Origin of the sequence: Streptococcus oralis (genome assembly GCF_003943415.1) — a bacterium.
GTDB classification, from domain to species: Bacteria; Bacillota; Bacilli; order Lactobacillales; family Streptococcaceae; genus Streptococcus; species Streptococcus oralis_BJ.
Window position 1 is genome coordinate 1 of the sequence record NZ_RJPK01000005.1, and the last position, 57236, is coordinate 57236.

Sequence of the window (57236 nt, forward strand, 5' to 3'; positions counted from 1 at the left end):
AGATACTGAAGCTGAAGCTGATTGGCTTGCTGATACAGATGCTGATTGACTAGCACTTACTGATGCTGAAGCGCTTTGGCTTGCTGATACTGACGCAGAGTGGCTCGCGCTTGCTGAGATAGAAGCTGAGTTCTGGTTGTTAGATGCTGAAGCTGAAGCACTTTGGCTGGCGCTTACTGATGCTGAAGTACTTTGACTTGCAGATACTGAAGCTGAAGCTGATTGGCTTGCTGATACAGATGCTGATTGGCTCGCACTGATGCTTGCTGATACTGATGCTGATGCGCTTTGGCTTGCACTTACAGATGCTGATGCGCTTTGGCTAGCGGATACAGATGCTGATTGGCTTGCACTGATGCTTGCTGATACAGACGCTGAAGCTGATTGACTAGCTGATACTGATGCTGAAGCACTTTGACTTGCGCTTACTGATGCGCTAGTTGATTGACTTGCACTTACAGAAGCTGATGCACTTTGGCTAGCTGATACAGACGCTGATGCACTTTGGCTAGCGGATACAGATGCTGATTGGCTAGCTGATACAGACGCTGAAGCACTTTGGCTTGCAGATACTGATGCACTAGTTGATTGACTAGCTGATGCTGATGCTGAAGCGGATTGGCTTGAGCTTACTGAAGCACTTGCTGAACGGCTTGAGCTTACGCTTGCTGAGGCCGAGCGACTTGCACTAAGCGATGCACTCGCTGAACGACTTGAGCTTACACTTGCTGAAGCTGAGCGACTTGCTGAAGCACTTTGGCTAGCTTTTGCTGAGCTTGACGCTGATTGGCTTGCACTTACAGATGCTGAAGCTGAGCGACTTGCTGAAGCACTTTGGCTAGCTTTTGCTGAGCTTGATGCTGATTGGCTTGCACTTACAGATGCTGAAGCTGAGCGACTTGCTGAAGCACTTTGGCTAGCTTTTGCTGAGCTTGACGCTGATTGGCTTGCACTTACAGATGCTGAAGCTGAGCGACTTGCTGAAGCACTTTGGCTAGCTTTTGCTGAGCTTGATGCTGATTGGCTTGCACTTACAGATGCTGAAGCTGAGCGACTTGCTGAAGCACTTTGGCTAGCTTTTGCTGAGCTTGATGCTGATTGGCTTGCACTTACAGATGCTGAAGCTGAGCGACTTGCTGAAGCACTTTGGCTAGCCTTTGCCGAGCTTGAAGCTGATTGACTTGCAGATACTGATACGCTTGCTGATGTCGACTTAGAGATGCTACCGTTACCATCAATAGTCATTGAGAAGCCTCTTATCGGGAATCTCCTTTGATTTGTTCCCTCATTTTGCAGTGCTGCAAAATATGTAAGTGATTGAGGATTCTCTGGAACAGTACCATAAACTCTCATCTTAGCATCAGGGCCACTAGAAGTAAATTTATATGTTATCCAGTCACCATTTGGTTTAATCCGTCTGTAGTTATCTATCAGAGTTAGTTTAGCTGGGTGTACAAATTGGTTTGTAGAGTTTCTGTGATGGATAGTTACAGTGAAATTGAACTTTTGACCAGGTTGGAGAACAACATTCCCAGGTCCATCTATGACCTCAAGTCTCGGAGCCCAATCAAATCCTTCATCACCTGGTTGTGGCAACCTACGGAAACCTGAATAACCAGCACTACGGAAACCTGACTGACCAACTTCTTTTGGTGAAGAATTTACTGTCTTGTCTGCTTTTTGGTCTTCTTCAGCTTGCTTGGTTGCGTCCTTGCCTTGGGCTTGGTTCTTATCCGCTACAATACCAGCTGCGATATTGTTGCTTGTCGTTGCTGCTTGGCTTGCGCTAAGAGCTGCACTAGCCAAACTTTGGTTAGCACTACCTGATACAAGACTTGCCGCAGGGCTGACCTTAAGGTTGAGCGATGCAGAAGCTGAGGTAGACACAGAAGCCTGAGCTGATGGTTCACTAACAACTGATGTACTCTCAACTACAGAGGCAGGTGCTTGAGTGCTTACCGACTCTGATGGTGTAGAGCTTACTGATGCAGATGCTTTTGCACTTGCTGAAGCTGATACAGGAGCTGATGTTGATTGACTCGCTGACTCAGATGCTGGAGCAGTTGACTGACCTGCTGATGTTGAAGCACTTGCAGATGCTGACTGACTCTCTAAGACTGACTGACTTGCTGAGGCAGATTGGCTGACTGAAGCCGACTGACTCGCACTCGCTTGAGCCTCAACAGATTGACTGACTGATACAGAAGCTGTTGCAGATGCTTGTTCTGCTTGAGCTTTCTTTACTTCTGCTTGCGCTTGAGCGATGATTGAGTTAGTACTTGTTTCAGTTGTTTCAGCTGCTTTCGGTTCAGCAGCGATGACTGTTTTATCCTTTTCTGTATAGTCAGACGTTTCATCTGCGTATACAGTTTGCTCTTGAGTCATCACAAATCCTGCAGCCCCCGCGGCCAGGATTCCCCCTATACCCGCTAGCGTGTTAAAGCTTAGATGTGCGTGATCAAGTTCTTCAGTGTCTGACAGGGTACTAGAGACAACTTCGCCCATCCCACCAATACGGAAGAGATCCAATTGAGAGTTCGAGGCTTTTACCCAGTTTTTCCCCGACTTGTAAAGCTTATAACGCTTTTTCTCATCTACGATCTCGAAATCTTTGTTAAATTTTTTACTTCGAAACATTCTATTCCTTTCTTTTATCCAATTGCGACCCTTTGTTAACCTCATGACCATTAACAAAGCGTAGTTGCGCTGCCCTCTCAAAACCAGAGATAATCAAACCGCAGTCAGTCTCAGTTTTTATCCCTTTGACTTAGAAAAAGCAGATTCCATATGGAATATACCAGTCGTTCTTATCTAGTATACACCACCTATCATTTTACCAAAACGGATTGCCCTTTTCAAGTAATTATATGCGAAATGACAAATGAAAACACTTAATTTTTGTTAAAAATTCGCTTTTAGAGTTCAAACTATTGAAACTCTCTTACGATTTTCGAAATCAAGCCCATTAATACTTCCAATAAAAAATGACCAAACCATCATTAGAAGAGATCATTTCTTTTGTAAATCCCATACTTTAATCGTTTTTCAGACGTTTTCGAAAGATACAGATGAGGACAAGATTATTAACGCTTTGTAACACCCTGTTCTCATACAAAACGGGAAGCCACTATCAACCTTATCATAGTCATTAAACGAAATGCCTTTAATTGTTAGAACTTTGACAATGTCAAAACCAGGATTTTCATAGCTTTAAACATGACAAAAGAGAGAACCAATCCGATTCCCTCTATGCTTCGTTATATGTCACTCACTACAGTTTCCACTTATTTCCATTCTAATCGGCACTCGACCAAAATTCTGCTCTGCTATACTTGGATTCCCTAGTCGGTAAATCTGGTCTGCCTTTTGGGTTATAGCATCCCAAGGTTCTTTGCCAATTCGGCTGACTAGATGGGCCTGCCCTTTCAGAGACTTTAGATGTTGTCTGCCTTTTTCGGTAAAGCCAAGGACATGGATGGCTTCTGGCAAGTCGTTTTCTCTGGCTTGTACCAAGATATAAGTCAAGAGGCGACGTACACGCGCCTTGGTATAACGCTTGGTCGCAACCGCTGCGACCAATTCCTCCACAGACTGAGCTGTTTTGATAGCTTCCTTGATGCGCGCTGCCATTTCTTGATTGACCTGATAGATAGTTGTTAAGTCTGGATTTGACAAGATTTGATAGCGGAGCAAGGGAAAATAGTCATCCCATCTCACCTTACTGGCTTGCTCAAAGAGAGCAACAGAAGGCATAAAGCGTTCTAAGAAATCTTTGTCACTTTGGTGCTGACGTAGGGCTGTCGCCGAGGCAAAGTCCACATCCTTGTCCACAGAATGATATCCTGCTCCCTGACGCTGAATAGGATGTAGCTTGATATTGCGTCCTGCAACCGCCTTAGCATAGGCTAGAGCAAGAACATGATTGGGGGTATTTCCTGAAAACTCAAGACCTGCAAATTCCTTCCACATGGCTTGGGTTTTCTGAGGATAGGAGAGAGAATCAGGCAAATTTTCCACAAAATTCTCCATCTCTCTACCTTGCTCTGTGTATAAGTCAGCGATTTTTTGATAATCTAAAACTTCTTCTGTCCCAAAAGCGAGGCTATCAATACCCAACTGTGCTAAGATATCCACAGCCCCTTGACCAAAGAAATCCGCCGCCTGAACACTGACTAAAAAGGGCAACTCCACTACCAGATCCGCTCCATTTTCAAGCGCCATCTGGGCCCGTGTCCATTTGTCCACGATAGCAGGCTCTCCTCTTTGCATGAAGTTCCCAGACATGGCAACAATTTTCAGCCCCTTCGCCTGCTCCAGCAGGTATTTATGCCCATTATGAAAAGGATTGAACTCCGCGATAATACCTGTGATGGTCATATTTTCTCCTTATTACAATTCAATAGAACATTGTAATAATTATTATTTTAACCCTAAAAATTGTTCAAAAATATCATTGTTTGAAAAATTAATTCCCCAACGTTTATTGAAATGTTTTTTCAAGTATTCAGATCTCTGATAAATAGATTCAACAGTCCAATCTTCATAGTCTCTTGCCAACGTTCTCTCTGAGAAAATACCAAACTCATAACAGCACTCTCCTTTTTTTCTTTTTTCGGGATAAGATTTATCACCAAGATAACCATTCTTTTTTTTGCCAATCAACAACAAGTTTGGTAAGGAATGTTTGAACTTATTTTTTTCCCTGTCTTTAAAATCACCAAATTGACGATCCCAATATGTATTTCGACCCGCTTTAGGATATATATGCTCGATATTATAAAGATCACTTTCAAAATGAGAAAAGAGTTCACTAATTTTTTTCTCATACTCTGGATCTTTTGCCTCTTCAATTAAATAAGCTTCTAAATTATACAGAATATATTTTGCAACTCGTTTATTATTTTCATAAAAGTAAAACGAATCTACTTTTGTATTATCAAAGAATTTTCCAGTAACAAATGCTTGTTTCAACTTATTAACAGTTATTCTTAACTTATTGAGATAATCCAGATAATCAAATTCTTCGTTTTCACCAAAATCTCGCAACTGTATAGAGAATTCACTCAATTCTATAAAGGAGAACATTTTATCATAATTGCCTTTATATTTTAAATTACTCAAAAACAATCTTATAAGTATAGCAGATTCAAATTGTTGTAATATTGCTATCCGTTTTTTTTCATCACAATTCTCATCACCATATAAAGAGAAAATAATTCTCTTCAGTGAATCTATGGGGAATATTGCATCAAAAATAAAATTATTGCTTCTAGAATTGAGTAAAATTTTAATTCCATTTAATAATTTAGCCTCTTCAAAACTAATCGTTGAATATTGAAAAGGATTATTTAACCAAACCCATAATGTTATTTTTTTACCCAAATCATCAATATAACCTTTTATGTCATTTATATCAATAGTTTTATTAATCACATTGCTAGCAGTAAAATAATTATCCAAAAGAAAATCAACATTATTAATTGAATTTTGAATTTTTCTCTCTCCTTCTATTTTGCTAATATATTTTTTCAAAGGTTTATAAGAATCTATTTGTTGCACCAAAAAAGAATCATCTAATCCTCGCTTGAATATATTAGTTCCTAACAAAGCATCATAAGTATAATTGAGTTCTTCTGAACCTAAATATCTATATAATTTTTTCCAACATTCATTAATTTGTTCTCTTAAATTAGCTTTTGCACTATCACTAGTTTGTAAAAGCATTGTTAAATAAATTAATCTATTTTTCAATAACTCTAATTTCGACAAAGGTTTTCCTCGATTATTCATTGTCTCAAATGTAACAAAAATATCTAATTCCTCATCAATAATATACTTATTAAAAACAATATTATATAAGAGCTTCTTTAGTAATTTATCAAGATTTTCAAAACTTAACTTTTTACACTGAGTTGTAAAAAAATCTTTAGCCTCCTTCAAATTATTGGAATACTGATTTTGTTCCACAACAAAATTAGTATTTACTGGAAAATCATCTTTTAAAATTTCTTTAATATAAAACGCTAAGCTATCACTAGTATTATCGTACAAAAATTTATATGTTTTATTCCCATCTTTTTCTTGTGCTATATAATCACTATATATAGATTCAATTGACCGATTTGTATCTAATTTTTTATCAGCATGAAACTTCTTAGCAACTTCTAAAATAGTGACTAGTAGTATAACCGCCGTCGTCAATCGCTGTTGCCCATCAACAATATAGAATGGTTTCATACGTCTTTCAGTTATTAACCATTTTTCTTTATTCCAATTACTATAAATTTCACTATCTACTTGTTCAAAAGTTAAAACACCCGCATAATGATTACGATGTTCGTCAATTAATTCTATATCTTCCCAAAAATCTCGAATTTCTTTATCTCTCCATGAATATCCCCTTTGATAATCCGGAATTCTCAATAAATTTTCTCGAAGAATCACATCTAAAGTCTCTAAATTACCAAGCATTATTATCCTCTTTTCTTACTTATGATTTAATTAATTATATCATTATTTATTACAAAAACTATAACTACTTTCAATTTACTTTTATCCATGTTCTCCTACTTCTGCGCGACAAAAAACCAACGGGTACTTGTCTCTGTCGGCTCCTTGTCTTCAAAGTCGGCATAGAGTTTGAAGGACTTGAAACCAGCTTGTTCCAATAAAATATCGTAGGTCAAAACCTCATAAGTCCGCTCCTCATGCACTTCATCGTGGCGACTAAAGGAGCCGTCCGCTTCCTTGACAAAGAAAGTCAACTCATGCACGATGGAGTGAGGAGCCGCATCCTCATAGGTATCCCAGAGCATGGCAAAATCTTCCGCGTTTTCATGGTAGGAATAGCCTGGAAAAACCTCATCAGTCTGGTAGGTTGAATGCACATCAAAGATGAATACACCATCTTCGTTGAGGGCATTGTAGACCTCTTTAAAGACATCGCCTACTTCCACCTCATCCTGCATATAGCAGATAGAGTCAGAGTAACACGTAACAAAGTCGTACTTACCAGCCTTGGATAAATCCAGCATATTGCCTTCAATAAAATCAATCTTTTGCTTGGCTGAAGTAGCTCTCTTTTCAGCAATCCTCAGCATATCCGCGCTCAAGTCAAGTCCTGTCACATCAAAGCCAGCTTGAGAAAAGCGGACAGACTGGATACCTGTTCCACAAGCCAATTCCAAAAGCTTCTTTCTCTCCTTGGTCTTAGGCAAATGACGCAGAGAAAAATCTGTCCATTTATTGTATAAACTATCATCCATCACAGCATCGTAAACGGCCGCAAAGGTTTCATAAGTTGCCATAGTCATGATACCAAGTCCGCCCGTAATCGGAATGAAAATTAGGAGCTTGGACTTAGGATCCTGATCCAAGACTAAGCTATCTATTTTCCGACGATTACAGGACGGGTTCAAATCCTTTCTAAGATACAAAGAGCGTTAAAAGCAAGGAGAAAATAGGAAACCTTCTGCTGTATCGTCAGATACAAAGGAAGTTTATCTTTTTCTCGCAGCTTTTAGCTCGTGTTCAGTTTCGAGATGAACAAAACACGACGCCCTTCACCTTTCCATCAATTTTCTAAAATAAGCAAAGAAACCCAGTTGACTGCAACTGAGTTCATTTCCTATGCTAAGGCTTCAGAAATGTCTACTGAGTCCGCCTCATGCCATAGTTTTTCTAGGTTATAGTGGGCACGCATTTCTTCTGAAAAGATATGCACAACAACATCGCCTAGGTCCAACAACACCCAGCCTCCAGCTGCATCGCCTTCGACATGGCTGCCTTTAAAGCCTGCTTGAGCTACTTTTTCACGGATATTATCAGCTATAGCGTCCAACTGACGGCTATTCATTGAGCTCGTAATGACAAAGTAGTCCGTCACGCTGGTCAAATCTTGTACATCAAGTGCGAGGATATCCTCCGCACGTTTCTCATCAGCCGCTTTCACGACTAGTTCTAGTAATTCTTTTTCGTTCATTTAGTCCTCTTTCAAATAGTGCACAAAAGCGTTATAGGTTTCAAGGGTTTGAGGATAGATGGGAAATCCCTTATGAGCTAGATGTTCCACAGTTCGCGCTGTCTCATAGGCCACAGCCTTATTAAGTGACAAACTTGCAATCTCACGTGCCTCGTCCACTCCAGGGAAGGCACGATTATGCTCGATATAGTCTGCGACATAGATAACCTTATCAAGATCAGTCATCTGACCAGAACCGACTGTATGGATTTCAATAGCCCGCAGGATTTCTGGATTATGCAAATCCAAATCTTCCTGAATCTTGTAGATACCAACCATGCCATGCCAGACATTATTGCCCCAGTTTTTGAGATCAGAATCCAGCTGATAACGGTCAATCAAATCCAAAAATTCCTGATCTGACAGTTTTTTAGCATAGTCATGAAGAAGGCCTGCTAGACCAGCTTTCTCGGCATCAACTCCGAATCGCTTCGCTAGCTCTATGGCTGCACGCTCTACACCAAGACAATGGGTTAGGCGTTTTTCAGGTAGAAGCTCTGCCATTCTTTCCAACAAAGCCTCACGGGAACAGTTGATATAGTCTTGGTATGCCATCAGTAAAGTCCCTCCTTCTCGATGTAGTCTAGCACCGGCTGAGGTAGGAGAAAGTTGGGTTTCCGACCTTGGGCAATGAAGTCACGCACCATGCTGGAGGAAATATCCATGAGAGGCACATCCACCCAGATAACTGGATAGGAAGTCCCTGCCTTGTAGCGTGGGCGCTGAACTCCAACAAACTGAACCATGTCGACCAGCTCATCAATTCGGTACCATTTAGGCAGATAGTCCACCATATCAGCCCCGATAATAAAGTAATAATCCGTATCTGGATTCTTCTCAGTTAGAAGCTTCATGGTGTCGTAGGTGTAGGAAATGCCCTTGCGCTCTAACTCAATGGTTTCAATGTCCAGACCTTCAATCCCCTCAATCGCCAACTCAAGCATCTTAAGACGATGATGCTCAGGAATGGTTTCCTTTTTATCTACATGAGGAGGTTGGTATTCGGGCATGAGCAGGACCTGATCCAGTCCTAACTGTTGTCGTACTTGGTCCGCCACAACAAGATGGGCATTGTGAACGGGATTAAAATTCCCTCCTAGAATCCCGACTTGTTTGCGTTTTTTCTCCTTGATTTCTGGCTCCAACTCTACCTTGGTAAAGGGAGTCAATAATTCGATTGCCATAGGCTCGTCTTCCTTTAATTCTCTGTAAAAACAGTTGTTTGGAGTAGGGTTTTAGATTTCTTTAACTTTCTTGGAAATCTTGCGATTTTCTTTCTTGCTGGATTGCTTAAACAAGATCAAGATGCGTCCGATTTTTTGGACTGTATCCACACCAATTTCTTCTTCCAAGATTTCAGCTACTTCGTGGATGTTTTCGTCTGTGTTTTGTAAGAGTGTAACCTTGATCAATTCGCGAGCATCAAGAGCTTGACGGACGCTGGTTTTGATTTGGTCGTTGAGACCATTTTTCCCGATTTGAATGATGGGTTTGAGGGTATGTGCCTGACTGTTGAGGAAGGCACGTTGTTTTGATGTTAATGACATATTCTTTCTTCCTTTTTGGATAGTTATTTTAGGTGGTGAGGGACGGTCGGAACTAATTTTTCAGAGATTTCATCTTTGAAAAATGGATTTCCTGACCTCACAATTGAGCCTAAGTCTCAATTTTGCCCCTTGCCAATCTCAATCTAAAGATTGGCAATCACACCACGGCAATAACTATCTTTGTATGAGCTCACTTTGTTCGCTCAATAATTCTATAATGATACTTTTAAATAATTGCTTTTCGTGTGACGACGGCGACGCCTTCTGGTGCCCAGACGGCGACTTTGGCGCTGCCTGTTACGCGGATCCAGCCTAGTCCTGAGATGACTAGGTCTGTCTTGTCCTTGATGGTAAAGACATGCTGGACTAGTTTTGGAAAATCTTCTTTTTCCTTACTATTTGGTGGTGTCAGAAGGGTTCCAAGGTGCTTGTCATAAAAGGCACTAGCGCCTTCTAGCTTGGTACGGTGGAGTTTGAGTTCATTGTCAAAGAAAGCTGTAAATCCTTGCTTTTCTCCTGACATGAAGTCAAAGCGTCCTAAACCACCTAAAAACAGGGTTTGCTCAGGGTTAAGCTGATAGGTTTTGGGCTTGATTTCCTTTTTAGGGCTGACATACTTGAGGTTTTTGGCCGTCAAGTAATGAGCCATCTGGTGACGATGGATGATTCCCGGCGTATCGTAAATATAAGATCCGTCGTCAAGCGGAATCTCAATCTTGTCCAAGGTTGTCCCCGGGAAACGCGAAGTCGTGATGACATTTTGGTCACCTGTGATTTCTTGGATAATGGCATTGATAAGAGTTGATTTCCCAACGTTGGTTACCCCAACTACATAGACATCACGCCCCTTACGGTAGTGCTCAATTTTGTCAATGACTTCCCTAATGGCATGCTTGTTTTGGGCTGAAGTCAGGACGACATCCACTGGACGAAGTCCTTCTTCGTGGGCACGTTCCATGAGCCACTGGCTAATCTTGCCCGGTTTAACTGACTTGGGCAGGATATCTTTCTTATTTCCGACCAAGAGGACATCATTGCCCGATACAAAGCGTGGCAGGCCTGGGATAACAGAGCCATTAAAATCAAAGATATCAATGACATTGACTACCAAAGCATCACTGTCTCCCACCTCGTGCAAGAGTTTGAGGAAATCATCGTCCGTCAACTGGACATCTGTGATTTCATTGTAATGGCGGAGACGGAAACAGCGTTGGCAATAGACTTCGCCTGTCTCCAAACCTTTTTCGAGTGCCGACTGGGGAGTAAATCCAAGACCAGCCTTGTCTGTCGTCTGAATGGTTGCTCCACAACCAATACAGAGAATTTCTTCCATAGTTAGATTCCTTTTTTATATATAATCGGTCCGTACTTTTCAGTGATTTTTCGCATGACACGGCGCTCGCGAGCCCGGTTAATCTGCGTTTTGATCGAGTCGTGTTGGACCAAGGGTTTGACCAAGATTGAGCGAATGCCTGCACGATGCGCTGCGCGAATATCCGTCATGAGTTGGTCGCCGACCATGACCACTTCATTTTTCTCGTAGTGAAATTCCTTCATGGCACGGTCAATCCCAAAAGTGAAAGGCTTCAAGGCCCAATAAACGTAGTCAATCCCAAATTTCTCAACTGCGCGTTGAACCCGTTTTTTGGTATTATTTGAGACCACGATGATGCGAATGCCTGCATCACGGAGATCATGTAGCCATTGCTTCATCTCTGGTGTCCCATCAGGGTTGTTCCAAGCTATGAGGGTGTTATCCAAATCGACCAAAACAGCCTTGATTCCCTGCGCCTGCAGGCTTGGGACTGTCAGATCATAGACTGCCCCCACAGCAAAATCTGGCATATAGTTTTCAATTGCCATTCTGGCTCCTTTTCTTTTTAATTTCTAGCAATTTTCTTTAAACATTGGGCTAAGACTGCCCATAAAATGAGACTAGCTATCAAAATATAAATCCAAGCATTCGGTTCATCTGTAAATGGTAAAGGGACATTCATTCCGAAGAATCCTGTAATAACCGCAAGGATAGCTAGCAAGACTGAGATAATTGTCAAAGTTGTCAAATTATCATTTAGATTATTATTTAGGATGTTGTTGTAAGAGGCTGAGAGTTGTTGCAAAACTTGAGATATCAAATCTGTCATTGAAACCAACTGATGGGCTTCAATCATAGCATCGTCAAACTGCTCTCTTTCTACCTCATTAAGATTGCGATAAAGAGCATGCCCTTGGATATGTTCCAAGAGGAGACGATTTTGTTTGGCAGCAGCTGTCAGGTAAACCATACCGGTTTCCAAGTCAGAAAGGGCAAAGAGATTTTTTTTAGTTGTTTTTTGACGAAGAAGTGCACTGATTTCATCCTTACTTTTATCCATCTCTTCAATAACTGGATAATAAGCATTACTAATAATCTCTAAACTGGCAAAAAGAAATTTGTAGATTGAAATGATTTCATGGCTTTCAAGGTAGGTTGCCATGCGTTTAATCACATAAGTATTCTTGTGATTGCTGATAGTGATCAACCGTTGTTTTTCAACGATAAAGGTCATCGGAATCGCTTCATAATATTCTTTATCTTTTTCTAAATCAAGAACATTGTAAATGAAGGTTACCGTCCCCGTTTCACGGTTATAATCCATGTGGGCTCGTTCATTTCTATCTAGAGCATACTCGATGGTTTCCTTATCCAATCCATAGACGTCAGAAAGATCTTCCATGTTTTTAATCTTGTCCACATCAAGGTCTATCCAGGTACAATTGTGACCTAGTTTTTTCTCTACAAATAGCATACTCTCTCCTTTACCAAACTCTTTCTATTGTACCACAAATCTGCCAAAATAGCAGACCTACTCTGTACGGGAAAAGTTGCTGACAACAGTGATATTTCGGTTGGGAACAAAGTGAAGGGCTTGGTCGTCACTGCGAAGTTGGGTCGTACGGATTCCTACACTGACAACCTTTCCAGATACGGTAATAGGACCATTTGTGAGGACCACTTCGTCGCCCACATCGAGCTGGCGTTCAAAGAGGATAAAGAAACCATTGATAACGTCAGACAGAAAACCTTGTGCGCCCATTCCAATGGCTACCCCAGCAATCCCTGCCCCAGCAAGGAGGCTGGAAACTGGCAATCCTAAAATGGACAAGATACAGTAAATCAAAAAGAAATAAAGTGTGTAGTTAAAAATATTCTCAAGTAAACGAGAAATGGTCTTTTGTCTGCCTGCATCCCGATTTGAAAATTTAAGCGAGGGCTTGACAATCTTTCGGACAGTCGCATGAAGCATCTTTTTAGCTATATAAAATAGCAGAAACAAAATTAAAAGAGAAATCACCTTGGTCAAGAGATTCTCTAATATGGTTGTTAAATCAAGTTTATCAAAATAGCGTTGAAAAAAATCTTGCATATAAAACTCCTTTTTAGTATTATACCACAAATCATCCCGTTCAAATCCCTCATAAATATTCCGATATTCCCCCAAACTCAAAAAAAGACTTGCCTCAACGGCATATTTATACTATAATCATAAACAATACATTTTGAAGGAGACTATTATGAAAAAAATCATTCGAGCCTGGAACAAGGCCAGCCTCATCAAACGTATCCTAATCGGCATGCTTCTTGGAGCCTCTCTAGGGCTACTTTTTCCTAGTCTGTCGGGGCTCGGCATTCTCGGCGACCTATTCGTTGGGGGTCTGAAAGCCATCGCTCCTGTCTTGGTCTTTACCCTCGTCGCAAATGCCCTCTCACAACATCAAAAAGGGCAAGATACCAATATGAAGACCGTTATTTTTCTCTATCTACTCGGTACCTTTGCAGCTGCCTTGATTGCCGTACTGGCTAGTTTTCTCTTCCCCGTCCAGATTACTCTCAGCAGTGCGAGCACAGAGATTGCCCCACCAGACGGCATCGGTCAAGTTCTCAGCAACCTCCTACTGAATCTCGTGGACAATCCCCTCAATGCCATCGTCCAAGCTAATTATATCGGGATCCTATCCTGGGCTGTTGTCTTTGGACTTGCTATGAGAGAAGCTAGCAAAAACAGCAAGGAATTGCTCAAAACCATGGCTGGTGTAACTTCCAAGATTGTGGAGTGGATTATCAATTTGGCACCTTTCGGAATTATGGGCTTGGTCTTCAAGACCATCTCTGATAAAGGAATTACCAGCCTTGCTAACTACGGAATTTTGCTAGGACTCTTGATTGCAACTATGGCTTTTGTGGCCCTTGTCATCAATCCCCTCATTGCCTTTTTCTTTATGAGAAAAAATCCTTATCCCCTTGTTTTTAAATGTTTGCGTGTCAGTGGAATTACAGCTTTCTTTACTCGTAGTTCTGCCGCTAATATCCCTGTCAACATGAAACTCTGCCAAGATCTAGGACTCAATCCAGATACCTACTCTGTTTCTATCCCCCTTGGCTCCACTATTAACATGGCTGGCGCAGCCGTAACCATTAACATTCTGACTCTAGCTGCAGTCAATACGCTAGGAATCTCTGTCGACTTTGGTACAGCCTTTGTCCTCAGTGTAGTGGCTGCCATTTCTGCCTGCGGAGCCTCTGGGATCGCTGGTGGATCACTCCTCCTCATTCCCGTCGCTTGTAGTCTCTTTGGGATTTCAAATGACGTTGCTATGCAGGTAGTCGGAGTTGGTTTTGTCATCGGTGTCGTCCAAGATTCCTGCGAAACTGCCCTGAACTCTTCTACCGACGTCCTCTTTACAGCAGTAGCTGAGTACGCGTCGGCACGTAAAAAATAGATTTTTTAAGACAAGTCTTCCAAGTCTTGTCTTTTATACTCTTATTCTAGTATTATAGGAAATTCTCATGTCTATCACCCAACGTACGACAAAACTGATCTTAGCGACCTGCCTCGCTTGTTTTCTCGCTTATTTTTTAGATTTATCATCAGCGGTTTCAGCTGGAATTATCGCCCTCTTAAGCCTATCCGACACGCGCAGAAGCACACTGAAATTGGCACGTAACCGCCTCTTTTCCATGCTCCTAGCCCTCGCTATCGGTGTCCTAGCCTTTCAACTGACAGGCTTTCACATCTGGAGCCTAGGCCTCTATCTGGCCATCTATGTGCCTCTAGCTTATAAAATGGGCTGGGAAATTGGCATCACTCCTAGCAGTGTCTTGGTCAGTCATCTCTTGGTACAGGAGTCTACTTCTCCAGCTCTCTTGCTCAATGAAGTGCTCCTCTTTCTCATCGGGACAAGCTTTGCTCTATTGGTCAACCTTTATATGCCCTCTCGTGAGAAAGCCATCCAAAGCTACCACCTTCAGGTCGAAGAAAAGTTAAAAGGCATCCTGCTTCGCTTTAAGTACTATCTGTCGAGGGGAGACGGACGCAATCGAGCCCAACTCGTTGACCAATTAGACAACCTCCTCGATGAAGCTCTCAAACTGGTATACCTGGATCACTCGGATCACCTCTTTCACCAGACAGACTACCATATCCACTACTTTGAGATGAGACAACGACAAAGTCGTATCCTGCGAAATATGGCCCAGCAGATCAATACTTGTCACCTAGCCGCAAGTGAAAGTTTGATCTTGGCCCAGCTCTTTTCTAAGATTGCTGCCCAGCTAAGCCAGACCAATCCTGCCAACGAGCTACTTGATGACATCAAACGCTATCTGCAAGTCTTCCGCAATCGGAGTCTCCCTAAAACACATGAGGAGTTTGAAACCCGTGCTACCCTCCTGCAGCTACTACGCGAAGCCGAAACCTTTATCCAAGTCAAGGTCGATTTTTATCAGAAATATGGAAACTAGAAAAACCTCATAAGAATTCATGTAACATGATTTCTCTGAGGTTTTTAATTTACCTTTGACTTCAATTACCTTTACTACATGAAAAAATCCACGAATCGATATTATTCGCGGACTTTTCCTAGTGAAGCGTTTAGGTAAGCCACCATAGCGGTCACCGATTGTTAGATTACGACACTGAGTTTTACAAATCGCTTTCATTTGTAAAACTCAGTTAGTGAAGCAGTTAGGCAAGTCTAATAGGACTTGCTGTAGTCTACTTAGATTGCTATGCAATCAAGTAGACTTACTGAATCACATCTTCTCTTCTAACTTCACATCTGGATACTTGTCCGCAAACCAGCGCAGGGCAAATTCGTTTTCAAAGAGGAAAACAGGTTGGTCGAAACGGTCTTTAGCTAAGATATTGCGGCTTGATGACATGCGCTCGTCTAGGTCCTCAGGCTTGATCCAACGAACCGTCTTTTTACCCATTGGGCTCATGACCACTTCTGCGTTGTACTCACCTTCCATACGGTGTTTAAACACTTCAAACTGAAGTTGACCTACAGCGCCCAGCATGTACTCGCCTGTTTGGTAGTTAGTATAAAGCTGAATAGCTCCTTCTTGCACCAGTTGCTCAATCCCCTTGTGGAAGGATTTTTGCTTCATGACATTCTTAGCAGAAACTTTCATGAAAATCTCAGGTGTAAAGGTTGGCAGTGGTTCAAATTCAAACTTGTTTTTTCCAACCGTCAAAGTGTCTCCAACCTGATAAGTACCGGTATCGTAAACACCGATGATATCACCTGCCACAGCATTGGTCACATTCTCACGGCTTTCAGCCATAAACTGGGTGACATTAGAAAGCTTGGCACCCTTACCAGTACGAGGCAGATTGACACTCATGCCACGCTCAAATTCACCTGAAACGATACGGACAAAGGCAATACGGTCACGGTGACGAGGGTCCATGTTGGCTTGGATTTTAAAGACAAATCCTGAGAAGTCCTTGTCATAAGGATCCACAATTTCGCCATCTGTTTTCTTGTGGCCATGTGGTTCTGGAGCAAACTTGAGGAAGGTCTCAAGGAAGGTCTGCACACCAAAGTTAGTAAGAGCTGATCCAAAGAATACAGGTGTTAATTCTCCAGCCAGAATAGCTTCTTCTGAGAATTCATTTCCCGCTTCATTCAAAAGCTCAATGTCATCTTTGACTTGCTCGTAGAAAGGATTGCTACCAAAAAGCTTGTCCCCTTCTTCCAGACTGGCAAAACGCTCATCCCCTTTATAGAGTTCCAAGCGTTGGTTATAGAGGTCATAGAGCCCTTCAAAGGCTTTCCCCATCCCGATTGGCCAGTTCATTGGATAGCTAGCTATGCCCAAGACTTCTTCCAATTCTTGCAAGAGGTCCAGTGGCTCACGGCCATCACGGTCCAGCTTGTTCATAAAGGTAAAGACAGGAATGCCACGGTGTTTGACAACCTCAAACAATTTCTTGGTTTGGGCCTCGATACCCTTGGCAGAGTCGACGACCATGACCGCAGCATCCACCGCCATCAAGGTACGATAAGTATCTTCTGAGAAGTCCTCGTGCCCTGGGGTGTCAAGGATGTTGACGCGCTTGCCATCATAGTCAAACTGCATGACAGATGAGGTTACCGAAATACCACGTTGTTTCTCGATATCCATCCAGTCAGACTTGGCAAAAGTCCCTGTTTTCTTTCCTTTTACCGTACCAGCCTCACGAATCTCGCCCCCAAAGTAGAGCAACTGCTCAGTAATGGTTGTTTTCCCCGCGTCCGGGTGAGAAATAATGGCAAAGGTACGGCGTTTCTTGATTTCTTCTTGAATAGTCATAAGTTCTCTTTCTTTGATTTTCTATTTTTAGTTGTTTCAGTAGTTAAGAATGATTTTTACATTGGATTTTACTATTCCTTTCAACTCTCCATTATATCGGATTTTGGGGAGTTTTTCAATTGCTCATCCGATGAAAAGGCAAGCTAGAGCACAGATTGCGCCTGATTTCTCTTTTTCCACCGTTTCTTGAACAAGATATCAAAGAGAACAAGAGCCAGTGAAAGGATGACCGACACAAGGAGGTACTTTAGCCATAGAGGAGCATTCGAGATAAACGGTGTATCTCTTAAGAGACCATAATTTCCACCCGTCACCTGATTAACCCCAACTAGAAAGAGATTGAGGATAAAGGTATAGGCTACAATCATATATTTCTTGAGCAAGGTCTTATCATAGTGATTCATCAAGTAAACCAAGGAATTCACCAAAAGGACATAGTGCCCAATCAAAAATGAAAAACTAGTGATATGGGGGAAATCATAGGGGTCAAAAACGGGGTAAACCAAGGCAAAGACCGCTCCACTTACTCCTAAGAGGGCAAAGTATTGCTTGCTCCGCCATTTATCTGGCAAGAAAACTACCGCAAACATAGCCAAACGACAATGATAAAATGGAAGGCTATTAGAAAATGGAATCCCAAAACCAACATACCAACTATATAGGGCTAGTAACTGGAGGATCTGAATCCCCTTAAACAAGTAGACAAAGCGTGGATTCTTGTGATAAGCAAGCGCCCCATAAATACAAAGCACTAAGACAAGCATCATAACCCCATACCAAAAGAGCGAAATGGGAGGAGGTACGGTTTGGAATCTTGTAAAAAAATTATGTAGCATATTTTCTATCCTAACTCATCTTTCGAGGAATTCTTCCTACATTAATCTCTAGTCTCACTCAATTTTTCTTTTAGTTTAACTATTATAGCGAATTAAAAGCGATTTTTCAATTTCTATTTCTTTTCAGTTTGCCTTAGCTTATTTATAGGAAAATATGGTAAAATAGAACAGACTAAAAATCATCATTTCACGAAAGGATGCAAGATGAAAATTACGCAAGAAGAGGTAACACACGTTGCCAATCTTTCAAAATTAAGATTCTCTGAAGAAGAAACTGCTGCCTTTGCGACAACCTTGTCTAAAATTGTTGACATGGTTGAATTGCTAGGCGAAGTCGACACAACTGGTGTCGCACCTACTACAACCATGGCTGACCGTAAGACCGTACTCCGCCCTGATGTGGCCGAAGAAGGAACAGACCGTGATTGCTTGTTTAAAAACGTACCTGAAAAAGATAACTACTATATCAAGGTACCAGCTATCCTAGATGATGGAGGAGATGCCTAATGACTTTTAATAACAAAACTATTGAAGACTTGCACAATCTCCTTGTCTCTAAGGAGATTTCTGCAACAGAATTAACCCAAGCAACGCTTGAAGATATCAAATCTCGCGAGACAGCTATCAATGCTTTTGTTACCATCGCTGAAGAGCAAGCTCTTGCGCAAGCCAAAGCCATTGATGAAGCTGGAATTGATGCTGATAATGTCCTTTCAGGAATTCCGCTGGCTGTTAAGGATAATATCTCTACAGACGGTATCCTCACAACTGCAGCCTCAAAAATGCTCTACAACTACGAGCCAATCTTTGATGCGACAGCCGTTGCCAATGCCAAAGCTAAGAGTATGATTGTTGTTGGAAAGACCAACATGGACGAATTTGCCATGGGTGGTTCAGGTGAGACTTCTCACTACGGAGCAACTAAAAATGCTTGGGACCAGACCAAGGTTCCTGGTGGTTCATCAAGTGGTTCTGCTGCAGCTGTAGCGTCAGGACAAGTCCGCTTGTCACTTGGTTCTGATACTGGTGGTTCCATCCGCCAACCTGCTGCCTTCAACGGGATCGTCGGTCTCAAACCAACCTACGGAACGGTTTCACGTTTCGGTCTCATTGCCTTTGGTAGCTCACTAGACCAAATCGGACCTTTCGCACCAACTGTTAAGGAAAATGCCCTCTTGCTCAACGCTATTGCCAGCGAAGATGCCAAAGACTCGACTTCTGCTCCTGTCCGCATTGCCGACTTTACTTCAAAAATCGGCCAAGACATCAAGGGCATGAAAATCGCTTTGCCTAAAGAATATCTTGGCGAAGGAATTGACCCAGAGGTTAAGGAAACTATCCTGAATGCAGCCAAACACTTTGAAAAACTTGGTGCTATCGTCGAAGAAGTCAGCCTTCCTCATTCTAAATACGGGGTTGCCGTTTACTACATCATTGCTTCATCAGAAGCTTCATCAAACTTGCAACGCTTTGACGGTATCCGTTACGGCTACCGCGCAGAGGATGCGACTAACCTTGATGAAATCTATGTAAACAGTCGTAGTCAAGGTTTTGGTGAAGAGGTCAAACGCCGTATCATGCTGGGTACTTTCAGTCTTTCGTCAGGTTACTACGACGCCTACTACAAGAAGGCTGGACAGGTCCGTACCCTCATCATCCAAGATTTCGAAAAAGTCTTTGCGGATTATGACTTGATTTTGGGACCAACTGCTCCAAGTGTTGCCTACGATTTGGACTCCCTCAACCATGATCCCGTTGCCATGTATTTGGCTGACCTTTTGACCATCCCAGTCAACTTGGCAGGTCTACCAGGAATTTCGATTCCTGCTGGATTCTCTCAAGGTCTACCTGTCGGTCTCCAATTGATCGGTCCTAAGTACTCTGAGGAGACCATTTACCAAGCTGCCGTTGCTTTTGAAGCAACAACAGACTACCACAAACAACAACCCGTGATTTTTGGAGGTGACAACTAATGAACTTTGAAACAGTCATTGGACTTGAAGTCCACGTAGAGCTCAACACCAATTCAAAAATCTTCTCACCTACATCTGCCCACTTCGGAAATGACCAAAACGCCAATACAAACGTGATTGACTGGTCTTTCCCAGGAGTTCTGCCAGTTCTCAATAAAGGGGTTGTCGATGCCGGTATCAAGGCCGCTCTTGCCCTCAACATGGACATCCACAAAAAGATGCACTTTGACCGCAAGAACTACTTCTATCCTGATAATCCCAAAGCCTACCAAATTTCTCAGTTTGATGAGCCAATCGGTTATAACGGATGGATTGAAGTGGAGCTAGAAGACGGTACGACCAAGAAAATCGGTATCGAACGTGCCCACTTGGAAGAAGATGCTGGTAAAAACACCCACGGTACAGATGGCTACTCTTATGTTGACCTCAACCGCCAAGGGGTTCCCTTGATTGAGATTGTATCTGAGGCTGACATGCGTTCTCCAGAGGAAGCCTACGCTTATCTGACAGCCCTCAAGGAAGTTATCCAGTACGCTGGCATTTCTGATGTTAAGATGGAAGAAGGTTCTATGCGCGTGGATGCCAACATCTCTCTTCGTCCTTATGGTCAAGAGAAATTCGGTACCAAGACAGAGTTGAAGAACCTCAACTCCTTCTCCAATGTCCGTAAAGGGCTTGAATACGAAGTCCAACGTCAAGCCGAAATCCTTCGCTCAGGTGGTCAAATCCGCCAAGAAACACGCCGTTACGATGAAGCTAACAAGGCAACCATCCTCATGCGTGTCAAAGAAGGTGCTGCAGACTACCGCTACTTCCCAGAACCAGACCTCCCTCTCTTTGAAATCTCTGATGAGTGGATTGAAGAAATGCGTACAGAGTTGCCAGAGTTTCCAAAAGAACGCCGTGCTCGCTACGTTGCTGACCTTAGCTTGTCAGACTACGATGCTAGCCAGTTGACAGCAAACAAAGTCACTTCTGACTTCTTTGAAAAAGCTGTTGCCCTCGGTGGTGATGCCAAACAAGTCTCTAACTGGCTCCAAGGGGAAGTTGCTCAATTCTTGAACGCTGAAGGCAAAACTCTCGAACAAATCGAATTGACACCAGAAAACTTGGTTGAAATGATTGCCATCATCGAAGACGGCACTATCTCATCTAAGATTGCCAAAAAAGTCTTTGTCCACCTGGCTAAAAATGGCGGTGGTGCGCGTGAATACGTGGAAAAAGCAGGTATGGTCCAAATCTCAGATCCAGCTATCTTGATTCCAATCATCCACCAAGTCTTTGCTGATAACGAAGCTGCTGTTGCCGACTTCAAGTCAGGAAAACGCAACGCAGACAAGGCCTTCACAGGCTTCCTTATGAAGGCAACCAAAGGCCAAGCCAACCCACAAGTTGCCCTTAAACTCCTCGCCCAGGAATTAGCGAAGTTGAAAGAAAACTAGACAGAACAAAACCAGCCCTAAGGTTGGTTTTTTCTTCTCTACCAGTTCCCAATAACTATTTTGGCTTTATTTCTAGAGTATTTTATGGTAAAATGAAGAGTAATAATATTTATTAATGAGGTAAAAACATGATTGAAGCAAGTAAATTAAAAGCTGGTATGACCTTTGAAACAGCTGACGGAAAATTGATCCGCGTTTTGGAAGCTAGCCACCACAAACCAGGTAAAGGAAACACGATCATGCGTATGAAATTGCGTGATGTCCGTACTGGTTCTACATTTGACACAAGCTACCGTCCAGAGGAAAAATTTGAACAAGCCATCATCGAGACTGTCCCAGCTCAATACTTGTACAAAATGGATGACACAGCATACTTCATGAATACAGAAACTTACGACCAATACGAAATCCCTGTAGTCAATGTTGAAAACGAATTGCTTTACATCCTTGAAAACTCTGATGTGAAAATCCAATTCTACGGAACTGAAGTAATCGGTGTAACTGTACCAACTACTGTTGAATTGACAGTTGCAGAAACTCAACCATCTATCAAAGGTGCTACTGTTACAGGTTCTGGTAAACCAGCAACGATGGAAACTGGACTTGTCGTAAACGTTCCAGACTTCATCGAAGCAGGACAAAAGCTCGTTATCAACACTGCAGAAGGAACTTACGTTTCTCGTGCCTAATCTCTAGAAAGAGGTCATTCTATGGGAATTGAAGAACAACTTGGCGAAATCGTTATCGCTCCACGTGTACTTGAAAAAATCATTGCTATTGCTACTGCAAAGGTAGAGGGGGTTCACTCTTTTTCAAACAAATCAGTATCTGATACCCTTTCAAAACTTTCACTCGGCCGTGGCGTTTATCTTAAAAACGTGGACGAAGAACTCACAGCAGATATCTATCTCTACCTTGAGTACGGAGTAAAAGTTCCTAAGGTAGCTGTTGCTATCCAGAAAGCTGTTAAAGATGCAGTCCGCAATATGGCTGATGTAGAACTCGCTGCTATCAATATCCACGTTGCAGGTATCGTTCCAGATAAAACACCAAAACCTGACTTGAAAGACTTGTTTGATGAGGACTTCCTCAATGACTAGTCCACTATTAGAATCTAGACGTGAGCTCCGTAAGTGTGCCTTTCAAGCTCTTATGAGTCTTGAGTTTGATACAGACGTCGAAACTGCTTGTCGTTTCGCCTACACACACGATCGTGAAGATACGGATGTGCAACTCCCAGCCTTTTTGACAGAGCTCGTTTCTGGTGTTCAAACTAAAAAGGAAGAACTAGACAAGCAAATCACACAGCATTTAAAAGCAGGTTGGACCATCGAGCGTTTAACACTCGTGGAGAGAAACCTCCTTCGCTTGGGAGTCTTTGAAATCACTTCATTTGACACCCCTCAGCTGGTTGCTGTTAACGAAGCTATCGAGCTTGCAAAGGACTTCTCAGATCAAAAATCTGCCCGTTTTATCAATGGACTGCTCAGCCAGTTTGTAACAGAAGAACAGTAAACAGAAAAAGTGTTTGACATAAATCAAACACTTTTTTCTTTGCCTCCACTATCTAAAAAAGTGGTAATAGACATAATATTACAAGTTTAATATTCATTTTTCTAAAAATATTTTAAAAAAAAGTTCTGCTTACATCTAAAAACTAGTAAGAAAAGTTAAATTATCTACTTTTGTTGTATAATTACATTTTTTTTAAAATATAATAAAAAAGCGTTATAATTAACCTAAATATCTCTTATAGGGTATATTTGTTATAGATCCTTTTCTTCTAACTTTCGATAAAAGTTTTTATTCTCTTGGTGTCGAGCTTCCAGTACATTCTCTATACGATTCTTATACAGTTGATGATAGTTATCTAAATTGTTCTCTATCTCAAAGATATATGGTTGAATTTCAGCAAAACTACTGTCTCTACATGCATAGGAAAGCGCCTCTAGGAGATGATCCGTCTCCCTGCTAAACTTGTGGAAATCATCATCCAAATCCATCTCCAAACGCTCTAAGTATCGCAATTTACGATTGTGTTCATCCTCTAATTTCTGAAGTTCCTTTTTATCCATGACCCGTTTTCTCCTAGCTTTTGATCGGACTCTGTAAAGTAGGTGTTTGCAAGGTCTGTGTCAAGTAAGTTTCGGCAGCATCTGCAGCTTTCCCCTCAAATCCACCCTTAATATTGTTCACATAGGTCTTAGAAGCGTAGTCTTGCATATCTGTGGCTGCTTCCTGCAACTTTTTAGCTAACTCAGCTCCTTTAGCAAGGATTGACAACTCTTTTGCAGTTACCAAGGCCCTGACTGCTTGGCGTTCTTGTTCCTTCATTCTTTCCTTGAAGCCTCTGTCGAGTTGCTCTCTTGTAATTAAGGTATCCTCATCAGTTAGCACTACCATTTTTACCCCTCCATGTTTGTTTTACATCCGCCAATAGATTATTAAAATCTTCAGCACTATCTGTATCTATGGTCTCAAAGGAGCCACTAGCTTTAACCAAGCTTTCCCCCAGTTGCTCAATTTGTGTCAGGAAGGATGTTGCTGCAGTCTTCGTGTCACTTTCTACGCCTTCATCCCAAAAGCTTGTTGTATCAAAACCAGAAAGTAGATTTGTAACTTCTGAACTTGACAAATATCCAACCATGTCAAAGGCTGTCTGTCTTGTTTCTTTTATCATGTTTTGAATATCTTCCTTAGCATCTGAAAGTAAGGTTTTCACAGATTTTACTTTATCTTCCATGTCAAAATTTGCCAACTGGGCTGCTGTCTGAAGCAACTGAGCTCGAACCAAGATTCTTTGATTTCCTGAAAGATTGCCACTTCTCAGTTGTTCCTGATAACGAGGAATAGCTTCTCGATCCCACTTTATAGATTCCTGACGAGCTTCTTCGACGATTTTACTATATTCAGTTGTAAAATTCTCGTAAACTGAATAACCAATAGCTGCCTTTATTTTAAACTCACCTCTCATAATGGAATTTAAAACATTTGAGGCTACATTTTCATCAACTCCTAAAGCCCTGAGAGAATCCAAAGATGTCGCAATTAATCGAGCCAACTTTTCACCTGCCCTGAGCAATTCCGGGTGAAAATCCTCAGACGCAGTCAATAAATTTCCCTTTCCATCCGATTGGAAAACACCAAAGTCGTGGGAGCTTTCCGGATCAGTAATCTGGGTATAATGCAAGGGGACCAGGACATTGACTTTACCGACGGGTTTCTTAAGAGGTTCATCGGAATCCCCAGGTAATTTGGTGATGGTATGCTCACGATTGAGCATACCCACGATATCAAAAGGATTGACATAATACTCTATTTTTTCGCTAATCTTTTTGATTTTCTCATCGCTGAGGCCCATTTTCTTTAAACTCTTTGTCGTGTCTGGACCGTCAAAGAGAACGACTTTGCCAATTTTCTCAAGTTCCTCATCGCTGAGGCCCGCTACTCCTTGGGCAGAGACAATGGTCCCTAGGGAGTGACCCGTGATATCCATCGTAGCGTTGGGAGCTTTTTCGCGCATCTCTGCAATTTTAGCTTTCATACCTGCCGTCGCTAACTTAGCTTGCGGCGTATGGATGTGGTTAAGGGCAAACTTCGCATCGTTGTCAACCCAGTCGTTCCAATTTTCTTTACTGATGGCATCACTGCCGCGGATAGCCATATAGGTTTTCGTAGTATCATTAGTCAAGGTAGGCGTATCCGTTAAGTAGTAGGCACTGAAACCAGCTTCATCATCAGTTAACAATCCTTTTTGATAACGTTTGTGATGAATATCCTGCCTCATCCCATTCGCATCAGGAACTGGTATCGATGTGACTTTATAAGTATCTCGCAACTCAGGATCTGGTTGCAAGTAGACTTTTCCATTATGAGGAAGATTTTTGCCTCCAGGAGTGATTTCACCATCAAAAACTATATCTCTAGAAAAGTTAAAATCTTGAAAAGTTTTTGAATTATTTAAAGGCGGAAAATTATTCGGGCGATTAGCATATGCCGACTGCGCCAAATCTGCATAAAAATTATCAAAATTTTTTAAGTTACTATTACTCATATATAAACCATCCACCATCTCTTAAAATTCTTATGGGTTGCATTTCAGAAATCCTCTCAAGGTTAGGCAAGGCGTGCCTGTTATTATCTAAAGGAAATCCAAGAGTAAAACTGCTTTCCTTTATATTATTTATACGCCCTTTAAATGTTAGCATATAACCGCCTCCTTGAGGAGTTCCATTCCCTATCTGACCAACTTCCATACTATCCCAATCAAATTGAACGCTTTCGACTTTAGGGTTTCTAGACTTTATAAAGTTCGCCATCTCCTCTTCATGCTCTTTCAAATAAGCCAACTGCTTAGCCCGTGGGCTCAGAGTTATTCCTCCAAATAGATTTGTCTCTTGTGCCATCCATGCTCCTCCTCCAAAAATTACAAGTGCTAAAACTAACCAAAGCAAAGTACGTTTTTTCATGATTATCCTCCTTAAACGTGGATTCTAAACCTATTATATCATGAATGTAAAAAAAAATACTTTTAGCAAGTATTCGAAGTTAATAGGCAATGAGGAATAATGTTAAATCCGCATAAAAATTATCAAAGGTTTTTAAATTGCTGTTAGTCAAAAATTCTTCCCCCCACTCGTAAATAATTGGCTAAAGCCATTGAATTAGGAATAATTTTATCATTCTCAATATCAAAAGTAACATTCCAAGAGGAGGATTCAATATGATTAAAACTTCCATATACATTTACAATTTCCCCTCCCCCTTGAGGGGTTCCATTCCCAACTTTTTCCCACTTAGTTTCATCCCAAGCAATCTGAACAGATTCAATCTTTGAATTTTTAGACTTTACAAATTTTACAATCTCTTCTTCATGCTCCTTTAGATAAGCCAACTGCTTAGTTCGTGGACTTAGAGTTATTTCTCCGAATAGATTTGTTTCCTGTGCCATCCATACGCCTCCTCCGAACAATACAAGGGCTAAAATCAGCCAAAGCAAGGTACGTTTTTTCATCTCTTTCCTCCTATATAGCGGAATCTAAGTATATTATATCATGAATGTAAAAAAAAAATACTTTTGGCAAGTATTGTAAGTCAACAGGGAATGAATAATGTTAAATTTGAATAAAAATTATCAAAATTTTTTAAGTTACTATTACTCATATATAAACCATCCACCATCTCGTAAAATTCTTATAGGTTGCATTTCATAAATAACCAATTCCTCAGGCACTTCATTTGAATTTCGTTTTAGAGGAATCCCTAATGTAAATTCAGTATCCTTATTATTATTGATTCTACCGTCCAATGTTATAATATACCCGCCACCCTGCGGAGTACCGTTTCCTATAACTTCGACTTTCATACTATCCCAATCAAACTGAACACTTTCAACTTTAGGACTTAAAGATTTTACAAAATCAGCCATCTCTTCTTCATGCTCCTTCAAATAAGTCAACTGCTTAGCTCGTGGGCTCAGAGTTATTCCTCCGAATAGATTTGTTTCCTGTGCCATCCATACGCCTCCTCCAAATACTACAAGAGCTAAAACTAGCCAAAGCAAGGTACGTTTTTTCATCTCTTTCCTCCTATATAGCGGAATCTAAGTATATTATATCATGAATGTAAAAAAAAATACTTTTAGCGAGTATTCGAAGTCAATAGGGAATGAACAGTGTTCAATCCGCATAAAAATTATCAAAGGTTCTTAAATTACTATTACTCATAAAGATCCCATAAATTTCCTTTCAAAATTCTTATTGGCTGCATTTGGATAATGACCAGCTTCTCTGGAATTTCATTTGCATTACGTTTCAGTGGGAAGCCTAATGTAAATTCAGTATCCTTATTATTATTGATTTTTCCGTCCACTGTCATCATATATCCCCCACCTTGAGGAGTACCATTTCCTACCTGACCAACCTTTATACTATCCCAATCGAATTGAACACTTTCAACTTTAGAATTCCAAGATTTAACGAAATTCGCCATTTCCTCCTCGTGCTCCTTCAAATAAGCCAACTGCTTAGCCCGTGGGCTTAGAGTTATTCCTCCGAATAGATTTGTTTCCTGTGCCATCCATGCGCCGCCTCCAAATACTACAAGAGCTAAAACTAGCCAAAGTAAAGTACGTTTTTTCATCTCTTTCCTCCTATATAGCGGAATCTAAGTATATTATATCATGAATGTAAAAAAAAATACTTTTAGCAAGTATTCGAAGTTAATAAGCAATGAGGAATAATGTTAAATCCGCATAAAAATTATCAAAACTTTTTAAATTGCTATTACTCAAATTTTTTCCCTCCAATACCTAGACCATTAACTAATGTCATAGAGGTTAAATTAATTTTTCCATCTTCTACACTTATCATTACATGCCAACCAGAATTTTCAATGTTATTGAATGTTCCATAGATATCAATAATCTCTCCACCTCCTTGAGGCGTACCATTTCCTATCTTATCCCATTGTGTCTGTTTCCAATCTATTTGAACTGTTTCTATCTTTGTATTTTGAGATTTTACAAACTCCTTAATCTCTTCTTCGTGCTCCTTCAAATAAGCCAACTGCTTAGCCCGTGGGCTCAGAGTTATTCCTCCAAATAGATTTGTTTCTTGTGCCATCCATGCACCTCCTCCAAAAATTACAAGTGCTAAAATTAGCCAAAGTAAAGTACGTTTTTTCATCTCTTTCCTCCTATATAGTGGAATCTAAGTATATTATATCATGAATGTAAAAAAAAATACTTTTAGCAAGTATTCTAAGTCAGTGGGGAATGAGCAGTGTTCAATCCGCATAAAAATTATCAAAGGTTTTTAAATTACTATTAGTCATAATAATACCATCCCCCATCCCTATAAATTCTTATAGGCTGCATTTCATAAATTCCAAATTCCTTTGGTATACTGTTTGCATCATTGTCTAAAGAAAATCCAACCATGAATTTCGTCTTATCATTATTATTTACCTTTCCTCTAAGTGTCAACATATAGCCTCCACCTTGTGGAGTTCCATTTCCTACTTGACCAACCTTCATACTATCCCAATCAAACTGAACACTTTCAACTTTAGGACTTAAAGACTTGACAAAATCAGCCATATCTTCTTCATGGTCCTTCAAATAAGCCAACTGCTTGGCTCGTGGACTCAGAGTTATTCCTCCAAATAGATTTGTCTCTTGTGCCATCCATGCGCCGCCTCCAAAGACTACAATGGACAAAACCAGCAAAATCAAGGCACGTTTTTTCATCTCTTTCCTCCTATATAGTGGAATCTAAGTATATTATATCATGAATGTAAAAAAATACTTTTAGCAAGTATTCGAAGTCTATAGGAAATGAGTGAGGGATTAAGCTATCATAAAAATTGTTATAATCTTTTAGATTACTATCCGTCATACTTGTCCCAGCCTCCATTTTTTAACACTCTAGGCTGATTATACATACCAATCCTATCTATTGAAGGCACATCATTTTTATTTTTTAATCGAAAATCTATTGTAAAGTCAGAATCCTTTATATGATTAAAAGAACCCTTTACTGATAGATTATAACCTCCCCCCTGTGGAGTTCCATTCCCTATCTGTTCAACAGTTAAACTATTCCAATCCATCTGAACAGATTCAATCTTTGAATTTTTAGACTTTACGAATTTTACAATCTCTTCTTCATGCTCCTTCAAATAAGCCAACTGCTTAGCCCGTGGGCTCAGAGTTATTCCTCCAAATAGATTTGTCTCTTGTGCCATCCATGCGCCTCCTCCGAATACTACAAGAGCTAAAACTAGCCAAACCAAAGTACGTTTTTTCATGACTGTCCTCCTAATAAGAAACTTTCTATTTCTACTATTAATACACTACTGTTAACCCGTTGTCATCATTTTACCCTATTTATTCGTTTTTTTCATCTAAACACGGTTATCAAAAAAGCTAAAACAAATTGTTCTAGCTTTTAAAATTTCTTAGTATTTTCTAAACCGTTGGTAACGTTCTTCGAGGAGCTGTTCCAAGGCTAATCCTTGCAAGCGGTCAAGTTCTGCACGCAATTCATTTTTAACACGAGCTTGCAGTTCTTTACTTGAGAGACCTGCTTCTGAGATTACCTTGTCCACGATTCCCATTTCTAGGAGTTCGTGTGAAGTGATTTTCATCAACTCTGCCGCCTCCATGGCACGGCTTCCATCCTTCCAAAGGATAGAGGCAAAGCCTTCTGGGCTGAGTACGGCATAGATCGAATTTTCCAGCATCCAGACACGGTCAGCAACGGCTAGTGCTAATGCACCTCCAGACCCTCCTTCACCGATAATAATCGCGATGATTGGAACCTTGAGGTCGCTCATTTCCATCAGGTTTCGAGCGATTGCTTCCCCTTGTCCACGTTCCTCAGCTCCAACACCTGGGTAAGCTCCAGCAGTGTTGATGAAGGTTACAACTGGACGACCAAATTTTTCTGCCTGTTTCATCAAACGAAGAGCCTTGCGATAGCCTTCTGGATGGGGTTGCCCAAAGTTCCGTTTGAGGTTGTCATGAAGACTCTTCCCCTTTTGGATACCAACAACTGTTACTGCTTGGTCACCTAACCAACCAATTCCACCAATGACCGCACCATCGTCTCTGAAAGAGCGATCTCCATGCAATTCGATAAATTCATCGAAGATTCCATTGGCAAAATCAAGGGCTGTCAAGCGACTTTGCTCGCGTGCCTCTCTGACTATTTTTGCAATATTCATCCGCGACTTCCTCCATGCAATCTCACTAATTTAGCAATTGTTTCTGGTAGTTCTCTACGTTTGACAATTGCATCAACAAATCCATGTTCAAGCAAAAATTCTGCCTTTTGGAAGTCATCCGGCAAGGTCTCACGAACTGTATTTTCGATAACACGACGCCCTGCAAAACCAACTAAACTCTGGGGCTCTGCTAGGATAATGTCACCTTCCATAGCAAAAGAAGCTGTCACTCCGCCTGTTGTCGGATCCGTCAAAATAGTCAGGTAAAAAAGTCCTGCCTTGGAATGACGTTGAACTGCCGCAGAAATCTTAGCCATCTGCATCAAGCTCATGATTCCTTCTTGCATGCGGGCTCCACCAGAAGCTGTGAAGAGTACGACTGGCAAGTTTTCTACCGTTGCATACTCAAACAAGCGCGTGATTTTTTCACCCACAACGGTTCCCATAGAAGCCATGATAAAGTTAGAATCCATGATCCCAAGGGCAACTTTTTGCCCCTTAATGCTAGCTGTACCAGTCAGGACAGCTTCATCCAAACCTGTCTTTTCACGCATGCTAGCCAGTTTTTTCTGGTAACCAGGAAAGTTCAAGGGATCTTGAGTTTCAATTCCTGTAAACATCTCCACAAAGCTATCAGAATCAACTGTCAAATCCAAGCGTTCCTGAGCTGAAATACGGAAAGTATAGCTACAATGGGGACAAATTCGTTCGCTCCCAAGATCCTTTTGGTAAATGGTGTGTTTACAACCAGGACACTGGGAAAAGAGTTCATCCGGAACCTCAGGCTTGGCTTGTGGTTTCTGCCTTACGGAACGGTTAGGATTGATCCGAATATACTTATCCTTTTTACTAAATAGAGCCATAACTCCCCCTTTTAGTTCTCATTCTGTTTGAAAGTCTATTCTTTTTCTTGGTATTTTGGCAAGAAAGTTTCCATCAAGAAGGAAGTATCGTAGTCACCAGCGATAACTCGGCGATCTGAAATCAGATCCAACTGGAAGTCTGCATTGGTTTGCACTCCTTCAATATCAAGTTCATAAAGTGCCCGTTGCATCTTCATCAATGCATCAAAACGATTCTCCCCATGAACAATGATTTTAGCAATCATACTATCATAGTAAGGAGGAATGGTATAACCTGGATAAACTGCTGAGTCCACGCGCAAGCCAACTCCACCACTTGGTAGATAGAGATTGGTAATTTTCCCCGGGCTTGGAGCAAAGTTAAATGCTGGATTTTCCGCATTGATCCGGCACTCGATAGCGTGACCTCGTAGGACAATATCTTCTTGTTTGAAAGGTAAAGGTTGCCCGGCAGCAATGCGAATCTGTTCCTTCACAATATCAACACCTGAAACAAACTCTGTAACTGGGTGTTCAACTTGCACACGAGTATTCATTTCCATGAAGTAGAAATTGCCACTGGCTTCATCGAGAAGAAATTCAATCGTCCCTGCATTTTCATAGCCTACAGACTCTGCTGCACGAACGGCCGCAGCACCAATTTCATTACGAAGGGTTTTGCCAATCGCAATGGACGGACTTTCTTCTAAGACCTTTTGGTTATTCCGTTGGAGTGAACAATCCCGTTCACCAAGATGGACAACATGACCCTCTTGGTCCGCAAGGATCTGAACTTCGATATGGCGAGCTGGATAGATCACACGCTCAAGATACATAGCGCCATTTCCAAAGTTGGCCTTGGCTTCACTGGATGCTGTTTCAAAGGCTGCGACCAAGTCTTCTGCCTTTTCAACCTTACGAATCCCTTTTCCACCACCACCTGCCGATGCCTTAAGCATAACTGGATAGCCAATTTTTTCTGCAACCGCAAGGGCCTCTTCAGCTGTGTGAACTTCACCATCAGATCCTGGGATAACTGGAACCCCAGCCTTGATCATTTGCTCACGCGCATTGATCTTATCTCCCATGGTATCCATTACAGCCCCAGAAGGACCGATAAACTTAATCCCTACTTCATCACACATAGTGGCAAACTTGGAGTTTTCGCTAAGAAAACCAAAACCTGGGTGGATGGCTTCTGCTTCTGTCAAGACTGCAGCAGATAAAATAGCGTTGATATTGAGATAAGACTCTGTCGCCTTACCAGGTCCGATACAGATAGCTTCATCCGCTAGGAGTGTGTGAAGAGCTTCCTTATCAGCTGTTGAATAGACTGCAACGGTCGCAATGCCCAATTCACGTGCAGCTCGAATAATGCGAACCGCAATCTCACCACGGTTGGCAATCAAAATTTTACGAAACATGGAGAACCTCCTTAGTTTCCAATTGCAAAGGTAAGAGTACCACTCGCTGCAAGCTTGCCATCTACTTCAGCCTTTGCTTCAACCACAGCAATCGTACCACGACGTTTGACAAAAGTAGCCGTCATGACTAATTGATCACCTGGTACAACTTGCTTCTTGAACTTAACCTTGTCCATGCCAGCGTAGAAGACCAATTTCCCTTTATTTTCAGGTTTGGACAATTCCAAGACACCAGCAGTCTGAGCCAAGGCTTCCATGATAAGAACACCTGGCATAACTGGGTATTGAGGAAAATGACCATTAAAGAAAGGTTCGTTGATGGTCACATTTTTAATGGCAACAATAGTATCTTCGCTCACTTCCAAGACACGGTCCACTAGGAGCATAGGGTAGCGATGGGGTAGAGCCTCTTTGATTCCTTGAATATCGATCATTTGATACGTACCAATCCTTTACCGAACTCAACCATTTCTTCATTTGAAACGAGAATTTCTGTCACCACACCATCCTTAGGTGCTGGAATCTCATTCATGACTTTCATGGCTTCGATGATCACCAAAGTCTGACCTTTTTTAACACTGTCTCCGACTGTGACAAAGGCAGGTTTATCTGGTCCAGCAGCCAAGTAAGCCACACCAACAAGTGGACTTTCAACGACATCACCCTCCGGAGCAACCGTCGTTTCAGCTGGTGCTGGAGCTTCTTCCACTGCACTCTCTACTGGAGTTGAAGGGGTAGAAACTACTGAACTTGCAGCTACTGCTGTTGGCACTGGAGCAACTTGAGCTGGTGCTTCAGAAGCCATCCTTGCTTCATTCTTACTGAACTGCAATTCGTCCGTTCCGTTTTTATAAAAAAATTCTCTCAAACTTGATTGGTCAAATTGAGCCATCAAATCCTTGATTTCATTTAAATTCATAATTATTTATTCTCCCAACGTTTGAAAGCAAGAACCGCATTGTGACCACCAAAACCAAAAGTGTTTGAAATAGCATAAGGGATTTCTTGCTCCAAGCCTTGTCCATAAACGACATTCGCTTCGATATAATCTGATAACTCGCTTGTCCCAGCTGTCATTGGTACATAGTTATGACGCATGGCTTCAATAGTAGCAATCGCTTCTACGGCCCCTGCAGCACCAAGCAAGTGTCCTGTAAAGGACTTGGTTGAAGATACAGGTACTTCTTTACCAAGGACAGCTACGATTGCACCACTTTCTCCTTTTTCATTTGCAGGAGTTGAAGTTCCGTGGGCGTTGACGTAAGCCACTTGCTCTGGAGAAATTTCTGCCTCTTCCAAAGCCAGTTTAATCGCCTTAATCGCACCTTGACCTTCTGGATGAGGTGAAGTCATGTGGTAAGCATCACAGGTATTTCCATACCCAACTACTTCAGCCAAAATAGTTGCGCCACGTTTTTCAGCATGTTCAAGGCTTTCAAGAACCAACATCCCTGAACCTTCTCCCATCACAAAACCATTACGGTCTTTGTCAAATGGAATAGAAGCACGAGTTGGATCTTCCGTAGTTGATAGGGCAGTCAATGCTTGGAAACCAGCGATGGCAAAAGGAGTGATAGATGATTCTGATCCACCAACTAACATGACATCTTGGAAACCAAACTTGATAGAGCGGAAGGCATCCCCAATGGCATCATTTGATGAGGCACAGGCAGTATTGATTGATTTACAGATACCGTTTGCTCCGAAACGCATGGCAACATTTCCTGAAGCCATATTTGGCAAGGCTTTTGGAAGTGTCATTGGTTTAACGCGTTTTGGACCTTTTTCATGAAGACGGATAACCTGATCTTCGATTTCCTTGATACCACCGATACCAGAAGCCACGATAACACCAAAGCGATCTTTATCAATTGCTTCTACATCAAGATTTGCATTTGTCACCGCTTCTTGAGCCGCATACAAGGCATACAAAGAATAGTTGTCAAAACGGTTGGTATCTTTTTTGACAAAGTATTTATCAAATGGGAAATCTTGAACTTCTGCCGCATTGTGCACAGCAAATTCGCTGTGGTCAAACTTAGTGATTTCTCCAATTCCAATCTTCCCAGTTTGCAAACTGTTCCAAAATTCTTCTGGAGTATTTCCGATAGGAGAGGTCAATCCATAACCTGTTACTACAACTCGATTTAGTTTCATCTGTCTTACCTATATCTTTCCTTATTTTTTACATGCTAAGTCCGCCATCAACAGCGAGAACTTGTCCTGTCAAATAATCCTGTCCAGCCAGGAACACTGTAGCATCTGCGATATGTTCTGCTTGTCCAAAATGTTTCATTGGGATTTGTGCCAATGTCGCTTCCTTGACCTTATCAGACAAAACAGCAGTCATATCCGATTCGATCATCCCTGGGGCAAGAGCATTTACGCGTACATTGCGATTGGCAACTTCACGTGCTACTGACTTGGTAAAACCAATCAAACCTGCTTTAGAAGCTGCATAGTTGGCCTGCCCAATATTTCCCATCAAACCGACCACACTGGACATATTGATGATCGCACCTTCACGTGCCTTTATCATCTGTTTCAAGACTGCTTGCGTCATATTGAAGGCACCTGTCAAGTTGATTTTAATCACCTTTTCAAAGTCTTCTTCGGTCATCTTGAGCATAAGCGTATCTTGAGTGATCCCAGCATTGTTGACCAAGACATCGACAGAACCGAGTTCTGCAATTGCTTGATTTACCATACGCTTGGCATCTGCAAAGTCTGAAACATCACCTGAGATTGGTACCACTTTGACGCCGTAGTTTGAAAACTCAGCCAGCAATTCTTCTGAGATTGCTCCACGACTATTCAAGACTACATTCGCACCTAGTTTGGCAAATTTGTGAGCAATGGCAAGTCCGATACCACGACTTGAACCTGTAACAAAGATATTTTTATTTTTTAGTTGCATTCTATTCTCCTATTTCCTGTTGTATTTTCTGGGAGAAGGGATCATTAGTTTCCTAACAAAGCATCCAAGCTTGCTTGGTCTTCAACGTTAGCTAGCTGAGCTGTTTTATCGATTTTTTTGACAAAGCCTGATAGGACCTTGCCAGGACCAATTTCAATAAAGTTGGTTATCCCAGAATCCTGCATCACAGCAATACTTTCATAAAAACGAACAGGTTCTTTGACCTGTCGTGTCAAGAGCTCTTGGATTCGGTCTTTTTCCATAATAGCAGCTTCAGTATTACCTACTAGGGGGCAAGTAAAATCAGAGAAACTCACTCCCTCAAGAGCTCCAGCCAGTTGCTGACTGGCTGGCTCAAGAAGGGCTGTATGGAAAGGACCCGACACATTTAGGGGGATCAATCGTTTAGCCCCTGCTTCCTGTAAGAGTTCAACTGCGCGGTCAACCGCAGCCACCTCACCACCGATAACGATTTGGCTTGGGGTGTTGTAGTTAGCTGGAGTCACTACTCCAACTTTAGAGGCTGTTTCACAAGCTTCCTCAATCACTTCAACTGGAGTATTAAGAACGGCAACCATCTTCCCAGAGCCTGCAGGTGCAGCCTCTTCCATATAAGCGCCACGTTTAGCAACCAAGGCAACTGCATCCTCAAAGTCCAAGGCACCACTTGCTACAAGAGCAGAATATTCCCCAAGAGACAATCCTGCTACCATATCTGGCTGGTAGCCCTTTTCTTTCAATAGTCGGTAAATAGCAACCGAAGTCGCTAAAATAGCTGGTTGCGTATAGCGAGTCTGGTTTAACTTGGTTTCTTCCTTATCAATCAAGTCACGAAGGTCATACCCCAAAACCTGACTGGCTTGGTCAATGGTGTCCTTGACGATGGGATAGTGATCATAGAGATCACGCCCCATCCCTAGATACTGAGCACCTTGACCCGCAAATAGAAAGGCTGTTTTAGTCATTTCTTACAACTCCTGCCCAACGAGAGGCTTCTTCTTGAATTTTCTTGGCTGCGCCATAGTATAGATCTTTTAGGATTTCTTCGACAGTTTCCTCTTTAGAAACCAAACCAGCGATCTGACCTGCCATGACAGATCCACCTTCTACATCTCCATGAACAACGGCTTTAGCAAGAGCACCAGCTCCCATTTGTTCAAAGATTTCTAAATCTGGATTTTCTTGTTTAAAGGCATCCTTTTCAGCCTGCTCAAAGTCACGTGTCAACTGGTTTTTAATGGCACGAACAGCATGACCAAAGTGTTGAGCTGAAATAGTCGTATCGATATCACGCGCTTTTAAGATTTTTTCCTTGTATTTTGGATGGGCATTAGATTCCTTAGCTACTACGAAACGCGTACCGACTTGAACGGCCTCAGCACCAAGCATAAAGCCTGCAGCGACACCCTCACCGTCCGCAATTCCTCCAGCTGCGATAACTGGAATCGAAACAGCTGTAGCAACCTGACGAACCAAGGTCATCGTTGTTAGTTTCCCAATATGTCCACCAGCTTCCATTCCCTCTGCAATAACCGCATCTGCACCAATTTTTTCCATGCGTTTTGCCAAAGCAACACTAGGAACAACAGGAATAACTGTAATGCCTGCATCATGGAAACGAGTCATGTATTTACTTGGATTTCCTGCACCAGTTGTAACCACCTTGACCCCTTCTTCGATTACGAGATCAACGATGTCTTCTACAAATGGAGACAGGAGCATAATGTTAACACCAAAAGGTTTATCCGTAAGTGATTTGATTTTATCGATATTAGCCTTTACGACCTCTTTAGGTGCATTTCCACCACCGATGATCCCTAGACCACCAGCTTTTGATACTGCACCAGCCAAGTCACCATCCGCAACCCAGGCCATTCCTCCTTGAAAAATAGGATAATCAATGTTCAATAATTCTGTAATACGTGTTTTCATAGTGCCTCCATCATTCCTTGCTTACGTAATAGTTCGATGAGTTTATCATTTGAGCCTCAAACTATTACCTAAACAAGAGGGAGCGGGTCTCCCCTACTCCTTCTAGTAATATGTTAATTATTTTGTTTGCTCTTCAACGTAGGCAACCAAGTCACCAACTGTTTTCAAGTTATCTTCTGCTTCGATTTGGATATCGAAAGCATCTTCGATTTCAGAGATTACTTGGAACAAGTCCAATGAATCTGCATCCAAATCATCAAAAGTAGATTCAAGTGTTACTTCTGATGCGTCTTTTCCAAGTTCTTCAACGATAATTTCTTGTACTTTTTCAAATACTGCCATGATAGGACTCCTTTAAAATATAAAAAATTTATAACTATGTGTTTACCACATGATTACCTAGATTGTGAGAATGAGTGTGCCCCATGTCAAACCTCCGCCGAAGCCTGATAGGAGAATAGTCTGGCTACCATCTAAACGAATCTTGCCATTCTCCACACACTCTGAGAGCAAAATCGGGATACTTGCTGCACTGGTATTTCCATACTCCATCATATTGGCAGGAAGCTTGTCTCGGTCTACACCGATTTTCTTAGCCATCTTATCCAAAATGCGGATATTTGCCTGATGAAGCAAGAGATAATCCAATTCCGATGCTGCGATTGGACTATTTTCAATGGTTTCTTTGATCGATCTAGCAACATCTCGATTTGCAAAATCAAAAACTGCTCGTCCATCCATCTTCAAAAAAGCAGGAACTGCTTCTTGATCTGAGAAAGGAGAAGCTAGAGCCGTTTGGCCATAGGTCAAACACTCGCTCCGAGAGCCATCCGTATAGAGACTTTCCACAAGGAAGTGACGTGTTTCGCTCGCTTCCAAGAGAACCCCACCTGCACCATCCCCAAAGAGAACAGCTGTCGAACGATCCGACCAATCAACCGCCTTAGACAAGGTTTCAGCCCCGATAACAATCCCTTTTTTGAACTGTCCAGAACTTAAAAACTTTTCTGCAGTTGAGAGAGCGAATACAAAGCCACTGCAAGCTGCTGTCAAATCAAAGGCGAAAGCTCTATGCGCTCCGATATTTGCCTGAACCCGAGCTGCCGTAGAAGGCATCATCGAATCAGGAGTAATCGTCGCTACAATGATAAAATCAATCTGATCCGCTGTTAAGCTCCCTTTAGCCAGCAAACTCTTAGCAACTTCTGTCGCCAAGTCACTTGTAGACTCTGTTTTTGAGATATGTCTCTGTTTAATTCCTGTCCGACTTGAAATCCACTCATCGCTTGTATCCATAATTTGAGCCAAGTCCTGATTAGTGACCACTTGCTCTGGAACATAATGAGCAACCTGGCTTATTTTTGCAAAAGCCATTATTTCAAATCCTCCAAAAATTGATAAAGGTTAGTCAAGCCCCTACCCATCACTTCTATCTCTTCAGAGCTCATACCGTCGATAATTTTTTCGACCATGGCCTTGTGGAAACGTTTATGAAGGCGGTGAACCAAACGACCTTTCTTTGTCAAATGCAAGTAGACCACACGACGATCCTGATCAGAACGAATGCGTTCAACATAACCTTTTCTTTCGAGATTATTCAAGCTGGTCGTAACAGTTCCAAGAGTTACCATCAGTTCTTTTGAAACCTTACTTGGAGTTGCCTCCGGAAACTTGCCAATCACATCAATCGTGTGCATTTCTTTGATGGAGATGTCTTTGAAACGACTACCTCGTAAGCTAACCTCCTCAATCACAAGGACATTATTAAAAATAGATGTTAAATACTCATTCACTTGTTGGTAGTCCAAAGTATTCCCTCCTTCTCAAAAAAACTTTTGTATTCAAAACATTTGACACAAAAAGTATATCAAACTTCAAAGAATTGTGCAAGTATTTTTTTATTTTCCTGAAAATTTTGGTCGTCTTCTTTCGGAATGAGCTCGGACTCCTTCTTTAAAATCTTCAGTCAAAGACAAAGATTCTTGCAGTTTCAATTCCAATTCAGCATAATTCTGCCAATCCTTAAATTGGCTTTCCCAAACCAACTTTTTAATGGCTGCGTATGAGTTTGCTGAGCCTCGTCTTAATTTCTTCAGAACTTGTTCTCTAGTTTTTTCTAATTTATCAGCTTCACAAACACGGTATACCACACCCCATTCCAGTGCTTTTTCCGCGGTCAAGGCTTCTCCTGTCATGGCAAGTTGCGCAGCTCGTGTTACCCCGATACTACGACTCAAGAGATGAATCCCACCAGCGTCCGGCGCCAATCCAACTCCAACAAAGGCTTGGATGAATTTTGCCTTATCAGTCGCCAAACAAAAATCGACTGCTACTGCCATATTGGCTGCAGCACCAGCAACTGCTCCATCTACCTCCATCAAAACAGGTTTAGGGATCTGCTTAATTTTATAGGAGATTGTATTGACTAATTCTGCAATCTTATTCAAAGATGGGATATCATCTTCATCCACTGCACGTTTCATCTCAACCAGATCTCCCCCAACTGAAAAGACCTTCCCATTAGCGTTAATCAAGATAAACTGAACAGCTTGATCCTGTTCTGCTAGAGTCAAAGCTTCTAAAATTTCCTCACACATTGGGATATGGAAACCATTTGCCACTTCGGGACGATTCAAAGTGATGATAGCAAGATCATCTAGGATCTGATATAGGATATGATTCATAGCTTCTCCTTTTATAAGGTGATAAAATTATTTCATTGTCAAAGTATACCTTTTTTTAGATAAAGAGGCAAGAGAAAACCAATCGAAAGTGTCTCGGCTGATCAAAACGCTCACTTTATACTAAAGACGATACTATTTTCTTCATTGAAAAAAGCCCCTCTTTCTGCTATAATCGTATAAAATACTTACTTGAGGAGTCCCTATGAAGGTTGTAAAATTTGGCGGAAGCTCTCTTGCCTCTGCTAGTCAGTTAGAAAAAGTTTTAAACATCGTTAAAAGCGATAAAGAACGCCGTTTTGTGGTCGTTTCTGCACCGGGTAAACGCAATGCTGAAGATACCAAGGTAACCGATGCCTTGATCAAATACTATCGTGATTATGTAGCGGGAAATGATATCAGCAAGAGCCAAAACTGGATCATCGATCGCTATGCGGCTATGGTGAGCGAACTAGGCTTAAAACCATCAGTTCTAGAAAAAATTTCTAAAAGCATCCGTGCCTTAGCGACTCTTCCTATTGAAGAAAATGACTTTCTCTATGACACCTTCCTAGCGGCTGGAGAAAATAACAATGCCAAACTCATTGCAGCCTACTTTAACCAAAACGGCGTCGATGCACGCTATGTTCACCCAAGAGAAGCTGGGATTGTTGTCACAAGTGAACCAGGAAACGCACGTATCATCCCATCTAGTTATGACAAGATTGAAGGCTTGGCTGATAGCAACGAGGTCCTTGTCATCCCAGGTTTCTTTGGCGTAACTAAGGAAAATCAAATCTGTACTTTTTCACGTGGTGGATCCGACATAACTGGTTCCATCATCGCTGCAGGTGTTAAGGCTGATCTCTATGAAAACTTTACGGATGTAGACGGGATCTTTGCTGCCCATCCTGGTATTATCCACCAACCACACTCCATCCCTGAATTGACCTACCGTGAAATGCGTGAGTTGGCCTATGCTGGATTTTCAGTTCTTCATGACGAAGCTCTTCTACCTGCTTACCGTGGAAAAATCCCTCTCGTTATCAAGAATACCAACAATCCTGACCACCCAGGAACTCGTATCGTTCTGAAACACAGTAGTGATAAATTCCCAGTAGTAGGGATTGCTGGCGACTCAGGTTTCGTCAGTATCAATATGTCTAAATACCTCATGAACCGCGAAGTTGGGTTTGGTCGCAAGGTTCTTCAAATCCTTGAGGACCTCAATATCGGTTGGGAACACATGCCTACAGGTATCGACGATCTTTCGATCATTCTCCGCTCCCGTGAGTTGACTCCTATCAAAGAAGAAGAAATTCTGCGTCAGTTGGTTCAAAAAGCAGAAGTGGACCATGCTGAAATCGAACACGACCTTTCCATCATTATGATTGTCGGAGAAAAAATGAAGAGTCACATCGGTGTAACAGCTACAGCGACACGTGCCCTATCTGAAAACAAAATCAACATCCAGATGATGTCCCAAGGTTCAAGCGAAGTTTCCATCATGTTTGTTGTCAATAAAGACCAAGAAAAGGCCGCTATTAAGGCGCTCTATCATGCCTTTTTCGGTGAAAGTAAGGAAGACTAATCATGGCCCAATCACTCAATAAAGTCATTGACCTGCAAACTACTGGAACATCTTACCTCTCTATCTCTGGAAAGGTCGGGAAATTTCTAGTCGGGGATCAAGCCTTAGAGTTTTATCCCGATGTCAATGTTGAACAATATGTCCAAATTCCCTGGTCCAGCATTCAGCAAGTCGGAGCCAACGTAAGCGGCCGCAAGATCAGCCGCCACTTTGAAGTCTTCACCGACCAAGGTAAATTCCTCTTTGCCTCAAAAGACTCTGGGGCTATCCTCAAAATCGCTCGGGAAAAATTAGGAAACGAAAAGGTTGTGAAACTTCCGACTCTACTCCAAACCATTGGACAAAAATTTAAAAATCTATTTGCAAAAAAGTAGAAACTTTAGTATAATCATAGCAACGGATAAGTAGGTTATCCTCTTCTTTCAGAAAGTCTGCGGGTGCTGCGAGCAGATAGGAGGGATAGGTGAAATTCTACCGTTATTCACAATTAAATACCGAATCAAGTGCACACCTGTGAAGTTGGATGGAACCGTGGCCCTGCCACTCCAACGCTTTGTTAGGTGTGCTTTTTTCATAAAGGAGTTCTTATGTTAGATATCAAACGTATTCGTACAGACTTTGATGCTGTCGCTGAAAAATTGGCTACACGTGGTGTAGATGCTACAGTCTTGAACGAGATGAAAGAAATCGACGCTAAACGTCGTGATATCTTGGTCAAGGTCGAAAACCTCAAGGCAGAACGTAACACAGTTTCTGCAGAGATTGCTCAAGCCAAGCGCAATAAGGAGAATGCTGATGACAAGATTGCTGCTATGCAAGCTCTCTCTGCTGAGGTCAAATCCTTGGATGCTGAATTGGCAGAAATCGATGCTAAATTGACAGAATTTACCACTACTCTTCCAAACATCCCAGCTGACAGCGTTCCTGTTGGAGCTGATGAGGATGACAACGTTGAAGTTCGCCGTTGGGGAACTCCACGCGAGTTTGACTTTGAACCAAAAGCTCACTGGGATCTGGGTGAAGACCTCGGTATCCTTGACTGGGAACGTGGTGGAAAAGTGACGGGTGCTCGTTTCCTTTTCTATAAAGGTCTTGGCGCTCGTTTGGAACGTGCCATCTATAACTTTATGTTGGATGAGCATGGCAAGGAAGGCTATACGGAAGTCATCACACCTTACATGGTTAACCACGATTCTATGTTTGGTACTGGTCAATATCCAAAATTCAAGGAAGATACCTTTGAATTGAGTGACACCAACTTTGTCTTGATTCCGACTGCTGAAGTCCCACTGACCAACTACTACCGTGATGAAATCCTTGACGGAAAAGACCTGCCAATCTACTTCACTGCTATGAGTCCATCTTTCCGTTCTGAAGCAGGTTCTGCTGGTCGTGATACACGTGGCTTGATCCGTTTGCACCAATTCCACAAGGTTGAAATGGTTAAATTTGCCAAACCAGAAGAATCTTATGAAGAATTAGAAAAAATGACAGCCAACGCTGAAAATATTCTTCAAAAGCTTAATCTTCCATACCGTGTGGTTGCGCTCTCTACTGGAGACATGGGCTTCTCAGCTGCCAAGACTTACGATTTGGAAGTTTGGATTCCAGCACAAAATACTTACCGTGAAATCTCAAGCTGTTCAAATACTGAAGATTTCCAAGCTCGTCGTGCCCAAATCCGTTACCGTGATGAAGCTGATGGCAAGGTGAAGCTGCTTCACACCTTGAACGGTTCTGGACTTGCAGTTGGACGTACGGTGGCTGCTATTCTTGAAAACTACCAAAATGAAGATGGTTCTGTAACCATCCCTGAAGTTCTTCGTCCATATATGGGTGGCGCTGAAGTTATCAAACCATAAAAAATAAGGCCTAGCTAGATAATAGCTAGACCTTTTTTCGTAACCAAATTAGATAACCACTCAAGACAAAGAGTAAAATAATCAGGCAAAGGAGGGTTTCAGCCAATACCAGATAATCCAGAAAAGGAAGTTTCAAAATTCCCTGAGCCATCTTGAGCGATGTAGCTGTGATGATGGTTGGAAAGGTGAGAGCTGAGAAGGCTGGCTGAAAGCCTTCTTTTAAAATATTAGGCAAGCGAGTCAAAACGAAGATGAAAAACAACTGAGAGACAAGCATCAGCAGTAACAAGGCCCAGGTCGGAAGAGTAACTCCACCGATACGCACCAGAGCAGCTAAGAGCAAAGAAAAAGGAGCACAGTAGATTCCTTCTTGCCCTAGTAGAGCTGGAGTCAATGGTTTTTTCTTTAAATCACTGTAAATCAACGGATAGAGAAAACAAGTAGCGAGAAAGCCGAAAGTCACCGTTAGATAGGCAATCTGAATCAGACCAACGACTGGATAGGTCAAGGCTGCCACTGCTATTCCCACATAAAGTACTGTCCAGCTTGGTGTTGCACTAGCTCTTTCTTCCACTCCAACAAAGCGACGAGAAAAATAAGCAATCAAAGCGAGATCCAAAATAAAAGAAAACCACCACAAAAGCTGGGCTAGGATAGGCATAGACGGAACTAGTCGCAAGACATAGGTCGAGAAAATCATCCCAGCCATAGGAAAAGTGGCCATCCCAGATAAGAGAGGAGCTTTAGTTAATTCTCGTTTGGTTTCAGACCAATTTCTTAGATGAAGAAGGAGAAAGAAAATCCATAAGACCAATCCAGTCAAACTAAATAGGTGCGAAAGAACAGGCCAAGTATCCGCAATCAGGTTTCCTGCACCTGCCAAACCTAACAAACAACCAGAAAATACCAAGGGGAGTTCTTTCATGGCAACCTCCGTTAATCATATTATTATCAGTATAGCATAAAAGCCTTTAAAATAGCATAGAAAAATGAAGACTGGGTAGATCAGCCTTCATTTTATTTATGATTCGAACTAGGCATAGGGTTGCAACTCTGGGTTGATTGGCGTATTGGCTAGGTTATTGGCATAATTACAAAGACTGGCAAGACTAACACCGAGAACCACATCCAAGGCATTTTGTTGCGTGTAGCCAGCTTCCAAAAATTCAGTCAAGGCTTCATCTCCTACACGCCCTTTGGTATTGATTACCGCCAAGGTAAACTTAGCTAGAGTATCTAGTTTTGGGTCTGTCTCGATTGGAGTACGGTTGCGGAGAGCTTGGAGAAGATCATCATTCATCTGGATTTGTTTGATTGAAAAGGCAGTATGACCAGCGACGCAGAAAGCACAACCATTGGTTACAGCAGCTGTGATTTGCACCACTTCACGCTCTACTGGCGTCAAGCTATTGCGGCGGTTGATGGCTCCGACAGTTCGGTAGGCTTCTAGAGCAGTAGGAGCATTGGCCAAGAGACCAATCAGATTGGGAATATAGCCATTGTTATCTTTTTCTACTGTTTCAAGAACTTCTTTCACTTCTGCTGGTGCTGATTCTACTGTGTGGATGGTAAATGTTGTCATAAGAAACCTCTTTTCATTTTATTGTCATTTAGTCTATCATAGAATTTTCCACTTGGATAATATATATTTTCAATCGCCTTGATAAAAAATGTCTATGAAATGAAAAAAATCACACTAAAAGTGTGATTGGATTAGTGTTTAAAATACTTTTTAGTCTCAGCAATGACGACTGGCGACAAAACTAAGAGGGCAATCAAGTTAGGCAATGCCATCAAGGCATTGACGATATCTGCGATAATCCAAACCATATCCAACTCGATAAATCCTCCCAACAAGACCATGAGCACAAAGACAACTCGATAGAGCCAGATAAAGCGAACGCCAAAGAGAAACTCAAAACAGCGCTCTCCGTAATAGTTCCAACCGAGAATAGTCGTAAAGGCAAAAAGCACAAGGAAAATAGTCAAAAGAGCAGGACCAAAATGTGAAAAAACTGTTGAGAAGGCTGACTGGGTCAAGGCAACTCCATTCAAATCACCGCTCCAAACACCAGTTACCAAGATCGTCAGACCTGTCAGAGTACAGATAATCAACGTATCAATAAAGGTTCCTGTCATGGAAATCAAGCCTTGCTCAACAGGCTCATTAGTCTTAGCTGCAGCCGCTGCAATCGGAGCTGAACCAAGACCAGATTCGTTAGAAAAGACTCCTCGCGCCACACCATTTTGGATAGCCATCCGAATGCTGGCACCTGCAAAACCACCTACCGCAGCAGCTGGACTAAAGGCTGAAGTAAAGATGAGGGCAAGTGTGGCTGGGATTTTCTCAATATTAAAGAGAATAACTGTAAGAGTTCCCAAAATATAGACAATAGCCATAAATGGAACGACTGCTGTCGAAACCTTAGAAATAGATTTGAGTCCACCAAAGACTGCAATCGCTACAAAAACAGACAAAACGAGAGCTGTGATAGCTGGATCAATTTGAGCTGTATTTTGAATGGATTCTGTAATCGAATTGACTTGGGTGAAGGTACCAATCCCTAGAAGGGCTACCAATACACCCGCTAGGGCAAAGAAGATAGCAAGGGGGCGCCACTTTTCCCCCATTCCCAAAAGGATGTAGTGCATGGGCCCTCCAGCTACAGCGCCGTTTGCATCCTTGCTACGGTATTTGATAGCCAGTAAACCTTCTGCATACTTGGTTGCCATCCCAAAGAAGGCAGCCATCCACATCCAAAAGAGAGCGCCTGGTCCCCCAACCTTAATGGCTGTCGCGACCCCGATGATATTTCCCGTACCAACAGTGGCTGCTAGAGCCGTACAGAGAGCAGCAAAGCTCGACACATCACCGTGCCCCTTATCCTTGGTAAAGATCAACTGAAAGGCCTTAGGAAGACGAGCCACCTGCAAAAGGCTTAGTCGGATGGTCAAATAGATACCCGTTCCGACCAATAAGATCAAGAGGGGAGGCCCCCAAACGAAAGCATCAAGCGCTTTTAGCAATTCTAACATATCCTACTCCTATCCTTCAACCCCAAAAGAAAGAGCACATGCAAGATACATGTACTCTGGAATGCTTAGATAAATGCCTAAAAGCGGTCTATCTTAGCTCTGTCCTTTTACCTGAGAGTTTGAGCAGTTGCCTGCCTTGCCCCTTCGGTGCCTTTACGGTCTCTCCAGAGTTCCGTCCATTTACAGTCATGGAAAACAAACTTTTCTCCATTTCTATTAAACTTCATTCGGTGTTGGTATTTTATTTTTTATTATTCTACAAGAAAAGTTAGCCTTTGTCAATGTTTTCTATGAAAATTTTTAGTTTTCATTTCTTTTTTTCAGAAAGATTGACTCCTTCTTCTCTCTATCCTTTAAAGGTCACAATGGTTGCGCCACTACCGCCAGCATTCTGTGGAGCATAGCCAAAACTCTTGACATGTTTGTTTCTTTGCAGGTATTTGGTGACGCCCTCACGGATGACTCCTGTTCCGATACCATGGATGATGTCGACTTGCGCCATGTTATTGAGCAGGGCTTGGTCGATAAAGGCGTCCAGCTCATTCATGGCCTCTTCGTACCGTTTGCCTCGGAGATCCAGTCTCGCTTGCGGACCACGACCAGAAGCACGTTTGACGACATTGACTTGTTTTTTCTTGACTGGGACTTCTTGTTGGGCCTGAACAAGGTCAAATTCTTTCTCTTCCAAGGTCATCTTGATCAAACCAACTTGGGCTTCCCAACGGCCGTCCTTAAGCTGATTGGTCAAGGTTCCACGTTGGCCATAACTGAGAACCACGATATCATCTCCAACCTTTGGAGCTCGTTTTTTCTTGGCTTTTTGAAGGACCTTGTTTTTGGACAAGTCGACTTTTTCAGGGGCCAGTTTTTTCAGTTCAGCCTTGGCTTCAATGATTTCATGGGGTTTGAGTTGAGACTTACTGTGGAGGTTCTTGAGAATCTGATCACTCTCACTTAGCGCTAGTTCCACAATCTCAGCAGCTTGTTCACGCGCCTTGTTGAGCTCAGTTTCCTTTTCACGATTGAGTTCGTTGTAGAGCTTTTTAAGAGCTCGGTTCATCTTAAGGTTTTCTTGCTCCACCTCACGGATATTGTCCAAGCGTTTACGGCTTTCCAATGTCTGCTCTTCCAATTGTTCAATGATGCGGTTGACGTCATTATCTTGGTTGACCTGCTGGCTGGCATCCCCGACGATGACATCTGACAAGCCCAGGCGCTTAGCAATTTCAAAGGCATTACTTCGACCAGGAACTCCCTGCATAAAGCGATAAGTCGGACGCAAGCTGGCTGTATCAAACTCCATGCTGGCATTTTGCACAAAGGCTGTCTCGATACCATAAGCCTTGAGTTCTGGATAGTGGGTCGTCGCCATGGTCTTAACCTGACGGAGACGAAGATCCTCCAAAATAGCCATAGCAAGGGCTGCTCCTTCCTGCGGATCGGTCCCTGCCCCTAGCTCATCTAGCAATAAGAGCGAGTGCTGGTTGACCTTGCCAAGAATATCTACGATATTGGTCATGTGACTGGAGAAGGTAGACAAGCTTTGCTCGATAGACTGCTCATCCCCAATATCTGCGAAGATTTCTTCGAAAATACCGACACGGCTTCCCTTGTCTGCTAAAATGGGCAAGCCTGACTGGGCCATAAGTTGAGTCAAGCCCAAGGTTTTGAGCATGATGGTCTTCCCACCCGTATTGGGACCTGTAATGACAATGGCCGTTAATTCCTTACCGAAGTGTACATCGTTTGCGACAGCATTTTTAACCAAAGGATGGCGAACATGAAGGAGTTGAATTTCTTGATTCTCTGAAAGTTGAGGAACGACTGCTTGTCTTTCTTGAATGAAACGCACTTTGGCACGAATCAAATCTAGGTGCCCGATAATCCAAGCGTCATTAGCAATCTCTGCAGCATGAGGACGGACCCGTTCCGATAACTCCTGCAGGATACGAATCATCTCATAGCGCTCATCAGCTCGCAGACTCGCGATTTCTTCGCTTAGTTTCACGACCTCACGTGGCTCGATATAGACCGTATTTCCACTGGCAGAGATGTCGTGGACAACACCTGCAATCTTGTTGCGGTAGGTGTTCTTGACGGGTAAGACCTGACGGCCATTTCTGCTAGCGATTATCCCTTCGGTCAACATCTGAGCTTTTTGCTTGAGCAAGTCTTGCAAGACATCTCGAACCTGACTCTCGCTATCATGGATTTTCCGACGGATGCGTGCCAATTCTTCACTAGCGAAATTTTCGATGAAGCCTGCGTCATTTAGGGCTTGGAGACTCCCTTGCAAGTGTGGAAAATCATGCAGTTTTTCAAACCATCTCGCCAGCTGCTCCAAGCGTACATTTTCAAGATTGGCATAAAAACCTTGCAACTCTCTGCTAGCAAGCAAGACCCGTTTGAGGAGCAGGAACTCCTCAATATTGAGGTCCGCCCCCATCTCCAGACGCTTGCAAACAGCTGAAATCTCACGTGTCGCTAGGATGGTAAAGTGAGGCTGCTCCACAAATAGGGCTTGCATTTCCTCCATCTCAGCAAAAGCCTGTTTGATTTTATCCTCCTTGGTAGTCGGAGCCAAAGCTTTTAGCTCCTCTAGGCCTTGTTCTGTTAGGATATGAGGTTCAAACAAGGCTTTAATTTTATTAAATTCTAAGGTTTCTAGTATTTTTGTATTCATATTCTTTCCTTGTATGCTTGTTTACAAGATTATAGTAACTAGAGGTTTTGGACTTACCTCGTCCTAGTCGTCCAATCTGTAAACAAAGGGCTAGGAAAAATCCCGCCCTTTTTATCCGATTAAATTTGTCACCCAGAGTTGTTTGATAAAGTTTGTCGTGAAAGGGACACTTTGGATGATGTGTTTAGCTACGATACTTTTTTCAAGTGAATTTTGAATGACTGCCAGAGGCACCGTTGCAAGAATGGTCAAAGCCATTTGCAAGGCGAATAAGGTTACCAATAGCGACAAAGCCCCCGCACTAACCCGAAACCACTTGCCACCTAGTGTTTTAACTGGAATCAAATGTAGGAACAAACCGATAAAACGTCCGATAGTGTAACAAATTCCGAAAACTAGAAGGTAGGCTATCCCCGCATAAAAGACCTTATCTAGCTGAAAAAGCTGACCTGAAGGGAAGAAAAAGGTACCCTGTCCTTCCTGAGGATTGGCATAAGGGACAAGCAAGTGAAGTTGATCTCCCAGCGATTTATAAAACTGACTAGCAACAAAGGCTGAAATCACTGCAACGAGAAAATAATAAACTTGCAACACCAAACCTCTACGGTGGCCGATGTAAAAACCCCAAGCTAGAACTAGTAAGAGAAGGATCGAAATCATAGGGAGTCCTCAATCTTGCTCTGTTCTTGTTTGACTGCCACTAGCTTATTTCGAAGGTCTTTAAGCTCCTGCTCCTTATCGTCAAACTCAATCTCACGACTAAGCTGCGTCGATAGGCTGTTAATCGCTAAAAGGAGGGCAACGGTTTCATCATCCGCCCCAGGCATTCGTTCCTTAATTGCTTGGTATTTTTCAGTCGCAACCTTGGCTATTTCCTCCATAAAGAGGTTATCATGCTCCGTTGTCAAGGTTAATGTCTTTTTTCCGAATGTAAACTTATATCGATTTAGATTTGCCATAAAATTCACCTCACGATATTATACCAAATTTCGCTAACTTTGTCAGTTTTTACCAATTCTCCTGCTTTTGTGGTACAATAGAGACTATGGCAAGTATCACACTCACACCAAGTGAACAGGAAATTCAGAGCTTTTTAAGTCAATATCAGAAGGCTCTCGCTCCTAGTAAAAATCCCTATATCCGCTATTTTTTGAGACTGCCTCAGGCGACTGTTTCCATTTATACTTCTGGGAAAGTCCTCCTGCAGGGCGAAATGGCTGAGCAATACGCCAGTTTCTTTGGTTACCAAGTTCAACAAGAAAAAAGTGGACAAGATTTTCCTATGATTGGGACTGATGAGGTGGGAAATGGTTCCTACTTTGGTGGGCTTGCTGTCGTGGCTTCCTTTGTGACACCTGACCAGCACGACTTCTTGCGAGAACTCGGCGTAGGGGATTCAAAAACCCTGACAGACCAAAAGATTCGTCAAATTGCCCCTATCCTCAAGGAAAAGATCCAGCATCAAGCGCTCCTCCTTTCACCGAGCAAGTACAACGAAGTTATCGGAGAGCGTTACAATGCTGTTTCTGTAAAGGTTGCCCTTCACAATCAGGCTATCTTTCTCCTTCTCCAAAAAAGAGTCCAGCCAGAAAAAATCGTGATTGATGCTTTTACAAGTCCTAAAAACTATAACAAATACTTGGCGCAAGAAGCCAATCATTTTCCAAATAAGATCACTTTGGAAGAAAAAGCCGAGGGAAAATACATAGCTGTCGCAGTCAGCTCCATCATCGCGCGGGATCTCTTCCTCGAAAACTTGGAAAATCTTGGACGAGAACTAGGCTACCAACTGCCAAGCGGCGCTGGAACTGCTTCTGATAAGGTTGCTAGCAAAATCCTTCAGGCCTATGGTATGAAGGGGCTCAACTTCTGTGCCAAACTTCATTTTAAAAACACTGAAAAAGCCAAAGCACTTCTAGAAAGGTAAGTTATGAATTATTTTAAAACATTTCTAAAAGAGTGGGGACTTACGTTCCTTATCATTATACTAGTTGGTCTTAGTCGTCTCTTTCTCTGGACCAATGTCCGTGTGGAAGGGCACTCTATGGATCCGACTCTAGCTGATGGTGAGATTCTCTTTGTCGTTAAACACCTCCCAATTGACCGCTTCGACATCGTTGTTGCCCATGAGGAGGATGGAAATAAAGACATTGTCAAAAGGGTCATCGGTATGCCTGGAGATACCATCCGCTACGAAAACGATAAGCTCTTTATCAACAATCAAGAAACCGACGAACCTTACCTAGCAGACTACCTCCAACAGTTTAAAAATGATAAACTACAAAGCACCTATTCAGGGAAAGGCTTTGAAGGGGATAAGGGTGTCTATTTTAGAAGCCTTGCTCAGAAAGCTCAGGCCTTTACTGTCGATGTAAATTTCAACACTAGCTTCAGCTTTACTGTACCAGAGGGTGAGTACCTCCTCCTTGGAGATGACCGTTTGGTTTCTAGCGACAGTCGCCATGTTGGAACCTTTAAAGCCAGTCAAATCAAAGGAGAAGCCAAATTCCGTTTCTGGCCACTCAACCGTATCGGAATTTTTTAAAACCAGCAACCAGATGCTGTGATAGTCTTTTTGAGTTAGCCTTTTAGGATTAGATTGCAACTTGGCGATATCTTGTACCAAGTTCCAGATCCAAGAAAAGCCTAACTGAGAGCTCTATCCCAGCTCTTTTTCTATCAAAAAGGAAACCTATGGAAGTTTATTTTTCAGGCACCATTGAACGTATTATTTTTGAAAATGTCAGTAATTTTTATCGCATCCTCCTCCTAGATATCGAAGATACCAATGCGGAGGACTTTGACGATTTTGAAATCATTGTTACGGGAACTATGGCTGACGTGATTGAGGGCGAAGACTACACTTTTTGGGGGCAAATCGTTCAGCACTCCAAGTACGGAGAACAACTACAAATCAGCCGCTATGAACGAGCAAAACCGACTCGAAAAGGGCTTGTCAAATACTTTTCTAGCAGCCATTTCAAGGGAATTGGTCTCAAGACAGCTCAGAAAATCGTGGACACCTATGGCGACAATACCATAGACGAAATTCTGGAGCATCCTGAAAAGCTGGAAAGCATTGCAGGACTCTCTGCCAAAAACCGTGAGGCTTTTGTCTCCACCCTACGTCTCAACTATGGGACAGAGATGGTTTTGGCTAAACTTGCCAACTACGGCATTCCCAATAAACTAGCCTTTCAGATTCAAGACTTTTACAAGGACGAAACCCTGGATATTGTCGAAAACTATCCCTACCAATTGGTTGAGGATATCAAGGGTTTGGGCTTTACCATTGCTGACCAATTAGCCGCCGAACTAGGCATCGAAAGCCAAGCTCCCGAGCGCTTCCGTGCAGGTCTTGTCCACAGTCTCTTTCAAGGTTGTATGGATACAGGCGATACCTACATAGAAGCCCGAAATTTGCTGGAACAGACCCTGACTCTCCTCGAGTCTTCCCGACCCGTAGAATTGGACCCCAGCCAAGTTGCTCAAGAGCTTTCCTACCTCATCGAAGAAGACAAGGTTCAGCAGATTGATACCAAAATCTTTGATAACAGCCTCTTTTTCGCCGAAGAAGGCATTCGCAGTCACTTGGTTCGTATCCTTGAAAAAGGAAAGCAGAAAAGTCAGGATTTAGAAACCATTCAAAAGCATATCGCTAGTGTTGAGGAAGAACTGGGTATTGAGTATGATAGCATCCAAAAACAGGCTATCTGCGACGCTATCCAGAATAAGGTCTTTATCCTAACAGGTGGACCTGGCACAGGTAAGACGACTGTTATCAATGGGATTATCGCTGTCTATGCCCTCTTAGAAGGACTTGACCTAAGGAAAAAAAGCAACTTACCTATTCTTCTCGCTGCCCCAACTGGCCGAGCAGCCCGCCGTATGAATGAATTGACAGGTTTGCCTAGCGCTACTATACACCGCCACTTGGGAATGACAGGTGACGATGATACCAGTCATCTGGAAGATTATCTGGATGCTGACTTTATTATCGTGGATGAATTCTCCATGGTAGACACTTGGTTAGCCAACCAACTCTTCTCCAACATCTCTTCTAACAGTAAAATTCTCATCGTGGGTGATAGCGACCAGCTGCCTTCTGTCAGTCCTGGACAAGTCCTAGCTGACCTGCTCCAGATACCCCTGATTCCGCAGACACGTTTGGAACGGATTTATCGTCAGAGCGAGGAATCAACTATCGTTACCTTGGCTAGCCAGATTCGACAAGGCATCTTGCCAACTGACTTTACTCAGAAAAAAGCAGACCGCTCCTACTTTGAAATCGCTAGTGGTCATATCCCAGCTACCATTGAGAAGATCCTCGGTGCCGCCCTCAGAAGTGCCATTCCGGCTCGTGATATTCAGGTGCTAGCGCCTATGTATCGAGGTACTGCTGGCATTGACGCCATCAACCAACTCATGCAAGACCTGCTCAATCCTCTTCAAAAGGGACAGGTTAGCTTTGAAACAACTCAGTGTCACTATCGAACAGGGGACAAGGTCATTCACCTAGTCAACGACGCTGAAGTCAATGTCTTTAACGGAGACCTAGGCTACATCACAGACCTGATTCCTGGAAAATACACCGAGTCCAAACAAGACGAGATTGTCATTGATTTTGATGGCAATGAGGTCGTCTACCCACGTAACGAATGGTACAAGATTCGACTAGCCTATGCCATGAGTATTCATAAGTCTCAGGGAAGTGAGTTTCCTGTTGTCATCCTGCCCATCACCAGTGCTAGCAAGCGCATGCTGGAACGCAATCTCATCTACACAGCTATCACACGTGCCAAGAGCAAGCTTATCCTTCTTGGTGAATTACAGGCCTTTGACTATGCAGTCAAGCATATCGGGACTGCCCGCAAGACCTATCTGATTGAGCGCTTCAAGGATCTGGTTGAATCATCTGAACAAACCAGCCCCGTTCCTAGCCAAACGACAAATCATGAGAATTCTCCTCTATCCTACATCCTCACTGAGGAAAACTGGTCTAGCATCCCAGCAATGATCGGGATTACAGATGCAGACCTCAAAGAGATTTTTGGAAAATAGAGCATCAGAAAACCCACCTAATCAGGTGGGCTTTTTCTCTTTCAAGATTATTTTACTGTTGCTGTATTTGTGATCAATTCAACAGCTTTTTTGATTGCGATATCGTGTTTCAACATATCAGCTGAAAGCAAGTTTTGAACTTGCGCCACTTCCATATTGTAAGTTGTAGCCAATTGTTCGATTTCTTTTTGGATTTCTTCTTCAGTAGCGTCAAATCCTTCAGCTTTGGCAACTGCTTCGATTACAAGGTTAGTCTTCGTACGTGACTCAGCTTCTGCTTCGTATTGTTTGTGAAGGTCCTCTTGAGTAGTTCCAGTGATTTGGAAGTACATGTCAGGATTGATACCTTGACGTTGCAAGTTTCCAAGGAATTCGTTTACTGAACGGTGAACTTCTTCGTGGATCATTTCTTCTGGAAGTTCTACGATTTCAGCGTTTTCTACAGCTTTATCGATTGCTGCACCTTCAAGGGCATCTTTGTATGCTTCTTCTTTCGCAGCAGTCAATTCTTTGCGGTATTTTTCTTTCAATTCAGCAAGTGTTTCCACTTCTTCATCAATGTCTTTTGCAAGTTCATCGTCAAGAGCTGGAACTTCTTTTGCTTTTACTTCGTGGATAGTTGTCACGAATTTAGCTTCTTTACCTGCAAGATCTTCTGCTTGGTAGTCTTCTGGGAATGTTACGACAACGGCAACAGTTTCGCCAGCTGAGTGTCCAACCAATTGGTCTTCGAAACCAGGGATGAATTGACCTGATCCAAGTCCAAGTGAGAAGTTTTCACCTTTTCCACCGTCGAACTCAACACCGTCGATAGAACCAACGAAGTCGATAACAACAGTGTCGCCATTTTCAGCGGCAGCTTCCTTGATAACCAATTCAGCCAAGTTGTTGCGTTCGCGTTCGATACGTTCTTCAACGTCAGCGTCTGTTACTTCTTTTTCTACATCTACTGATACTTCAAGGTTTTTGTAGTCACCCAATTTTACTTCAGGTTTTGTCACGACTTCAGCAGTGATGACCCAGTCTTGACCTTTTTCCATTGAAGTCACGTCAATTTTTGGTTGTGCAACTACTTCAAGACCAGCTTCTTTTACAGCTGCCTCATAAGCATTTGGCAAAAGAGCGTTCAACACATCTTGGTAAAGTGTTTCTTCACCAAATTTTTTATCAAAGATAGGACGTGGAAGGTGACCTTTACGGAAACCTGGAACGTTAAGAGTTTTCTTTACTGAGTTAAATACACGGTCCACTTCTGGTTTGATTTGGTCTTGAGAGATAGTGAAAGTCAAGACACCACGGTTTGTTTCTTTGTTTTCAAATGATACAGACATTCTGTCATTTCTCCTTAAAATTTTTTAAATACAGTCTATTATAACATAAACGAGCGACTTTTTTCAAGTAATGAATACGCTTTTCAACGATGCTAAAGGTATTTGCTGGCTTCCTTGATACTAAGTTCAGCCATTTTTTCCTTGTTTTTTTCGATGAAGCTTGCTACCCAGTCTGGATTGGTTTTGGAGTAGTCTCTTAGTGCCCAGCCGATGGCTTTGTTGATGAAAAATTCTGTCTGGTCCAGATTGTTGACCAGGATCTTTTCCATCAGTTGGACATTCGTTTTCTCTTTTCTTAACAACTGGTGGTCAATAGCGACTCGTCTCAGCCAGATATTATCTGATAGGCTCCATTTTAAAATCACTTCTTCAAGTTCCTGATGGTCGGCTACCAAACTTCCTACTACTCGATCTAAGATATCTACCGTGTCCCACCAGGACTTGGTCATGACCAGACGCTCAAGTTTAGGCAAATCGTCCTTCGTTAGATAAGACTGTATGGCTTTCAAATAGTTGGCACCCACATATTGGTATTCTCTAGGCTCCTTTTCCCAGCAAGTGTCTACAAAATCCCAATCGATCATCTTTGTTTTTTTCGCGCTTGGAAAATACTTTTTATAGAGGGCATTTCTTTCAGGACCTGCAATACCTAGAAAGGGAAATTGATGGCGCATATAGGCTTCCATGGGAGTAGCTTTATGCGGATCTTTCGCTGCTTCTAGCTCCTCAAGTAAATCTGCAAGACTCATCTAAAAGTCCTCATGCCCTACCAAGTGGTGCTGAAAGGCATAGACTGCAGCCTGAGTACGATCACTGACCTCAAGCTTGGCTAGGATGTTGGACACATGGGTCTTGACCGTCTTGAGTGAGATGAAGAGTTCGTCTGCGATGCGCTGATTTTCGTATCCCTTAGCGATGAGTTGAAGCACGTCTCGCTCACGCGCAGTCAGATCCTCATGAAGTTCCATATGATTGCGGTGGTATTCGACTTTCTTGCTGACCTCTTGCTCAATGGCCAACTCTCCTGCAGCTACCTTACGAACAGCGTGCAGCAATTCATCTGCGCTAGAAGTCTTGAGCATATAGCCCCTAGCACCAGCGTTCAAGACCGGCATGATTTTTTCATTGTCTAGGTAAGAGGTCACAATCAAAATCTTGGCTTCAGGCCATTCTTTGAGGATGGCTAAGGTTGCATCAATCCCATTCATCTCAGGCATAACAATATCCATGACAATAACATCTGGACGCAGTTCCAAGGCCAAGGAAATCCCTTGGACACCGTTAGCCGCCTCTCCCACAACTTCTACATCTTCTTGAAGGTCAAAGTAGCTTTTCAAGCCCAATCGGACCATTTCATGGTCATCTACCAGTAAAATTTTCATCTCTACTCCTTTATCATTCCTTGTCTAGCAGGGGAATACGGATATCGACCGCCAGTCCTTGCTTGGAAGCTGTCAAGAGTTGAACCGTTCCTGCCATATCTTCAACCCGCTCCTTGATATTTCGCAGTCCATAACTCAAGTCGTCTAAACTCCCTAACTGGAAACCAATCCCATTGTCCACCACTTTCAGCTGCAATTCAACATCTGTCTGATAGAGGTAGACATCTAAGCAAGATGCCTGGGAATGGCGGAGGGTATTGCTGATCAACTCCTGCAAAATGCGGAAGATATGTTCCTCAATCTTCTTGGGCAATTTAGACACATTTTGCTTGAGACTAACCTTGAGATCACT

General features: G+C 42.4%; 61 protein-coding genes, 1 pseudogene and 1 riboswitch (1 of these 63 running past the window's edge). Of the genes and pseudogenes, 15 read left to right on the forward strand and 47 right to left on the reverse strand.

Annotated features, from left to right (window positions below; genetic code table 11):
* Window positions 1–2637, reverse strand: a 2637-nt coding sequence (locus D8801_RS07050; RefSeq protein ID WP_185758512.1) for a KxYKxGKxW signal peptide domain-containing protein, incomplete at its 3' end; no start/stop codon positions are given.
* A gap of 362 nt (window positions 2638–2999) precedes the next feature.
* Between D8801_RS07050 and D8801_RS09955 the strand changes: the two are divergent.
* Window positions 3000–3255: pseudogene (locus D8801_RS09955) on the forward strand (ISL3 family transposase); the annotation flags it as partial.
* A gap of 9 nt (window positions 3256–3264) precedes the next feature.
* On the opposite strand, the gene D8801_RS07055 reads toward D8801_RS09955, so the two are convergent.
* The 11 genes from D8801_RS07055 to D8801_RS07105 form a co-directional block, all read right to left on the reverse strand.
* Window positions 3265–4377: a nucleotidyltransferase gene (locus D8801_RS07055; protein WP_125848840.1), complete on the reverse strand. Its 1113-nt coding sequence runs from the start codon at window positions 4375–4377 to the stop codon at window positions 3265–3267.
* Window positions 4378–4419: 42 nt separating this feature from the next.
* The gene (locus D8801_RS07060) at window positions 4420–6471 is read right to left on the reverse strand and encodes a DUF262 domain-containing protein (protein ID WP_125848842.1); all 2052 of its coding nucleotides are present in this window, start codon (window positions 6469–6471) and stop codon (window positions 4420–4422) included.
* Window positions 6472–6566: 95 nt separating this feature from the next.
* Window positions 6567–7307 (reverse strand): class I SAM-dependent DNA methyltransferase, encoded by a 741-nt coding sequence (locus D8801_RS07065; protein ID WP_312023150.1) that lies wholly within the window; start codon window positions 7305–7307, stop codon window positions 6567–6569.
* A gap of 320 nt (window positions 7308–7627) precedes the next feature.
* Window positions 7628–7981 (reverse strand): ribosome silencing factor, encoded by a 354-nt coding sequence (gene rsfS, locus D8801_RS07070; protein ID WP_125848844.1) that lies wholly within the window; start codon window positions 7979–7981, stop codon window positions 7628–7630.
* The gene (gene yqeK, locus D8801_RS07075) at window positions 7982–8575 is read right to left on the reverse strand and encodes a bis(5'-nucleosyl)-tetraphosphatase (symmetrical) YqeK (protein ID WP_125848846.1); all 594 of its coding nucleotides are present in this window, start codon (window positions 8573–8575) and stop codon (window positions 7982–7984) included. It abuts the gene before it with no gap.
* The gene (locus D8801_RS07080) at window positions 8575–9204 is read right to left on the reverse strand and encodes a nicotinate-nucleotide adenylyltransferase (RefSeq protein ID WP_125848848.1); all 630 of its coding nucleotides are present in this window, start codon (window positions 9202–9204) and stop codon (window positions 8575–8577) included. The genes yqeK and D8801_RS07080 overlap by 1 nt, the downstream gene beginning before the upstream one ends.
* 51 nt (window positions 9205–9255) lie before the next feature.
* Window positions 9256–9567, reverse strand: coding sequence for a ribosome assembly RNA-binding protein YhbY (gene yhbY / locus D8801_RS07085; RefSeq protein ID WP_000060169.1), 312 nt, complete (start codon window positions 9565–9567; stop codon window positions 9256–9258).
* A gap of 226 nt (window positions 9568–9793) precedes the next feature.
* Window positions 9794–10900 carry a ribosome biogenesis GTPase YqeH gene (gene yqeH / locus D8801_RS07090; RefSeq protein WP_125848850.1) on the reverse strand — a complete coding sequence of 369 codons (1107 nt, stop codon included), beginning with the start codon at window positions 10898–10900 and terminating at the stop codon, window positions 9794–9796.
* Window positions 10901–10902: 2 nt separating this feature from the next.
* Window positions 10903–11430, reverse strand: coding sequence for a YqeG family HAD IIIA-type phosphatase (locus tag D8801_RS07095; protein ID WP_125848852.1), 528 nt, complete (start codon window positions 11428–11430; stop codon window positions 10903–10905).
* Window positions 11431–11447: 17 nt separating this feature from the next.
* Window positions 11448–12356, reverse strand: a complete 909-nt coding sequence (locus tag D8801_RS07100) for a magnesium transporter CorA family protein (RefSeq protein WP_000899719.1) — start codon at window positions 12354–12356, stop codon at window positions 11448–11450.
* A 57-nt stretch (window positions 12357–12413) separates the two neighbouring features.
* Window positions 12414–12974: a mechanosensitive ion channel family protein gene (locus tag D8801_RS07105; RefSeq protein WP_125848854.1), complete on the reverse strand. Its 561-nt coding sequence runs from the start codon at window positions 12972–12974 to the stop codon at window positions 12414–12416.
* A 148-nt stretch (window positions 12975–13122) separates the two neighbouring features.
* Between D8801_RS07105 and sstT the strand changes: the two genes are divergently transcribed.
* Window positions 13123–14328 (forward strand): serine/threonine transporter SstT, encoded by a 1206-nt coding sequence (gene sstT, locus D8801_RS07110; protein ID WP_000720780.1) that lies wholly within the window; start codon window positions 13123–13125, stop codon window positions 14326–14328.
* Between the two features lie 67 nt (window positions 14329–14395).
* Window positions 14396–15349, forward strand: a complete 954-nt coding sequence (locus D8801_RS07115) for an aromatic acid exporter family protein (protein ID WP_125848856.1) — start codon at window positions 14396–14398, stop codon at window positions 15347–15349.
* Between the two features lie 291 nt (window positions 15350–15640).
* Here the strand turns inward: D8801_RS07115 and D8801_RS07120 are convergent, their stop codons facing one another.
* Window positions 15641–17185, reverse strand: a complete 1545-nt coding sequence (locus D8801_RS07120; protein ID WP_125848858.1) for a peptide chain release factor 3 — start codon at window positions 17183–17185, stop codon at window positions 15641–15643.
* Window positions 17186–17328: 143 nt separating this feature from the next.
* Window positions 17329–18021: a YwaF family protein gene (locus D8801_RS07125; protein WP_125848860.1), complete on the reverse strand. Its 693-nt coding sequence runs from the start codon at window positions 18019–18021 to the stop codon at window positions 17329–17331.
* Between the two features lie 204 nt (window positions 18022–18225).
* Between D8801_RS07125 and gatC the strand changes: the two genes are divergently transcribed.
* From gatC to nusB, 6 genes are all read left to right on the forward strand, one after another.
* The gene (gene gatC / locus D8801_RS07130) at window positions 18226–18528 is read left to right on the forward strand and encodes an Asp-tRNA(Asn)/Glu-tRNA(Gln) amidotransferase subunit GatC (protein WP_033678060.1); all 303 of its coding nucleotides are present in this window, start codon (window positions 18226–18228) and stop codon (window positions 18526–18528) included.
* Complete coding sequence (gene gatA, locus D8801_RS07135) at window positions 18528–19994, forward strand: Asp-tRNA(Asn)/Glu-tRNA(Gln) amidotransferase subunit GatA (protein WP_125848862.1); 1467 nt, start codon at window positions 18528–18530, stop codon at window positions 19992–19994. Before gatC ends, gatA begins: the two co-directional genes overlap by 1 nt.
* Complete coding sequence (gene gatB, locus D8801_RS07140) at window positions 19994–21436, forward strand: Asp-tRNA(Asn)/Glu-tRNA(Gln) amidotransferase subunit GatB (RefSeq protein ID WP_125848864.1); 1443 nt, start codon at window positions 19994–19996, stop codon at window positions 21434–21436. The genes gatA and gatB overlap by 1 nt, the downstream gene beginning before the upstream one ends.
* A 128-nt stretch (window positions 21437–21564) precedes the next feature.
* The gene (efp, locus tag D8801_RS07145; protein ID WP_000568640.1) at window positions 21565–22125 is read left to right on the forward strand and encodes an elongation factor P; all 561 of its coding nucleotides are present in this window, start codon (window positions 21565–21567) and stop codon (window positions 22123–22125) included.
* A gap of 21 nt (window positions 22126–22146) precedes the next feature.
* Complete coding sequence (locus tag D8801_RS07150; protein ID WP_000510583.1) at window positions 22147–22536, forward strand: Asp23/Gls24 family envelope stress response protein; 390 nt, start codon at window positions 22147–22149, stop codon at window positions 22534–22536.
* A complete protein-coding gene (gene nusB, locus D8801_RS07155) occupies window positions 22529–22951 on the forward strand; it encodes a transcription antitermination factor NusB (RefSeq protein ID WP_084971775.1) in 423 nt (140 codons plus the stop codon). The genes D8801_RS07150 and nusB overlap by 8 nt, the downstream gene beginning before the upstream one ends.
* A 251-nt stretch (window positions 22952–23202) precedes the next feature.
* Here the strand turns inward: nusB and D8801_RS07160 are convergent, their stop codons facing one another.
* From D8801_RS07160 to D8801_RS07270, 23 genes are all read right to left on the reverse strand, one after another.
* Entirely contained in the window at window positions 23203–23511 is a 309-nt protein-coding gene (locus tag D8801_RS07160) for a hypothetical protein (protein WP_125848866.1), read from the reverse strand.
* Window positions 23512–23524: 13 nt separating this feature from the next.
* Window positions 23525–23839: a hypothetical protein gene (locus D8801_RS07165; protein ID WP_061454088.1), complete on the reverse strand. Its 315-nt coding sequence runs from the start codon at window positions 23837–23839 to the stop codon at window positions 23525–23527.
* On the reverse strand, window positions 23823–25490 hold the full coding sequence (locus tag D8801_RS07170) for a cutinase family protein (protein WP_125848868.1): 1668 nt from the start codon (window positions 25488–25490) through the stop codon (window positions 23823–23825). The genes D8801_RS07165 and D8801_RS07170 overlap by 17 nt, the downstream gene beginning before the upstream one ends.
* Window positions 25483–25905 carry a hypothetical protein gene (locus tag D8801_RS07175; protein WP_125848870.1) on the reverse strand — a complete coding sequence of 141 codons (423 nt, stop codon included), beginning with the start codon at window positions 25903–25905 and terminating at the stop codon, window positions 25483–25485. The genes D8801_RS07170 and D8801_RS07175 overlap by 8 nt, the downstream gene beginning before the upstream one ends.
* Before the next feature lie 143 nt (window positions 25906–26048).
* Complete coding sequence (locus D8801_RS07180) at window positions 26049–26450, reverse strand: hypothetical protein (RefSeq protein ID WP_125848872.1); 402 nt, start codon at window positions 26448–26450, stop codon at window positions 26049–26051.
* 141 nt (window positions 26451–26591) lie between these two features.
* A complete protein-coding gene (locus D8801_RS07185) occupies window positions 26592–27014 on the reverse strand; it encodes a DUF1433 domain-containing protein (protein ID WP_125848874.1) in 423 nt (140 codons plus the stop codon).
* A gap of 140 nt (window positions 27015–27154) precedes the next feature.
* Window positions 27155–27577, reverse strand: a complete 423-nt coding sequence (locus tag D8801_RS07190; protein ID WP_125848876.1) for a hypothetical protein — start codon at window positions 27575–27577, stop codon at window positions 27155–27157.
* A 143-nt stretch (window positions 27578–27720) separates the two neighbouring features.
* Window positions 27721–28122, reverse strand: coding sequence for a hypothetical protein (locus D8801_RS07195; RefSeq protein WP_125848878.1), 402 nt, complete (start codon window positions 28120–28122; stop codon window positions 27721–27723).
* 140 nt (window positions 28123–28262) lie between these two features.
* Complete coding sequence (locus D8801_RS07200) at window positions 28263–28685, reverse strand: hypothetical protein (RefSeq protein ID WP_125848880.1); 423 nt, start codon at window positions 28683–28685, stop codon at window positions 28263–28265.
* Window positions 28686–28822: 137 nt separating this feature from the next.
* The gene (locus D8801_RS07205) at window positions 28823–29245 is read right to left on the reverse strand and encodes a hypothetical protein (protein ID WP_125848882.1); all 423 of its coding nucleotides are present in this window, start codon (window positions 29243–29245) and stop codon (window positions 28823–28825) included.
* 150 nt (window positions 29246–29395) lie between these two features.
* Complete coding sequence (locus tag D8801_RS07210; RefSeq protein ID WP_084946969.1) at window positions 29396–30163, reverse strand: acetyl-CoA carboxylase carboxyl transferase subunit alpha; 768 nt, start codon at window positions 30161–30163, stop codon at window positions 29396–29398.
* Window positions 30160–31026: an acetyl-CoA carboxylase, carboxyltransferase subunit beta gene (gene accD, locus D8801_RS07215; RefSeq protein WP_125848884.1), complete on the reverse strand. Its 867-nt coding sequence runs from the start codon at window positions 31024–31026 to the stop codon at window positions 30160–30162. Before accD ends, D8801_RS07210 begins: the two co-directional genes overlap by 4 nt.
* 35 nt (window positions 31027–31061) lie before the next feature.
* Window positions 31062–32429, reverse strand: a complete 1368-nt coding sequence (accC, locus tag D8801_RS07220; protein WP_000488665.1) for an acetyl-CoA carboxylase biotin carboxylase subunit — start codon at window positions 32427–32429, stop codon at window positions 31062–31064.
* Between the two features lie 11 nt (window positions 32430–32440).
* Window positions 32441–32863 (reverse strand): 3-hydroxyacyl-ACP dehydratase FabZ, encoded by a 423-nt coding sequence (fabZ, locus tag D8801_RS07225; RefSeq protein WP_000565515.1) that lies wholly within the window; start codon window positions 32861–32863, stop codon window positions 32441–32443.
* Window positions 32860–33348, reverse strand: coding sequence for an acetyl-CoA carboxylase biotin carboxyl carrier protein (gene accB / locus D8801_RS07230; protein WP_125848886.1), 489 nt, complete (start codon window positions 33346–33348; stop codon window positions 32860–32862). Before accB ends, fabZ begins: the two co-directional genes overlap by 4 nt.
* 2 nt (window positions 33349–33350) lie before the next feature.
* Window positions 33351–34586: a beta-ketoacyl-ACP synthase II gene (fabF, locus tag D8801_RS07235; protein WP_000774050.1), complete on the reverse strand. Its 1236-nt coding sequence runs from the start codon at window positions 34584–34586 to the stop codon at window positions 33351–33353.
* 28 nt (window positions 34587–34614) lie between these two features.
* Entirely contained in the window at window positions 34615–35346 is a 732-nt protein-coding gene (fabG, locus tag D8801_RS07240) for a 3-oxoacyl-[acyl-carrier-protein] reductase (protein ID WP_057488698.1), read from the reverse strand.
* Window positions 35347–35390: 44 nt separating this feature from the next.
* A complete protein-coding gene (fabD, locus tag D8801_RS07245; RefSeq protein WP_125848888.1) occupies window positions 35391–36311 on the reverse strand; it encodes an ACP S-malonyltransferase in 921 nt (306 codons plus the stop codon).
* Window positions 36304–37278 carry an enoyl-[acyl-carrier-protein] reductase FabK gene (fabK, locus tag D8801_RS07250; RefSeq protein ID WP_084946986.1) on the reverse strand — a complete coding sequence of 325 codons (975 nt, stop codon included), beginning with the start codon at window positions 37276–37278 and terminating at the stop codon, window positions 36304–36306. The genes fabD and fabK overlap by 8 nt, the downstream gene beginning before the upstream one ends.
* A 117-nt stretch (window positions 37279–37395) precedes the next feature.
* Entirely contained in the window at window positions 37396–37620 is a 225-nt protein-coding gene (locus D8801_RS07255) for an acyl carrier protein (RefSeq protein ID WP_000257840.1), read from the reverse strand.
* Window positions 37621–37677: 57 nt separating this feature from the next.
* On the reverse strand, window positions 37678–38652 hold the full coding sequence (locus D8801_RS07260; RefSeq protein WP_125848889.1) for a beta-ketoacyl-ACP synthase III: 975 nt from the start codon (window positions 38650–38652) through the stop codon (window positions 37678–37680).
* Complete coding sequence (fabT, locus tag D8801_RS07265) at window positions 38652–39086, reverse strand: fatty acid biosynthesis transcriptional regulator FabT (protein ID WP_000386342.1); 435 nt, start codon at window positions 39084–39086, stop codon at window positions 38652–38654. Before fabT ends, D8801_RS07260 begins: the two co-directional genes overlap by 1 nt.
* Window positions 39087–39176: 90 nt before the next feature.
* Window positions 39177–39962 (reverse strand): enoyl-CoA hydratase, encoded by a 786-nt coding sequence (locus tag D8801_RS07270; RefSeq protein WP_093586704.1) that lies wholly within the window; start codon window positions 39960–39962, stop codon window positions 39177–39179.
* 202 nt (window positions 39963–40164) lie between these two features.
* Between D8801_RS07270 and D8801_RS07275 the strand changes: the two genes are divergently transcribed.
* The 3 genes from D8801_RS07275 (at window position 40165) to serS (ending at window position 43391) form a co-directional block, all read left to right on the forward strand.
* Window positions 40165–41529 carry an aspartate kinase gene (locus tag D8801_RS07275; RefSeq protein ID WP_125848891.1) on the forward strand — a complete coding sequence of 455 codons (1365 nt, stop codon included), beginning with the start codon at window positions 40165–40167 and terminating at the stop codon, window positions 41527–41529.
* Between the two features lie 2 nt (window positions 41530–41531).
* Window positions 41532–41903, forward strand: coding sequence for a DUF956 family protein (locus D8801_RS07280; RefSeq protein ID WP_125848893.1), 372 nt, complete (start codon window positions 41532–41534; stop codon window positions 41901–41903).
* Between the two features lie 213 nt (window positions 41904–42116).
* Window positions 42117–43391, forward strand: a complete 1275-nt coding sequence (serS, locus tag D8801_RS07285; protein ID WP_125848895.1) for a serine--tRNA ligase — start codon at window positions 42117–42119, stop codon at window positions 43389–43391.
* Between the two features lie 25 nt (window positions 43392–43416).
* Here the strand turns inward: serS and D8801_RS07290 are convergent, their stop codons facing one another.
* The 6 genes from D8801_RS07290 to zapA all read right to left on the reverse strand — a co-directional run bounded on the left by D8801_RS07290 (window position 43417) and on the right by zapA (window position 50069).
* On the reverse strand, window positions 43417–44316 hold the full coding sequence (locus D8801_RS07290) for a TDT family transporter (RefSeq protein ID WP_125848897.1): 900 nt from the start codon (window positions 44314–44316) through the stop codon (window positions 43417–43419).
* Window positions 44317–44424: 108 nt separating this feature from the next.
* Window positions 44425–44973, reverse strand: coding sequence for a carboxymuconolactone decarboxylase family protein (locus tag D8801_RS07295; RefSeq protein ID WP_049544835.1), 549 nt, complete (start codon window positions 44971–44973; stop codon window positions 44425–44427).
* Window positions 44974–45104: 131 nt separating this feature from the next.
* Entirely contained in the window at window positions 45105–46427 is a 1323-nt protein-coding gene (locus D8801_RS07300) for an alanine/glycine:cation symporter family protein (protein ID WP_125848899.1), read from the reverse strand.
* 89 nt (window positions 46428–46516) lie between these two features.
* A riboswitch (glycine riboswitch) is annotated at window positions 46517–46605 on the reverse strand.
* A 168-nt stretch (window positions 46606–46773) separates the two neighbouring features.
* On the reverse strand, window positions 46774–49110 hold the full coding sequence (locus tag D8801_RS07305; protein WP_125848901.1) for an endonuclease MutS2: 2337 nt from the start codon (window positions 49108–49110) through the stop codon (window positions 46774–46776).
* A 111-nt stretch (window positions 49111–49221) separates the two neighbouring features.
* A complete protein-coding gene (locus D8801_RS07310) occupies window positions 49222–49770 on the reverse strand; it encodes a CvpA family protein (RefSeq protein ID WP_125848903.1) in 549 nt (182 codons plus the stop codon).
* Window positions 49767–50069 (reverse strand): cell division protein ZapA, encoded by a 303-nt coding sequence (gene zapA, locus D8801_RS07315; RefSeq protein WP_125848905.1) that lies wholly within the window; start codon window positions 50067–50069, stop codon window positions 49767–49769. The genes D8801_RS07310 and zapA overlap by 4 nt, the downstream gene beginning before the upstream one ends.
* Before the next feature lie 86 nt (window positions 50070–50155).
* On the opposite strand from zapA, the gene rnhC reads away from it, so the two are divergent.
* The 3 genes from rnhC (at window position 50156) to recD2 (ending at window position 54171) form a co-directional block, all read left to right on the forward strand.
* Window positions 50156–51037 (forward strand): ribonuclease HIII, encoded by an 882-nt coding sequence (gene rnhC / locus D8801_RS07320; protein ID WP_125848907.1) that lies wholly within the window; start codon window positions 50156–50158, stop codon window positions 51035–51037.
* 3 nt (window positions 51038–51040) lie between these two features.
* Window positions 51041–51655, forward strand: coding sequence for a signal peptidase I (lepB, locus tag D8801_RS07325; RefSeq protein WP_125848909.1), 615 nt, complete (start codon window positions 51041–51043; stop codon window positions 51653–51655).
* A gap of 149 nt (window positions 51656–51804) precedes the next feature.
* Window positions 51805–54171: an SF1B family DNA helicase RecD2 gene (recD2, locus tag D8801_RS07330; RefSeq protein ID WP_125848910.1), complete on the forward strand. Its 2367-nt coding sequence runs from the start codon at window positions 51805–51807 to the stop codon at window positions 54169–54171.
* Between the two features lie 47 nt (window positions 54172–54218).
* Here recD2 and tig read toward each other — a convergent pair whose 3' ends face one another.
* From tig to D8801_RS07350, 4 genes are all read right to left on the reverse strand, one after another.
* Window positions 54219–55502, reverse strand: coding sequence for a trigger factor (gene tig / locus D8801_RS07335; protein WP_125848912.1), 1284 nt, complete (start codon window positions 55500–55502; stop codon window positions 54219–54221).
* 92 nt (window positions 55503–55594) lie between these two features.
* Window positions 55595–56251, reverse strand: a complete 657-nt coding sequence (locus D8801_RS07340; RefSeq protein ID WP_125848914.1) for a DNA alkylation repair protein — start codon at window positions 56249–56251, stop codon at window positions 55595–55597.
* Window positions 56252–56884 carry a response regulator transcription factor gene (locus D8801_RS07345; RefSeq protein ID WP_125848916.1) on the reverse strand — a complete coding sequence of 211 codons (633 nt, stop codon included), beginning with the start codon at window positions 56882–56884 and terminating at the stop codon, window positions 56252–56254.
* Between the two features lie 13 nt (window positions 56885–56897).
* Window positions 56898–57236: the end of an envelope stress sensor histidine kinase LiaS gene (locus tag D8801_RS07350; RefSeq protein WP_125848918.1), read on the reverse strand. 657 nt of this gene lie beyond the right edge of the window; the window shows 339 of its 996 coding nt (coding positions 658–996); its start codon lies beyond the right edge, outside the window; its stop codon occupies window positions 56898–56900.

Coding starts and splice junctions, on each gene's coding strand:
- D8801_RS07345 (WP_125848916.1), bottom strand. CDS start 56,884: ATGAAAATTTTACTGGTAGATGACCATGAAATGGTCCGATTGGGCTTG.
- D8801_RS07120 (WP_125848858.1), bottom strand. CDS start 17,185: ATGACTATTCAAGAAGAAATCAAGAAACGCCGTACCTTTGCCATTATT.
- fabG (WP_057488698.1), bottom strand. CDS start 35,346: ATGCAACTAAAAAATAAAAATATCTTTGTTACAGGTTCAAGTCGTGGT.
- tig (WP_125848912.1), bottom strand. CDS start 55,502: ATGTCTGTATCATTTGAAAACAAAGAAACAAACCGTGGTGTCTTGACT.
- rnhC (WP_125848907.1), top strand. CDS start 50,156: ATGGCAAGTATCACACTCACACCAAGTGAACAGGAAATTCAGAGCTTT.
- D8801_RS07340 (WP_125848914.1), bottom strand. CDS start 56,251: ATGAGTCTTGCAGATTTACTTGAGGAGCTAGAAGCAGCGAAAGATCCG.
- fabZ (WP_000565515.1), bottom strand. CDS start 32,863: ATGATCGATATTCAAGGAATCAAAGAGGCTCTACCCCATCGCTACCCT.
- D8801_RS07100 (WP_000899719.1), bottom strand. CDS start 12,356: ATGCTATTTGTAGAGAAAAAACTAGGTCACAATTGTACCTGGATAGAC.
- yqeH (WP_125848850.1), bottom strand. CDS start 10,900: ATGGAAGAAATTCTCTGTATTGGTTGTGGAGCAACCATTCAGACGACA.
- lepB (WP_125848909.1), top strand. CDS start 51,041: ATGAATTATTTTAAAACATTTCTAAAAGAGTGGGGACTTACGTTCCTT.
- D8801_RS07180 (WP_125848872.1), bottom strand. CDS start 26,450: ATGAAAAAACGTACCTTGCTTTGGCTGATTTTAGCCCTTGTATTGTTC.
- serS (WP_125848895.1), top strand. CDS start 42,117: ATGTTAGATATCAAACGTATTCGTACAGACTTTGATGCTGTCGCTGAA.
- D8801_RS07125 (WP_125848860.1), bottom strand. CDS start 18,021: ATGCTACATAATTTTTTTACAAGATTCCAAACCGTACCTCCTCCCATT.
- D8801_RS07305 (WP_125848901.1), bottom strand. CDS start 49,110: ATGAATACAAAAATACTAGAAACCTTAGAATTTAATAAAATTAAAGCC.
- D8801_RS07080 (WP_125848848.1), bottom strand. CDS start 9,204: ATGGCAATCGAATTATTGACTCCCTTTACCAAGGTAGAGTTGGAGCCA.
- recD2 (WP_125848910.1), top strand. CDS start 51,805: ATGGAAGTTTATTTTTCAGGCACCATTGAACGTATTATTTTTGAAAAT.
- D8801_RS07195 (WP_125848878.1), bottom strand. CDS start 28,122: ATGAAAAAACGTACTTTACTTTGGCTAATTTTAGCACTTGTAATTTTT.
- fabK (WP_084946986.1), bottom strand. CDS start 37,278: ATGAAAACACGTATTACAGAATTATTGAACATTGATTATCCTATTTTT.
- D8801_RS07310 (WP_125848903.1), bottom strand. CDS start 49,770: ATGATTTCGATCCTTCTCTTACTAGTTCTAGCTTGGGGTTTTTACATC.
- zapA (WP_125848905.1), bottom strand. CDS start 50,069: ATGGCAAATCTAAATCGATATAAGTTTACATTCGGAAAAAAGACATTA.
- rsfS (WP_125848844.1), bottom strand. CDS start 7,981: ATGAACGAAAAAGAATTACTAGAACTAGTCGTGAAAGCGGCTGATGAG.
- D8801_RS07200 (WP_125848880.1), bottom strand. CDS start 28,685: ATGAAAAAACGTGCCTTGATTTTGCTGGTTTTGTCCATTGTAGTCTTT.
- gatB (WP_125848864.1), top strand. CDS start 19,994: ATGAACTTTGAAACAGTCATTGGACTTGAAGTCCACGTAGAGCTCAAC.
- D8801_RS07210 (WP_084946969.1), bottom strand. CDS start 30,163: ATGAATATTGCAAAAATAGTCAGAGAGGCACGCGAGCAAAGTCGCTTG.
- D8801_RS07160 (WP_125848866.1), bottom strand. CDS start 23,511: ATGGATAAAAAGGAACTTCAGAAATTAGAGGATGAACACAATCGTAAA.
- D8801_RS07280 (WP_125848893.1), top strand. CDS start 41,532: ATGGCCCAATCACTCAATAAAGTCATTGACCTGCAAACTACTGGAACA.
- D8801_RS07115 (WP_125848856.1), top strand. CDS start 14,396: ATGTCTATCACCCAACGTACGACAAAACTGATCTTAGCGACCTGCCTC.
- D8801_RS07275 (WP_125848891.1), top strand. CDS start 40,165: ATGAAGGTTGTAAAATTTGGCGGAAGCTCTCTTGCCTCTGCTAGTCAG.
- D8801_RS07205 (WP_125848882.1), bottom strand. CDS start 29,245: ATGAAAAAACGTACTTTGGTTTGGCTAGTTTTAGCTCTTGTAGTATTC.
- gatC (WP_033678060.1), top strand. CDS start 18,226: ATGAAAATTACGCAAGAAGAGGTAACACACGTTGCCAATCTTTCAAAA.
- D8801_RS07060 (WP_125848842.1), bottom strand. CDS start 6,471: ATGCTTGGTAATTTAGAGACTTTAGATGTGATTCTTCGAGAAAATTTA.
- D8801_RS07185 (WP_125848874.1), bottom strand. CDS start 27,014: ATGAAAAAACGTACCTTGCTTTGGCTAGTTTTAGCTCTTGTAGTATTT.
- fabD (WP_125848888.1), bottom strand. CDS start 36,311: ATGACTAAAACAGCCTTTCTATTTGCGGGTCAAGGTGCTCAGTATCTA.
- sstT (WP_000720780.1), top strand. CDS start 13,123: ATGAAAAAAATCATTCGAGCCTGGAACAAGGCCAGCCTCATCAAACGT.
- D8801_RS07170 (WP_125848868.1), bottom strand. CDS start 25,490: ATGAGTAATAGTAACTTAAAAAATTTTGATAATTTTTATGCAGATTTG.
- efp (WP_000568640.1), top strand. CDS start 21,565: ATGATTGAAGCAAGTAAATTAAAAGCTGGTATGACCTTTGAAACAGCT.
- yhbY (WP_000060169.1), bottom strand. CDS start 9,567: ATGTCATTAACATCAAAACAACGTGCCTTCCTCAACAGTCAGGCACAT.
- nusB (WP_084971775.1), top strand. CDS start 22,529: ATGACTAGTCCACTATTAGAATCTAGACGTGAGCTCCGTAAGTGTGCC.
- gatA (WP_125848862.1), top strand. CDS start 18,528: ATGACTTTTAATAACAAAACTATTGAAGACTTGCACAATCTCCTTGTC.
- D8801_RS07295 (WP_049544835.1), bottom strand. CDS start 44,973: ATGACAACATTTACCATCCACACAGTAGAATCAGCACCAGCAGAAGTG.
- D8801_RS07150 (WP_000510583.1), top strand. CDS start 22,147: ATGGGAATTGAAGAACAACTTGGCGAAATCGTTATCGCTCCACGTGTA.
- D8801_RS07065 (WP_312023150.1), bottom strand. CDS start 7,307: ATGGCAACTTATGAAACCTTTGCGGCCGTTTACGATGCTGTGATGGAT.
- accC (WP_000488665.1), bottom strand. CDS start 32,429: ATGTTTCGTAAAATTTTGATTGCCAACCGTGGTGAGATTGCGGTTCGC.
- fabF (WP_000774050.1), bottom strand. CDS start 34,586: ATGAAACTAAATCGAGTTGTAGTAACAGGTTATGGATTGACCTCTCCT.
- yqeK (WP_125848846.1), bottom strand. CDS start 8,575: ATGGCATACCAAGACTATATCAACTGTTCCCGTGAGGCTTTGTTGGAA.
- D8801_RS07260 (WP_125848889.1), bottom strand. CDS start 38,652: ATGGCTTTTGCAAAAATAAGCCAGGTTGCTCATTATGTTCCAGAGCAA.
- D8801_RS07255 (WP_000257840.1), bottom strand. CDS start 37,620: ATGGCAGTATTTGAAAAAGTACAAGAAATTATCGTTGAAGAACTTGGA.
- D8801_RS07175 (WP_125848870.1), bottom strand. CDS start 25,905: ATGAAAAAACGTACTTTGCTTTGGTTAGTTTTAGCACTTGTAATTTTT.
- accB (WP_125848886.1), bottom strand. CDS start 33,348: ATGAATTTAAATGAAATCAAGGATTTGATGGCTCAATTTGACCAATCA.
- D8801_RS07290 (WP_125848897.1), bottom strand. CDS start 44,316: ATGAAAGAACTCCCCTTGGTATTTTCTGGTTGTTTGTTAGGTTTGGCA.
- D8801_RS07165 (WP_061454088.1), bottom strand. CDS start 23,839: ATGGTAGTGCTAACTGATGAGGATACCTTAATTACAAGAGAGCAACTC.
- D8801_RS07105 (WP_125848854.1), bottom strand. CDS start 12,974: ATGCAAGATTTTTTTCAACGCTATTTTGATAAACTTGATTTAACAACC.
- D8801_RS07190 (WP_125848876.1), bottom strand. CDS start 27,577: ATGAAAAAACGTACTTTACTTTGGCTAGTTTTAGCTCTTGTAGTATTT.
- D8801_RS07055 (WP_125848840.1), bottom strand. CDS start 4,377: ATGACCATCACAGGTATTATCGCGGAGTTCAATCCTTTTCATAATGGG.
- D8801_RS07300 (WP_125848899.1), bottom strand. CDS start 46,427: ATGTTAGAATTGCTAAAAGCGCTTGATGCTTTCGTTTGGGGGCCTCCC.
- accD (WP_125848884.1), bottom strand. CDS start 31,026: ATGGCTCTATTTAGTAAAAAGGATAAGTATATTCGGATCAATCCTAAC.
- D8801_RS07095 (WP_125848852.1), bottom strand. CDS start 11,430: ATGGCAATTGAAAACTATATGCCAGATTTTGCTGTGGGGGCAGTCTAT.
- D8801_RS07270 (WP_093586704.1), bottom strand. CDS start 39,962: ATGAATCATATCCTATATCAGATCCTAGATGATCTTGCTATCATCACT.